Source organism: Vibrio sp. 1078-1 (assembly GCF_033340475.1).
The window spans coordinates 1-57671 of sequence record NZ_JAWOWM010000009.1; the positions used below are offsets into that span (position 1 = coordinate 1).

At 44.9% G+C, this 57671-nt stretch carries 51 protein-coding genes, 1 tRNA gene and 1 pseudogene (1 of these 53 running past the window's edge); 42 read left to right on the top strand and 11 right to left on the bottom strand.

Features of this window, described 5'->3' with window-relative positions; all coding sequences use genetic code 11:
- Positions 1-107 precede the first annotated feature (107 nt).
- From R7190_RS16440 to R7190_RS16455, 4 genes are all read left to right on the top strand, one after another.
- A tRNA-Trp gene (locus R7190_RS16440) sits at positions 108-184 on the top strand.
- A 497-nt stretch (positions 185-681) separates the two neighbouring features.
- Positions 682-1014 (top strand): DUF1904 domain-containing protein, encoded by a 333-nt coding sequence (locus tag R7190_RS16445; protein ID WP_005381768.1) that lies wholly within the window; start codon positions 682-684, stop codon positions 1012-1014.
- Between the two features lie 12 nt (positions 1015-1026).
- Positions 1027-1863: a penicillin-insensitive murein endopeptidase gene (mepA, locus tag R7190_RS16450; RefSeq protein ID WP_017633932.1), complete on the top strand. Its 837-nt coding sequence runs from the start codon at positions 1027-1029 to the stop codon at positions 1861-1863.
- Between the two features lie 323 nt (positions 1864-2186).
- Entirely contained in the window at positions 2187-2495 is a 309-nt protein-coding gene (locus R7190_RS16455; RefSeq protein WP_005381765.1) for a hypothetical protein, read from the top strand.
- A 42-nt stretch (positions 2496-2537) separates the two neighbouring features.
- Here the strand turns inward: R7190_RS16455 and R7190_RS16460 are convergent, their stop codons facing one another.
- From R7190_RS16460 to rdgC, 3 genes are all read right to left on the bottom strand, one after another.
- Positions 2538-2792: a YfhL family 4Fe-4S dicluster ferredoxin gene (locus tag R7190_RS16460; RefSeq protein WP_005381763.1), complete on the bottom strand. Its 255-nt coding sequence runs from the start codon at positions 2790-2792 to the stop codon at positions 2538-2540.
- A gap of 2 nt (positions 2793-2794) precedes the next feature.
- On the bottom strand, positions 2795-4195 hold the full coding sequence (yegQ, locus tag R7190_RS16465; protein WP_186584457.1) for a tRNA 5-hydroxyuridine modification protein YegQ: 1401 nt from the start codon (positions 4193-4195) through the stop codon (positions 2795-2797).
- Positions 4196-4360: 165 nt separating this feature from the next.
- The gene (gene rdgC, locus R7190_RS16470; protein ID WP_005381753.1) at positions 4361-5275 is read right to left on the bottom strand and encodes a recombination-associated protein RdgC; all 915 of its coding nucleotides are present in this window, start codon (positions 5273-5275) and stop codon (positions 4361-4363) included.
- 224 nt (positions 5276-5499) lie between these two features.
- Here rdgC and phoB point away from each other — a divergent pair, with 224 nt between their 5' ends.
- The 3 genes from phoB to R7190_RS16485 are packed head-to-tail and all read left to right on the top strand — an operon-like array spanning position 5500 to position 8487.
- Positions 5500-6189, top strand: coding sequence for a phosphate regulon transcriptional regulator PhoB (gene phoB, locus R7190_RS16475; RefSeq protein WP_005381752.1), 690 nt, complete (start codon positions 5500-5502; stop codon positions 6187-6189).
- 40 nt (positions 6190-6229) lie between these two features.
- Positions 6230-7528, top strand: a complete 1299-nt coding sequence (gene phoR, locus R7190_RS16480) for a phosphate regulon sensor histidine kinase PhoR (protein WP_182016549.1) — start codon at positions 6230-6232, stop codon at positions 7526-7528.
- Positions 7528-8487, top strand: coding sequence for a PstS family phosphate ABC transporter substrate-binding protein (locus R7190_RS16485; protein WP_017821959.1), 960 nt, complete (start codon positions 7528-7530; stop codon positions 8485-8487). Before phoR ends, R7190_RS16485 begins: the two co-directional genes overlap by 1 nt.
- Positions 8488-8521: 34 nt before the next feature.
- On the opposite strand, the gene ppx is transcribed toward R7190_RS16485, so the two are convergent.
- Both ppx and ppk1 read right to left on the bottom strand, forming a co-directional pair.
- Positions 8522-10027 (bottom strand): exopolyphosphatase, encoded by a 1506-nt coding sequence (ppx, locus tag R7190_RS16490; protein WP_033905789.1) that lies wholly within the window; start codon positions 10025-10027, stop codon positions 8522-8524.
- Positions 10011-12101, bottom strand: coding sequence for a polyphosphate kinase 1 (gene ppk1 / locus R7190_RS16495; protein ID WP_005381748.1), 2091 nt, complete (start codon positions 12099-12101; stop codon positions 10011-10013). Before ppk1 ends, ppx begins: the two co-directional genes overlap by 17 nt.
- Before the next feature lie 207 nt (positions 12102-12308).
- On the opposite strand from ppk1, the gene R7190_RS16500 reads away from it, so the two are divergent.
- From R7190_RS16500 to phoU, 4 genes and pseudogenes are all read left to right on the top strand, one after another.
- Positions 12309-14513 carry an ABC transporter permease subunit gene (locus R7190_RS16500; RefSeq protein ID WP_017820556.1) on the top strand — a complete coding sequence of 735 codons (2205 nt, stop codon included), beginning with the start codon at positions 12309-12311 and terminating at the stop codon, positions 14511-14513.
- Positions 14514-14840: 327 nt separating this feature from the next.
- Positions 14841-16217, top strand: a pseudogene (pstA, locus tag R7190_RS16505) (phosphate ABC transporter permease PstA); the annotation flags it as partial.
- A 2-nt stretch (positions 16218-16219) separates the two neighbouring features.
- Positions 16220-17038: a phosphate ABC transporter ATP-binding protein PstB gene (pstB, locus tag R7190_RS16510; protein WP_005381745.1), complete on the top strand. Its 819-nt coding sequence runs from the start codon at positions 16220-16222 to the stop codon at positions 17036-17038.
- Between the two features lie 30 nt (positions 17039-17068).
- Positions 17069-17767 carry a phosphate signaling complex protein PhoU gene (phoU, locus tag R7190_RS16515; protein ID WP_005381744.1) on the top strand — a complete coding sequence of 233 codons (699 nt, stop codon included), beginning with the start codon at positions 17069-17071 and terminating at the stop codon, positions 17765-17767.
- A gap of 62 nt (positions 17768-17829) precedes the next feature.
- Here phoU and ppk2 read toward each other — a convergent pair whose 3' ends face one another.
- The 3 genes from ppk2 to R7190_RS16530 form a co-directional block, all read right to left on the bottom strand.
- A complete protein-coding gene (gene ppk2, locus R7190_RS16520; RefSeq protein WP_005381743.1) occupies positions 17830-18606 on the bottom strand; it encodes a polyphosphate kinase 2 in 777 nt (258 codons plus the stop codon).
- 70 nt (positions 18607-18676) lie between these two features.
- A complete protein-coding gene (locus R7190_RS16525; RefSeq protein ID WP_390904736.1) occupies positions 18677-19420 on the bottom strand; it encodes a copper homeostasis protein CutC in 744 nt (247 codons plus the stop codon).
- 283 nt (positions 19421-19703) lie between these two features.
- Positions 19704-20315, bottom strand: a complete 612-nt coding sequence (locus R7190_RS16530) for a peroxiredoxin C (RefSeq protein ID WP_005381738.1) — start codon at positions 20313-20315, stop codon at positions 19704-19706.
- A gap of 199 nt (positions 20316-20514) precedes the next feature.
- Here R7190_RS16530 and R7190_RS16535 point away from each other — a divergent pair, with 199 nt between their 5' ends.
- From R7190_RS16535 to aceA, 3 genes are all read left to right on the top strand, one after another.
- Entirely contained in the window at positions 20515-21420 is a 906-nt protein-coding gene (locus R7190_RS16535; protein WP_005383681.1) for a hydrogen peroxide-inducible genes activator, read from the top strand.
- Between the two features lie 606 nt (positions 21421-22026).
- Positions 22027-23655, top strand: a complete 1629-nt coding sequence (gene aceB, locus R7190_RS16540; protein WP_186584455.1) for a malate synthase A — start codon at positions 22027-22029, stop codon at positions 23653-23655.
- Positions 23656-23775: 120 nt separating this feature from the next.
- Positions 23776-25089: an isocitrate lyase gene (gene aceA, locus R7190_RS16545; RefSeq protein ID WP_005381733.1), complete on the top strand. Its 1314-nt coding sequence runs from the start codon at positions 23776-23778 to the stop codon at positions 25087-25089.
- Positions 25090-25212: 123 nt separating this feature from the next.
- Here the strand turns inward: aceA and R7190_RS16550 are convergent, their stop codons facing one another.
- Positions 25213-25662 (bottom strand): CBS domain-containing protein, encoded by a 450-nt coding sequence (locus R7190_RS16550; protein WP_017820562.1) that lies wholly within the window; start codon positions 25660-25662, stop codon positions 25213-25215.
- Between the two features lie 312 nt (positions 25663-25974).
- Here R7190_RS16550 and R7190_RS16555 point away from each other — a divergent pair, with 312 nt between their 5' ends.
- The 6 genes from R7190_RS16555 to secF all read left to right on the top strand — a co-directional run bounded on the left by R7190_RS16555 (position 25975) and on the right by secF (position 33093).
- A complete protein-coding gene (locus tag R7190_RS16555) occupies positions 25975-27141 on the top strand; it encodes a trypsin-like serine protease (protein WP_186584454.1) in 1167 nt (388 codons plus the stop codon).
- A 268-nt stretch (positions 27142-27409) separates the two neighbouring features.
- Positions 27410-28462 (top strand): tRNA preQ1(34) S-adenosylmethionine ribosyltransferase-isomerase QueA, encoded by a 1053-nt coding sequence (gene queA, locus R7190_RS16560; RefSeq protein ID WP_005381728.1) that lies wholly within the window; start codon positions 27410-27412, stop codon positions 28460-28462.
- Between the two features lie 147 nt (positions 28463-28609).
- Positions 28610-29746 carry a tRNA guanosine(34) transglycosylase Tgt gene (gene tgt / locus R7190_RS16565; protein ID WP_186584453.1) on the top strand — a complete coding sequence of 379 codons (1137 nt, stop codon included), beginning with the start codon at positions 28610-28612 and terminating at the stop codon, positions 29744-29746.
- A 177-nt stretch (positions 29747-29923) separates the two neighbouring features.
- The gene (yajC, locus tag R7190_RS16570) at positions 29924-30253 is read left to right on the top strand and encodes a preprotein translocase subunit YajC (RefSeq protein WP_005381725.1); all 330 of its coding nucleotides are present in this window, start codon (positions 29924-29926) and stop codon (positions 30251-30253) included.
- Positions 30254-30274: 21 nt separating this feature from the next.
- Complete coding sequence (gene secD / locus R7190_RS16575; protein ID WP_005381724.1) at positions 30275-32131, top strand: protein translocase subunit SecD; 1857 nt, start codon at positions 30275-30277, stop codon at positions 32129-32131.
- A gap of 14 nt (positions 32132-32145) precedes the next feature.
- Positions 32146-33093: a protein translocase subunit SecF gene (gene secF / locus R7190_RS16580; RefSeq protein ID WP_005383689.1), complete on the top strand. Its 948-nt coding sequence runs from the start codon at positions 32146-32148 to the stop codon at positions 33091-33093.
- A 209-nt stretch (positions 33094-33302) separates the two neighbouring features.
- Here secF and suhB read toward each other — a convergent pair whose 3' ends face one another.
- Positions 33303-34106, bottom strand: coding sequence for an inositol-1-monophosphatase (gene suhB, locus R7190_RS16585; protein ID WP_005381722.1), 804 nt, complete (start codon positions 34104-34106; stop codon positions 33303-33305).
- Between the two features lie 231 nt (positions 34107-34337).
- On the opposite strand from suhB, the gene trmJ reads away from it, so the two are divergent.
- The 20 genes from trmJ (at position 34338) to R7190_RS16685 (ending at position 53120) form a co-directional block, all read left to right on the top strand.
- Complete coding sequence (trmJ, locus tag R7190_RS16590) at positions 34338-35057, top strand: tRNA (cytosine(32)/uridine(32)-2'-O)-methyltransferase TrmJ (protein WP_005383693.1); 720 nt, start codon at positions 34338-34340, stop codon at positions 35055-35057.
- A 125-nt stretch (positions 35058-35182) separates the two neighbouring features.
- The gene (gene iscR / locus R7190_RS16595) at positions 35183-35689 is read left to right on the top strand and encodes a Fe-S cluster assembly transcriptional regulator IscR (protein WP_005381720.1); all 507 of its coding nucleotides are present in this window, start codon (positions 35183-35185) and stop codon (positions 35687-35689) included.
- Positions 35690-35717: 28 nt separating this feature from the next.
- Complete coding sequence (locus R7190_RS16600; protein ID WP_005391556.1) at positions 35718-36932, top strand: IscS subfamily cysteine desulfurase; 1215 nt, start codon at positions 35718-35720, stop codon at positions 36930-36932.
- Between the two features lie 38 nt (positions 36933-36970).
- On the top strand, positions 36971-37354 hold the full coding sequence (iscU, locus tag R7190_RS16605; RefSeq protein WP_005381718.1) for a Fe-S cluster assembly scaffold IscU: 384 nt from the start codon (positions 36971-36973) through the stop codon (positions 37352-37354).
- 70 nt (positions 37355-37424) lie between these two features.
- Positions 37425-37748, top strand: a complete 324-nt coding sequence (gene iscA / locus R7190_RS16610; RefSeq protein ID WP_005381717.1) for an iron-sulfur cluster assembly protein IscA — start codon at positions 37425-37427, stop codon at positions 37746-37748.
- A gap of 55 nt (positions 37749-37803) precedes the next feature.
- Entirely contained in the window at positions 37804-38319 is a 516-nt protein-coding gene (hscB, locus tag R7190_RS16615; RefSeq protein ID WP_186584452.1) for a co-chaperone HscB, read from the top strand.
- A 21-nt stretch (positions 38320-38340) separates the two neighbouring features.
- Positions 38341-40194, top strand: a complete 1854-nt coding sequence (gene hscA, locus R7190_RS16620; protein WP_017820567.1) for a Fe-S protein assembly chaperone HscA — start codon at positions 38341-38343, stop codon at positions 40192-40194.
- Between the two features lie 13 nt (positions 40195-40207).
- Positions 40208-40546 carry an ISC system 2Fe-2S type ferredoxin gene (gene fdx, locus R7190_RS16625; RefSeq protein WP_005381713.1) on the top strand — a complete coding sequence of 113 codons (339 nt, stop codon included), beginning with the start codon at positions 40208-40210 and terminating at the stop codon, positions 40544-40546.
- Between the two features lie 44 nt (positions 40547-40590).
- Positions 40591-40785, top strand: coding sequence for a Fe-S cluster assembly protein IscX (iscX, locus tag R7190_RS16630; protein ID WP_005381711.1), 195 nt, complete (start codon positions 40591-40593; stop codon positions 40783-40785).
- Between the two features lie 161 nt (positions 40786-40946).
- Positions 40947-42245: an aminopeptidase PepB gene (gene pepB, locus R7190_RS16635; protein WP_151514537.1), complete on the top strand. Its 1299-nt coding sequence runs from the start codon at positions 40947-40949 to the stop codon at positions 42243-42245.
- A gap of 95 nt (positions 42246-42340) precedes the next feature.
- Positions 42341-42766 carry a nucleoside-diphosphate kinase gene (gene ndk, locus R7190_RS16640; RefSeq protein WP_005381702.1) on the top strand — a complete coding sequence of 142 codons (426 nt, stop codon included), beginning with the start codon at positions 42341-42343 and terminating at the stop codon, positions 42764-42766.
- Between the two features lie 373 nt (positions 42767-43139).
- Entirely contained in the window at positions 43140-44267 is a 1128-nt protein-coding gene (locus tag R7190_RS16645) for a bifunctional tRNA (adenosine(37)-C2)-methyltransferase TrmG/ribosomal RNA large subunit methyltransferase RlmN (protein WP_017633913.1), read from the top strand.
- 435 nt (positions 44268-44702) lie between these two features.
- Positions 44703-45653: a cytoskeleton protein RodZ gene (gene rodZ / locus R7190_RS16650; RefSeq protein ID WP_005381700.1), complete on the top strand. Its 951-nt coding sequence runs from the start codon at positions 44703-44705 to the stop codon at positions 45651-45653.
- Between the two features lie 6 nt (positions 45654-45659).
- Entirely contained in the window at positions 45660-46778 is a 1119-nt protein-coding gene (ispG, locus tag R7190_RS16655) for a flavodoxin-dependent (E)-4-hydroxy-3-methylbut-2-enyl-diphosphate synthase (RefSeq protein WP_005381699.1), read from the top strand.
- Positions 46779-46804: 26 nt separating this feature from the next.
- Positions 46805-48073, top strand: a complete 1269-nt coding sequence (hisS, locus tag R7190_RS16660; protein WP_005381698.1) for a histidine--tRNA ligase — start codon at positions 46805-46807, stop codon at positions 48071-48073.
- 126 nt (positions 48074-48199) lie between these two features.
- The gene (locus tag R7190_RS16665) at positions 48200-48814 is read left to right on the top strand and encodes a YfgM family protein (RefSeq protein WP_005381697.1); all 615 of its coding nucleotides are present in this window, start codon (positions 48200-48202) and stop codon (positions 48812-48814) included.
- Between the two features lie 12 nt (positions 48815-48826).
- On the top strand, positions 48827-49987 hold the full coding sequence (gene bamB, locus R7190_RS16670) for an outer membrane protein assembly factor BamB (RefSeq protein WP_005381696.1): 1161 nt from the start codon (positions 48827-48829) through the stop codon (positions 49985-49987).
- A gap of 167 nt (positions 49988-50154) precedes the next feature.
- The gene (gene der / locus R7190_RS16675) at positions 50155-51651 is read left to right on the top strand and encodes a ribosome biogenesis GTPase Der (RefSeq protein ID WP_005381694.1); all 1497 of its coding nucleotides are present in this window, start codon (positions 50155-50157) and stop codon (positions 51649-51651) included.
- 59 nt (positions 51652-51710) lie between these two features.
- Entirely contained in the window at positions 51711-52586 is an 876-nt protein-coding gene (locus R7190_RS16680) for an alanyl-tRNA editing protein (RefSeq protein WP_136976160.1), read from the top strand.
- A gap of 309 nt (positions 52587-52895) precedes the next feature.
- Positions 52896-53120 carry a zinc ribbon domain-containing protein gene (locus R7190_RS16685; protein WP_005381691.1) on the top strand — a complete coding sequence of 75 codons (225 nt, stop codon included), beginning with the start codon at positions 52896-52898 and terminating at the stop codon, positions 53118-53120.
- Positions 53121-53133: 13 nt separating this feature from the next.
- Here the strand turns inward: R7190_RS16685 and xseA are convergent, their stop codons facing one another.
- Positions 53134-54465, bottom strand: coding sequence for an exodeoxyribonuclease VII large subunit (gene xseA, locus R7190_RS16690; RefSeq protein WP_031780844.1), 1332 nt, complete (start codon positions 54463-54465; stop codon positions 53134-53136).
- Positions 54466-54696: 231 nt separating this feature from the next.
- Between xseA and guaB the strand changes: the two genes are divergently transcribed.
- Entirely contained in the window at positions 54697-56163 is a 1467-nt protein-coding gene (guaB, locus tag R7190_RS16695; protein WP_005391524.1) for an IMP dehydrogenase, read from the top strand.
- 99 nt (positions 56164-56262) lie between these two features.
- Positions 56263-57671, top strand: partial view of a glutamine-hydrolyzing GMP synthase gene (gene guaA / locus R7190_RS16700; RefSeq protein WP_005383721.1) — the 5' portion only. 145 nt of this gene lie beyond the right edge of the window; 1409 of the gene's 1554 nt are visible here — the first part of the coding sequence; it begins with the start codon at positions 56263-56265; its stop codon lies off the right edge, out of view.

Consider the following 57671-nt stretch of genomic DNA (forward strand, 5'->3'; position numbering starts at 1 on the left):
GGTAGTTCAGTTGGTTAGAATACCGGCCTGTCACGCCGGGGGTCGCGGGTTCGAGTCCCGTCCACTCCGCCACTTATTTGAGCGTCGTCTCAATAAACACGAATTACAGGGGTGTAGCTCCAATTGGCAGAGCAGCGGATTCCAAATCCGCGTGTTGGGAGTTCGAATCTCTCCACCCCTGCCATACTCTAAAGCCTCAGCAGTAATGCTGGGGCTTTTTTGCATTTGAAGAAAAGAGAAGCTGACTAGTTGGAAGAGTTGTCGATTCCTCTGATACCAAAGTATCGGGGGGATTGAAAGCTCATATCTCCGGGATATTGGTCCACTTCACCTATCCCCCATATTCATAAGCTCTGGCTTAGGTCAGGGGCTCTTTTATTTCTAACGAATATGTCTTTTATTCCTAACGTATAGTTTCAACGTCAGGTGTATGTTTATCCAACGAATATGGCATATCTTTGCTTCATATAGTTTTATTTTCTAGTAATGTAATTACTAAATGTTGATGTATCGCTTTGCTCTTTCTGTTTTACCTTCGAATTTCATAACACTTTTTCTTCGTTATCGAGCACATCTGATTCACAATCTATTGAAAGGTCAGTGGTTACATTGGCTTGGATGATTACTGACTTGGTTCCTGTTATCATCATGCATTAATGCTAATAATTAGGAAGTAAGTTTATGCCACATTTTCGATTCCGTGCTGTAGAGCCACAAGCTGTTCAGGCATTATCAAAACCCCTTACGGATGAACTTCAGCCTCTAATGGACTGTCCGCGTGAGGATTTTACTTTTGAGTATATCTACACTACGTTTTTCAATGAGGGTGAGGTGAGTGCTGCATATCCTTTTGTCGAAGTGCTTTGGTTCGACCGTGGCCAGGAAGTGCAAGATGAAGTTGCCAAGCTTATTACGCAACAAGTGCGCGGTATCGCTGGTGCCGATATTGATGTTGCAGTTATCTTTTCCGCCTTATCTCCTAAAGCTTATTACGATAATGGCGAACACTACTAAAGGTTAAAGGCTATGAGGCTGAGTTTCATTGTAACTTTGGGTTTATGTTTCTCAGCTTCAGTATGTTCTACTCCTTGGGAGTCCGCGGTTAATCCTACCCGAAACTCTTCCTCTTCTATTGGTAGTTATGCTAACGGTTGTTTAGATGGTGCATTACCCTTGCCTCTCGATGGCGTTGGTTATCAAGTCTTACGTAGTAAAACGAAGCGCTACTATGGGCACCCTAAAACGATAGAGTTTATTGAAAATCTGGCGCTTAAAGCTCATCAAAATCTCAACACCACTCTGCTAATTGGTGATTTGTCTTTACCTAGAGGTGGAAGGTTCTCCTCTGGTCATTCTAGTCATCAAACCGGGTTAGATATCGATATCTGGTTAAGACTTGCTGACCAACCGCTTTCTTATAACGAATTACAACTTCCTAAACCCATGAGTGTGGTGGATTTAAAAGGTTATTCCATACTTAATCATCGCTGGGAAGAGCGGCACTTTAAGCTAATTCGGTACGCTTCAAAAAGTAAGGATGTTGCACGAATTTTTGTACATCCTGTTATTAAGGAGCAACTTTGCTTGCAAGAAAACGGCAAAGATCGTTCTTGGTTACGTAAAGTGCGTCCATGGTGGGGGCATCATTACCACTTTCACGTCAGGTTGTCTTGTCCTGATTCGAGCGACTATTGTGTTGATCAAGCACCACCTCCAGTAGGCGATGGCTGCGGTGTTGAGCTCGCAAGTTGGGCCCCGAAAGCAAAACCTATTGATACCCCTCCACGGGTAAAAACAACCTCTAAGCCCAAACGAAAAAAAGTCGTTCCACCTCAATGCTTGCCGCTTATCAATCCTAATTAGTGTTACTCTTCAGGTTTATCTGTACTTGGTGATCTCTTTTATGAAACTGGAGAAACATCATACTTTTGTCTACATTGAATAGTACCAATACAAAAACTAACCCAATCAGTTTTGGGGACATATTATAGAAATCTAAATTAAACAAAGAGTTGTAGTATGGGTAAGTTGTAACTTCTCTGTTTAGAAAAAGACCTTTCGTCACGATACTCTGGTTTCTTAGCAATATGTCTGTCAGTTGGCTAAAAAGCAATAACAACGCAGACAAGTGTGTAAGGCAGGGATATACCCTTTTCCTGTTAGAAGAGTAAATCAAGGACAAAACCATGACTATGATTTGTGCAAAAGAATTTGCAGAGTGGTTAAGACACAGATTTAGCAGTGATACTAAAGGAGTCTCTTTGACTCGAGAGGATGTGAATCACCTGACTGGGCGTCAACGCCTTGATCCGGGTTTTGTTAATGATGTGCATTATGAGCTGATGCAATATGGAATGGCTTTCGTTACTGATACGAGCCGAGAAAACTTTTATTTAATACCTGTTTCTCAAGCGGAAAATTGGCGTGAGAGACTAGAGTATCATTTTGAAAAAGAGCTATTCTGCAATATTATCCCTATTGAAAAATCAGGTTGAGAAAAGGTTCAACTTTGATGCCAAAGTTGAACCTAATTGCTCTTATGCTAACCCTTGAATAATCACGAATTTTTCAAGCAACTGCTCTTCAGTTTCGACATGGTTCGGATCAGTGATTATGCATTTTGTAATTGGACACACTGACTGACAGGTCGGCTTTTCGTAATGCCCCTTACACTCTGTACATAGCGCTGGATCAATTTCGAAAATGCTCTCTCCCATACTGATTGCCCCATTGGGGCATTCGGGATCACACATGTCGCAGTTAATGCATTTGTCAGTAATGAGCAAGGCCATGGTTACTTACCAGTCGGGTTACGGGTGTCCTGCCCTGAGTTTAGATTACGCATTAATAGGCCATATTCTAAATCTAGCTCTGCTGGTACTGGAATGAATACAAAGTGACCGTTTCCTTTCGCGTCTTCAATAGACTCTGATTTGCGGTTTTCCATTGCCTCTAGCGTGAAAACAATATTGCCTTTTGGCGTCATTAGTTCAAGGCTATCACCGACAAGAAACTTATTTTTTACTTCTACTTCAGCCATGTCACCACGACGTTTGCCAGTGAATTCACCAACAAACTGTTGAGCATCAGAGACTGAGTAACCGTAATCGTAGTTTTGGTAAGTATCGTGTGTATGACGGCGTAGGAAGCCTTCAGTGTAGCCACGGTGAGCTAGGCTTTCTAGTGTACCCATTAGGCTTTCATCGAATGGTCGACCTGCTACTGCATCATCAATTGCTTTACGATAAACTTGAGCGGTACGTGCGCAGTAGTAGAACGATTTAGTACGACCTTCAATTTTCAATGAGTGAACACCCATCTTAGTTAAGCGTTCAACGTGCTGAACCGCTCGTAGGTCTTTAGAGTTCATGATGTAAGTACCATGCTCATCTTCGTAAGCCGCCATTTTTTCTTCTGGACGGTGCGCTTCAGAAAGCAGAACGACTTCATCTGTTGGTTTACCGCGACCAATTGTGGTTTCAGGGAGCTCGTCTTGTACTTCGACAGGCTGTGCTTCAGTCGGGTCGAATTTCTCTACGATGTCACCAGCGTCGTTTTCTTTACCCTCTTCAACTTTGTATTCCCAGCGGCATGCGTTAGTGCAAGTGCCTTGGTTAGGGTCACGTTTGTTGATATAGCCAGAAAGTAGGCAACGACCAGAGTAAGCCATGCATAATGCACCGTGAACGAATACTTCAAGCTCAGTTTCAGGGCAATGCTCACGAATTTCTTCGATTTCTTCTAGAGATAGCTCGCGAGAAACGATCACACGTTCCACGCCATTCGCTGCCCAGAACTTAACGGTCGCCCAGTTTACAGCGTTCGCTTGTACAGAAAGGTGAATTGGCATTTCTGGGAAAGCTTCACGAACCATCATAATTAGGCCTGGATCTGACATGATCAATGCGTCAGGACCCATCTCTACGATTGGCTTCAGATCACGGATGAACGTTTTTAGCTTCGAGTTGTGTGGTTGAATGTTACATACCACATAAAGCTTTTTGCCTAGGGCGTGGGCTTCATCGATACCTATTTTTAGGTTCTCGTGGTTAAACTCGTTGTTACGTACGCGAAGGCTGTAGCGAGGTTGGCCAGCGTAAACTGCATCTGCCCCGTAGGCGAATGCGTAACGCATGTTTTTCAGGCTGCCCGCTGGAGATAGTAGCTCAGGCACGAATGCTTTCTCAGTTGTCATTACTCAATTCTCTTTTATCTGATCACAAGTCAGGCCAATTCCACCTAATGGAAATGGGGCGCAAATTTTACGTCAAAATGTGAACTGTGACTAGGGTAATTGTGCTTCAGATAGAAAAACGCCCTCAAAAAAAGTGAGGGCGTTATGGTTAACCTTTATACAATATTATGCGTTAGGATTCGGTAAGCCGCCTAGCGCGTCGTATAGGTTGGGAAGGAAAGCACTGAACTCTCCACACATTAGAGAGAAGTCTGCATCAAATCGAGCTGCTTGATCTTCACGTGGAATATCATCGTTTTGATCTTTCAATTCATCAGAGAATTTTAGACGTTTGATGCCCGCATCTTCCGTCATAATGAACTCAATACGATCTTGCCAATTAAGCGCAAGTTTCGTCACGACTTTATCCGCAGCGATGTGGTTGCGGATTTCATCAGTGGTTAGCTCTTGCTTCTTACAGCGAATCACACCACCTTCTTCAAGTACGGATTTTAGCTCAGCTTCGTCCATCATGCTGATACCTTGAGGTGTGTCACCGCTTTTCACCCACTCGGTTAGCGTAGTTTCAATCGCCACTTCTGGAATAGCAGGAACAACAGGTAGACTACCCATGGTTTTACGAAGCAATGCTAATACATCTTCTGCTTTTTTATAGCTGCTTGCATCAACAAGGATAAAACCTTCTTTTGGCATGATGAGCACGTGAGTGTGGCTGCTGCGGCTGAATGCGCGCGGCAGTAAATCCATTACGATGTCATCTTTCAGGTTGTCTTTCTCTTTCTTCTTCAGAGGACGACCTTCTTGCGCTTCCATTGCTTCTACTTTTGCATTCAATGATTCTTTGATCACAGAGGCAGGTAGCATTTTCTCTTCTTTCTTGGCGCAAATCAGAATGCGGTTTTCTGACACGTGAGTCATCATATCGCCATGTCTACCCATTGCACTGACCCAGCCAAATTTCTGTTTGTCTTGACTGCCACACGGGGTGAATCGGAATTCAGACAGCTGAGTTTCTAGTTGTTCGGCGTTAAAAGTAACCTCGCGGTTAACGCGGTATACCAGACAGTTTTTAAACCACATAAATCTTCTCTAGGCTTGATGACAAGGGACTAATCATAGGGAATTTTTGTGCTGATGTCTTAATAGAAATGAAAAATATCCGAATGAACCTCAAAAGAAAGTTATATGAAAATTTGTTTTCAAAGGTCACAAAAGTGTCATAATTGGTAGTGATAATGCTTATGCATAGAGAGGCGCTTTGTCTCTTAAATTCATTAGCTCAACGAACATAAGGTTACTCAATTATGTCTAGAAGGATTCTGGTTGTTGAAGACGAAGCTCCTATTCGCGAAATGCTGTGCTTCGTACTTGAGCAGAAAGGTTACCAAGCGGTAGAAGCGGAAGATTATGATACTGCAGTAACCAAACTGGCTGAACCCTTCCCTGATTTAGTTTTACTGGATTGGATGTTACCAGGCGGTAGTGGCATTAACTTCATCAAACATATGAAGCGAGAGGAATTAACGCGCAACATTCCAGTTGTGATGCTTACCGCTCGTGGTGAAGAAGAAGATAAAGTGCGCGGTTTAGAAGTCGGTGCGGATGACTACATTACCAAGCCATTCTCTCCTAAAGAGTTGGTTGCACGCTTAAAAGCGGTGATTCGTCGCGTTACCCCGACTGCACTAGAAGATGTAATTGATGTACAGGGATTGAAGCTTGACCCTGTATCGCACCGTGTTACGGCTAATGATGCGCCATTAGACATGGGTCCAACAGAATTTAAGATGCTTCATTTTTTCATGACGCATCAAGAACGCGTATACAGCCGTGAGCAGCTATTAAACAATGTTTGGGGCACTAACGTGTATGTCGAAGACCGTACGGTCGATGTTCACATTCGCCGCCTGCGTAAAGCATTGGAAGCTGCAGGGCATGATAAGCTGATCCAAACTGTTCGTGGTGCTGGATACCGCTTCTCGACGAAAGCATAAATTAACACGCAGCTTATCGGTACCATTTCTGGAGTTATGAGTGGTTGAAAGATTAACGTGGAAAAAGCTGGCCTGGGAGCTGGCTTTTTTTTACACCCCATGGGTGATAGTAGGTTGGATATTCGGTTATATGCCGTGGTTGCTTTTGGCTGCTACGGCATTGCAGCTTGTGTGGCATTTGCATAACCAAGTACGTTTATCTTCTTGGTTATGGGATGAAAAACGCCTCACGCCACCGTCAGGTAGCGGTAACTGGGAATCTTTGTTCAATGGGTTGTATCGCTTACAACAGCGCCAACGCCGCAAACGAAAAGAACTTACTAATCTTATTCGTCGATTCCGAAATGGTGCAGAATCGCTACCCGATGCGGTAGTGGTATTCCGTGCTGAAGGAAATATTGTTTGGTGCAACAAGCTGGCTCAGCACTTACTGGGCTTCCATTGGCCAGAAGATTCAGGTCAACCTATCTCCAATCTCATTCGTACACCTGATTTTATCAAGTACCTCAACAAGAAAGACTTTTCAGAGCCATTAGAAATGCGTTCACCACTCAATGTCGAACGCATGCTAGAACTACGTATCGTACCGTATACCGAAGGTGAACATTTGATGGTGGTGCGTGATGTTAGCCAGTTAAAACAACTTGAGGGAATGCGTCGCAACTTCTTTGCCAACGTATCTCATGAACTGCGTACACCAATGACGGTGCTACAAGGTTATCTTGAGATGACAGAAGACCCTGATATGGTCGTGGGTCCAATGTGGAGCAAAGCTCATGGTGTCATGACGGAGCAGCTTAACCGCATGAACAGTTTGGTGAACCAACTACTGACACTATCTAAAATTGAAGCGGCACCTATGCATGAGCTTGAGGAAGTCGTGAATGTGCCCGCGATGCTTGAAGTGTTAGAAAAAGAGGCGGTTAGCCTTAGTGGGGAAAACCAACATAAATTGAAATTTGATGTTGATGCAAGCCTACGCGTGTTGGGCGATGATGACCAGTTACGTAGTGCTATCTCTAACCTCGTTTATAACGCCGTCAAATACACACCACCTGGTGCGAACATTAATGTTCGTTGGTTCCAGACCTCTCAAGGCGCATGCTTAGAGGTGGAAGATAGCGGTGATGGTATTGAACCTCAGCACCTACACCGACTTACCGAGCGTTTTTATCGAGTAGATAAAGCAAGATCACGTGATACTGGAGGAAGTGGTTTAGGGCTAGCCATTGTAAAACACGCGCTGAGTCACCATGACTCTCATTTAGAAATTCACAGTGAAGTAGGCGTGGGCAGTAAGTTTTCTTTCGTATTGCCTGAGCGTTTGGTGGTGAAATAATGGCGTTACGATTGGCAAAAACATTCAGTTTATTCGCGCTTGTTTGTTCCTGTATGGCTGGCGCTCAAGATAAACCATTGCCGAGTTATCATAAAACGACGGGGATTGTCGGGAACTTGCTCTCTGTTGGCTCCGATACACTTGCGGGTATGACAACGCTTTGGGTTGAAGAGTTTAAATCCATTTACCCGAATATTAATGCGCAAGTCCAAGCATCTGGCTCTTCTACTGCCCCCCCAGCATTGACCGAACAAACAGCTCAGTTTGGTCCCATGAGCCGCCCTATGCGTTTAAGAGAGGTTGAAGCGTTTGAACGTGAACATGGCTACAAGCCAACTGCGCTCAGGGTCGCCATCGATGCAATCGGTATTTTTGTTCATCAAGATAATCCAATTCAAGGGCTTAACTTTAGTCAGTTAGATGCTTTGTTTTCTGCCACGCTGCGCTGTGGTGAAAGTCAATTTGTCACAAACTGGCAGCAACTCGGTCTTGAATCACAGTGGGCAAAGCGAAACGTCCAGTTGTTTGGTCGTAACTCCGTTTCTGGAACTTACGGTTACTTCAAAAGCAATGCCTTGTGTGGCGGCGATTTCAAGACCCGAGTTAACGAGCAGCCAGGCTCCGCGTCAGTTGTGCAAGCTGTAGCGTCAACCATCAGTGGAATTGGTTATTCCGGTGTCGGTTATCGAGTGGCAGGCGTGCGCTTAGTCCCTGTAGCTAAAATGGGAAATGACTATGTGACTCCAACGCGAGAACATATTGTTAGCGGTAAGTACCCACTATCACGTTACTTATATGTTTACGTGAATAAGCATCCTGATTACCCATTAACACCAATTGAAGCTGAGTTTATTCGCTTTATCTTTTCTGCTCAGGGACAAGCGTTGGTTGAGAAAGATGGTTATGTGCCCATTACGGCAGACTTTGCAGAAGAAGAGTTAAAAAAAGTCGGCCTGTAAGCCGACTTTTTATTTAGGTATGAAGAGTACGAGATCAGAAAGTGAGTGTCCACTTCGCGCTGTCCCAACGTTCTTGTTCTTCCTGTAAATCCGCGTGAAGTAATTTATTGTTTTCTAGCCATGCTTCATCTGTGCAGGTGAGAATCCATTCGTCATTTTTGATAGATAAGGTGATATCAGGCAATGGATCTTCATTACGCTGCCCATTTAATACGATAGAAAGTCGTAATATTTTGATGAGGCTTATAACGTCACTCTGTTTATAGAGATTGAAATCTGGTAGTTCTTGCAATTTGAGCGCTTTACGCTGGAAGCGAGCTAATGTTGCGAGCACTAATTGCTGCTCACGGTTGAAGCCTTGTAGGGTGGAGTGCAACAGAATATAAAAAGAGTGGCGATGGAAACTACGCAAGTTGATACTTAATCCGACTTCATGAAGCAACGCTGCCCACTCTAGTAAGTCAAATAACTCACTCTTTTTCTTAATGCCTAGTTCAGAGCGTACCTGACATAACATCTCACGTGCATGCCCCTTCACACGAGCGGCATGCTCTAAGTCGACCCGGTGCTTGTTGGCTAAATTTTCTGTGGTGCGCATACGAATATCGGAGCGCGCAAAACGCTCTTCCATTTCGTACAACAGGCCTTCGCGTAGAGCACCATCGGAGAAAAACATTTGCTCAATGCGAAGCGCTTTGAAAATCGCGGACAAAATCGCTACGCCTGCTGCGAATACGGGTTTACGTTCTTCTGTTAGACCCGCCAGTTCAATATCTTCAATGGAATCAAATTTACACAGAGTTTCGATAAGTGTATCCAGTCGACTCGCTGTGATCAGGCCATCTTCAAAACCTAATCCTACTAGCACTTCTTGAATCGCTTTGATGGTTCCTGATGAGCCGAGAGCAATATCCCAGCCCTTTTTACGATATGTTGAAGCGATGGACTCGAGTTTTTGTTCGGCCGCTAACATCGCCTTGCTGAAGTTTTTTCCTGACAGTTTGCCGTTTTTAAAGTATTGCTCTGTAAAACTGACGCATCCCATCTGTTTACTGTTGAGAAGCTCAGGCTCAAATTCTTGTCCAATAATCATCTCGGTACTGCCGCCTCCGATATCGATGACTAGTTTGGAGTTGGATTCTACTTGAGTGTGCGCGACGCCTAAGTAAATCAGGCGGGCTTCTTCTTCTCCAGGGATAATTTCTATCGGGAAAGGCATCACTTCTTTCGCACGCTCAATGAAAAGGTGGGCATTTTTAGCGCGTCTTAGTGTGTGTGTGGCGGCGATACGTACATTTGACTCATCAAGCCCTTGCAGCCTCTCAGCGAACATGGCTAAGCATTCTAGCGCACGCTCCATTGCGGCGTGACTTAAGTTCAATTCACTGTCGAGTCCTGATGCTAAGCGAACACGTTGTTTATGACGACTAACCAGTTGTAGGTCACTGCCGACAACTTTGGCCACCACCATATGGAAACTGTTTGAGCCGAGGTCTATCGCGGCAATGTAGCGAGTATCTTGTTCAAGTATTTGAGGCATCTGAATTTTGTTTTCTAGTTTGCTTTTCTATATTTTTAAGATAGTCATAGATAGCGATTTGAGAGCGAACTTTTTTGCGATTACCTCGTGGTACGTAAGCGTTACTCATTTCTTTATCTATTAAACGAGCCTTTACTGTATCGGTAAAATGGATATTCGTTATATCAATAATTCTCTGTTTCAAACGTGGATCACGGACTGGTACTGCTACCTCGATACGGTGATCAATATTTCTTGTCATCCAGTCTGCGGAGGAGATATAAACTTGCGGATCGCCATCATTGTGGGTGATCACCACGCGAGGGTGCTCAAGAAAGCGGTCAACAATACTGATGATGCGAATATTGTCGCTGATCCCCTCAATGCCCGGTACTAATGAGCACATACCTCGAATGATCATGTTTATTTTTACACCGGAAGTACTTGCTCCATAAAGCTTATTGACGATGCCTTTATCGACTAGGTTATTGACCTTGATCGTAAGAGCGGCTTTTTTCCCTAGCTTGGCATTCGCAATTTCATTATCAATTAAGCGGTAGATTTGGGTTCGAGAATTACGAGGAGATACCATAAGGTGATTGAACTTCACTGGTCGGTATGGATTCTCAATGTAACCGAAGACATTACGGACTTCATTAGTGATTTCTTGATCTGCCGTAAGCAGGGAGAAGTCGGTATAAATTCGTGCTGTCTTCTCATGGAAGTTGCCTGTGCCGATGTGTGCGTAGCGAATAATTTCTTCACCTTCGCGGCGGCTAATCATCAGTAGCTTTGAGTGAATCTTAAGACCAGGCGCACCAAAGATGACGTGCACACCCGCTTCGGTTAATACTTTTGACCATTCGATATTGGCTTCTTCATCAAAGCGAGCTTGCAGTTCGACGACCACAGTGACATTTTTGCCGTTGTGCACTGCATCAATTAAAGAGTTCATCAAGCGAGAATCTTTCGCGACGCGATAAATGTTAATCTTGATACTAAGTACTTTGGGATCGAAGGAGGCTTGGCGCACTAACTCACTAATGTGGTCAAAAGTGTGGTAGGGATAATAGAGCAGAATATCTTTCGCTTTAATCGCGTCAAAGCTGTTGGCATAACCTTCGAAATCGGCACATTTCATTGGCGGGAGAGGTTTATTTTCAAGATACTCTCGTCCAACATTTGGAAAGCCGATGAAGTCTTTAAAGTTGTGATAGCGTCCGCCGGGGATAAGGTTATCGTAGTTAGAGATATTAAGTTTGTTACACAGAAACTCTAACATTTGAGGCGGCATATCGCGTTCGTAGACGAAGCGAACGGGCTTTGCTGTCAGTCGCTGATTGACACCCTCTGACATTTGTTCAAGCAAGCTGTACTCGATTTCATTGCGTAAATCGTATTCAGCGTCACGCGTCATTTTCATCGCATAGCCGCTAAGCTCATCATAATCAAAAAAGCCTTTGAACAGCTCGTCCAAACAGTGGCGGATAATATTATCAAGTAAGATGATGGTTTTTCGACGCTTTCCTTTCTGTTCTGGTACCATCACAAAGCGGGGAAGGTGATCGGTCGGAATTTCGATCAGAGCGTACTGGTAATGTTCTTCTTTACGCAGTTCTACGGCGATGTAAGCGTACTCGTCTTTGAGAAATTGCAGAACATCGATCTCGTCTTTCATTAGGAGGGGAGTGATATGCGGCATTACCTCTCTACGGAAGTATTTCGCGATCCACTTTTGTTGCGATTCATCCAGTTGTTGCTCGTTGACCAAGAAAATGCGACGTCGCGCCATTTCTCGAATCAACTCGCTGTAAAGCTCATCAAATTGTTCGTTAAGCTTTAGTGCTTTCGACTGCATTTTGGTTAACAGTCGTTTAGGGCTATCACTGCCACCGCGCTCTTGGCTGATTAGGATTCTGCGCTTCACGTCCGCAAAGCGTACTTTGTAAAATTCATCTAAATTGTTGGAAAAGATCCCAAGAAAGCGAATACGTTCGATCAAAGGGACGGTTTTATCGGCAGCTTCTTGTAATACTCGTTCGTTGAAAGACAACCAACTCAGTTCTTTTTCTATATATAGTTTTTCTGCGCTCATAACCTTACCTAGCCAAAAGTGAAGTATTACGTACTCATCTTGGAAAAATGGATGAGTGAGAACATTATGAGATTTTCATTACAGATTTATTTCATACCACGCATTGCATAAGAGTTGTATTCTTTTCAGGTGTTTAATGTGATCTGTAATATAATTGTCATCTTAACGACATATTCTAGTACTAAGTCAAAAAAGGTAGAGATTTAAATGGCACAAGCCGAGTTTTCATTGCAGGAAAAAGATAAGAAACGACTGATAAAAGATCGTTTAGTTCGACTTGCAGTGACATCCGGTGGTGTCGGCGTACTCGCGGCGCTTATTTTGATCTTTGTCTACCTCGCCATGGTGATCATTCCGCTTTTTTCTGATGCGGAGATCAAAACCAACCAAGCCATTCGAGCCACTCATATTGAAACACCACTTGCGATTTCAGTGGATGATTACGCTCAGCTCGCGTTCGTTCTAACCCAAAGTGGTGAGATTCAATATTTGTCGATGGACGATCCTACGAAACCTGCGGTGTATACACAGCAAATCGCCCAGAAACCCGTCGCTTTCTCTCAATCTGCTCCTGGGCTAGGTTGGTATGGATTTGTTGATGGGCAGGGTAAAGCGAACCTTTTCAAGCCAGAATTTAATGCTACATTGAGAGAAAATACACGTCCTCCGGAAGTGATTGAGCTAGACACCAGCATGGATCTGACACTAAGTACGCCTCAAGATCCTGTGACTCAGTTTGTATTTGCAGCTTCGACGCCCTTACCAACGGTTGTTTGGCAGACGCAAAGTGGTGAAGTGAAAGCTCGCTGGCAAGTGGCTTCGTCTTTGGGTACGTCTCCTACAACGATCGATTTTACGTTCTCTTCAGGCTTTAATACGCCTCAGCAAATGTTGTTGACACCTGACGGTGAAACGCTTTATTTGCGCGATGGCTCTGAGTTGATCGTGTTAAAGAAAACCGCACGTAAATTTGCTGTGCGAGAGGTGGTCGATCTCACTCAAGGTGATAAGAAGCATTCCGTTCGTACGATAGACTTATTGGCTGGTGCTTACTCGCTTTTGGTGACGCACAACGATGGTCGGGTGTCGCAATGGTTTGATACGCTGCAAGAAGAAAAACGCACGTTAACGCATATTCGTGATTTTAAATTGGCATCAGAGCTTAAGTATTTGTTGCCGGATTCTCATCGAAAAGGATTTTATAGCTTTTACACCAACGGCACGTTGCAAAGCCATTATACAACCAGTGAAAAACTGGTGTTGTTTAAGCGTGCGTACAATCAAGCGCCCGCAATCGCAGCAATGTCTAACAATGAACGCTACTTAATCACTTGGCAAAATAATGCGTTAAATGTTGCGGAAGTGGACAATGCCTATCCGGAAGTTTCATTGTCTTCATTATGGCAAGAAGTGTGGTACGAAGGGTATCCTGAGCCTGAATTTGTGTGGCAATCGACTTCGGCGAGCGATAACTTTGAGGCTAAGTTCAGCCTAGTACCTATTGCGTTTGGAACGATAAAAGCGGCGATGTTTGCGATGCTGTTTTCAGTACCGCTCGCAGTGCTAGGTGCTATTTATACGGCTTACTTTATGTCGCCACGCATGCGTCGTGTAGTAAAACCGTCGATTGAGCTAATGGAAGCACTGCCGACGGTGATCATAGGTTTCCTCGCGGGATTGTGGTTCGCGCCTATTGTCGAAGATCATTTGATTACGATCGTCGTTATGCTGTTTGTTTTGCCCTTGAGCACCATGATTATGGGCGGGCTATGGGCATTAATACCGCAACCTTTGCGGAATCGTCTGCCTAATGGTTGGCATGCTTTAGTGCTCATGCCTGTCATATTGGTACTGATTGGGCTTGGAGTGTGGATTTCGCCTACGATTGAGCAGACGTTCTTTGGTGGCGATATGCGCTTATTCTTAACCGAGCATGGTATTGGTTACGATCAACGCAATGCATTGGTGGTGGGGTTAGCGATGGGGTTTGCTGTTATCCCGACGATTTTTACCATTGCCGAAGATGCCATTTTCTCTGTACCGAAGCATTTATCGGATGGCTCTTTGGCATTAGGGGCCACGCCTTGGCAAACTTTAATCTATGTTGTCTTGCTTACTGCAAGCCCAGGTATTTTTTCTGCCATTATGATGGGCCTGGGACGCGCTGTTGGCGAAACCATGATTGTATTAATGGCAACGGGCAATACGCCATTAATGGATTGGAATATTTTGGAAGGATTGCGCAGCCTGTCGGCGACTATCGCCGTTGAGTTGCCAGAGTCGGAAGTTGGAAGTTCGCATTATCGCCTGCTGTTCCTAGCTGCATTGATTTTATTTGTGTTTACGTTTGCAGTAAACGCGCTTGCGGAGTGGGTTCGTCAGAGACTGAGAGATAAGTACCGTGCGTTGTAATAATGGTTTGAATAAAGAGCGAGTAATAACGTGTTAAATTGGATTCGTTCTGGCGCACCGTGGATATGGCTAACAGGCGGTGCAGTCAGCATCAGTTTGTTGTCGGTATTAGGGTTGTTACTCCTTATCGGCTGGAAAGGCCTGACTTACTTTTGGCCAGCGCCCTTGTATCAGTGGAATGTTGCAGCGCTGACACCTGTACAAGGCGAAGTGCTACATGAAAATACTATTCTGATTGGTCAAGTGTATGAGCGCAGCTTTGTACCGAAGAGTTATTTGCCTGAAAGCGCAGCACAACAGTTAGAAGACGATGAAGATTTTGCCACGCGACTCAGTATCAAAATCGCCAACCGAGAGTTGTATCCCGCCGATTTTATCTCCGTATTGCAAATGCAGTTGGATGAGCCCACGACGCCAGAAGAGTGGGCGGTGATAGAGCGCAGTAGCGGTGGTTATTTCTTTGGTAAGCTGGTGGCGTTTCAAGATGGCGATAATATATACACCAGTGATATTCAATCGATACTAAATAAAAAGCTTGATGATGCAGAAACTCTGCGCCATGAGATTGATTCTTTGGTGGTCGATCAGCTTAAAGAGCTTGGTTGGAAGCTAGAGCAGTTGCGATTAGAAAAGCGCAAGCATGAATTGAATGACACGCTGACAGAAAGCTTCTTAAAGGAAAATCAGACGAAAAAAGAGCAGATAGAAAAAGCGCTTGCGACGTTAGATTTGCAACTTGATGGTTTACGACTTCAGCTCTCTGACTATGCCTTGATTGCCGAGGATATGACGGGGTCACAAGTATCGATTCCGCTCGAAGATATTTTGGACTACTGGTATCCAAACCAAATGTCACTGCCTGATAAAGTCATGCATTGGGGAAAACAGGTTTGGAAGTTTTTATCTGAAGATCCAAGAGAGTCTAACTCCGAAGGAGGCGTGTTCCCTGCGATATTTGGTACGGTTTTCTTAGTACTCATCATGTCGATCATTGTGATGCCACTCGGGGTGATCGCCGCTATCTATCTACATGAATATGCTAAGAATAACGCTCTAACCAGAGTTATTCGTATTGCGGTTATAAACCTAGCGGGTGTTCCATCGATTGTTTATGGCGTGTTTGGTTTAGGTTTCTTCGTTTATACGATTGGTGCCTCTATCGACAACGTATTCTATGCGGAGAAGCTACCGGCACCAACCTTTGGTACGCCGGGTTTGTTATGGTCAGCACTAACTCTTGCCGTGCTGACGCTTCCAGTTGTGATTGTGACGACAGAAGAAGGTTTAACTCGTATTCCGAGCTCAGTACGACATGGCTCTCTGGCACTTGGTGCAACTCAGTTCGAAACGCTATGGCGCGTGGTTTTGCCTATGGCGACGCCAGCTATTATCACAGGTTTGATCCTTGCGATTGCGCGTGCAGCTGGCGAAGTAGCGCCACTGATGCTGGTGGGGGTCGTGAAATTGGCATCCAGTTTACCGGTTGACGGACAATTCCCTTATGTGCATTTGGATAGAAAGTTCATGCATTTAGGTTTTCACATTTACGATGTTGGCTTTCAAACCTCCAACATCGAAGCGGCGCGACCATTAGTTTATGCCACCTCTTTCTTACTCGTGACAGTGATTGTCGGGCTAAACTTAACAGCAATCAGTATTCGCAATAATTTACGAGAAAAATACAGAACGTTAGGACAAGATTAAGTATGTTTAATTTTGATAGTACATTAGGTTATGAGCCACCATTGGACGTTCATAATTTAACGGATGAACAAACAGCCATCTCAATCGAGAACCTTAATCTGTTCTATGGTCAAACTCAGGCGCTGCATGATATTTCGATGCGAATTCCCAAAGGGCGAGTCACCGCTTTTATCGGTCCTTCAGGGTGTGGAAAGTCGACGTTATTACGTTGCATCAATCGCATGAACGACTTAGTGGAAGGGTGTCGAGTCACAGGTAAAGTGCGTCTCCATGGCAAGAATGTTTATCATCCTAATGTCGATGTTGCGACACTTCGACGCCGAGTGGGGATGGTGTTTCAAAGACCTAATCCATTTCCTAAGTCTATTTATGAAAACGTAGTTTATGGCTTACGCTTACAAGGTGTAAAAAACAGCCGCAGTTTAGATGACGCAGTGGAGCGATCCTTGCGCTCGGCGGCGTTGTGGGATGAGGTAAAAGACCGCTTGCATGAGAACGCATTTGGCTTATCTGGGGGGCAGCAACAGCGCTTGGTCATTGCGCGCGCGGTGGCGATTGAGCCGGAAGTCCTGTTATTGGACGAGCCAACATCAGCGTTGGATCCAATCTCAACTTTAACTATTGAAGAGCTTATCAATGAGCTGAAGACTCAATATACTGTGGTTATCGTTACCCATAACATGCAACAAGCGGCGAGAGTGAGCGATCATACTGCATTCATTCATATGGGTAAGTTAATTGAATACTCTGACGCGGACTCGATCTTCACTTCGCCAATGAAGAAACAGACCGAAGATTACATTACGGGTCGCTACGGTTAAGTCGCGACTCTATACGGAATAAGGAACATCATGCACTTTGGACGTCATATTTCAGGACAATTTAACGTAGAGCTAGAATCGATTCGTACTCATGTATTAACCATGGGGGGCTTGGTAGAACAGCAGCTTTCGTATGCTATTCAAGCCTTGCATAAAGAAGACATCGAACTGGCGCGTAAGGTTGTGCGTGACGATCATAAAGTGAATGCGATGGAAGTCTCGATCGATGACGCTTGTACACGCATTATTGCTAAGCGTCAGCCAACGGCAAAAGACTTGCGCTTAATCATGGCTATCATCAAAACGATCACGGATTTAGAACGCATCGGTGATGTGGCGACACGCATTGCTTACGTTGCCATTGAAAGCCCATCATCAAAAGAACGACAATTCCAAGTGTCGTTAGAGCCTCTCTGCCGTCAGGCAATTAATATGCTGCATCAGGTTTTAGATGCGTTTGCCCGCATGGATGTAGAAGCGGCAGCAGAGGTGCATAAACAAGATGACAAACTAGACGCCGAGTATGAAGCGGTGATTCGTCAGTTGATGACTTACATGATGGAAGATCCAAAAAATATCCCTAATATTCTGCAAGTGATGTGGTCGGCACGCGCGATTGAACGCGTGGGGGACCGCTGCCAGAACATCTGTGAATACATTATTTACTTCGTGAAAGGGAAAGATGTACGCCATCTAGGTGATCAAAGTATTGATGACGTACTGAAGTAACTGACTTCAATAAATAGACCAGCTTTTAGGCTGGTCTATTTATTAGAGAGAAGGAAAGCACGTCAATATTTATCAGGAACGAAGGTCTGATCATCAATGGGCGCTCTGACGTAACCTTCTTTATTGAGTTCAGGTAATTCGATGGGTGAGTACTCAAGTGCTTTGTAATCAATCTGGCTTAGTAAATGACTGATACAGTTCAAGCGCGCTTTCTTTTTGTCATCTGAAGGGACGACCCACCAAGGGCAGTTTTTCGTGTCTGTATAGGCAAACATCTTATCTTTTGCTTCCGAATACTCCGCCCAGCGATGACGTGACTCCAAATCCATTGGGCTGAATTTCCAACGTTTGATCGGCGTATTAATTCGACCTAGAAAACGTTTTTCCTGCTCTTCGTCTGAAACCGAAAACCAATACTTAATCAGAATAATCCCAGAGCGTTGCAACATTCTTTCGAATTCAGGACAAGAGCGTAAAAACTCTTCGTATTCATCAGGCGTACAGAACCCCATGACTTTTTCGACACCCGCTCGGTTATACCAACTTCGGTCAAATAAAACGATTTCACCAGCAGATGGTAAATGAGCGACGTAACGTTGGAAGTACCATTGCGTTTTTTCTTTTTCTGTCGGTGCAGGCAGAGCCACTACGCGACAAACACGCGGGTTTAGCTTTTCTGTAATTCGCTTTATCACTCCGCCTTTGCCCGCAGCATCACGGCCTTCAAACAGAACCACCACTTTTAACCCTTTGTGTTTGACCCACTCTTGAAGTTTTACGAGCTCAACTTGAAGGTTTTTGAGCTCCTTTTCGTATTCCTTTTTCTTCAATTTAGACATACACCTTTCCTCACTCCTTGATAAACAATATGTTAGCACTCAAAAGCTATGCGCGTGAGGTTACGGTGGTCTATTTGAGAGCTGCTACGACATCGGTTATGGCTTGTGTACTTGTGATGGGGATTAAAAAATCATCGACATCGGATGCGCCCATTTTGCTTTGTTCAGCAACAAAGGTCATTTGGCTAGGGCGTGTGGTTTTGCCTGACAGATGGATTTCAGGAACTTGAGTGTCTTCTACTAACGCACGTACGTTACTCGCATTAACGCCAGCCCCCGCCATGATTGCTATGCGTCCTTGGGCTTGCTTAACCAAAGCTCTAAGCGCATCGATCCCTTGTGGTGCTGAAGGCGCAAGACCGGAGGTTAAAATACGTTCACAACCTAAGCTGATCACTTCTTCCAAAGTTTTTTCAGCGTCACGACACTGGTCAAAGGCACGATGGAAGGTCACGCCTAAGCCAAGCGCTTGAGCAAATTCACACAGCGCAGCCGCGTAAGGCATATGAATATCACCGTCTTGAGTGAGCACGCCGAACACGACACCGCTCAAGCCTGATTGGTGAGCTGCTTCAATATCCCAACGCATCATTTCGATCTCTTCTGCATTGTAGAAGAAGTCACCTTGGCGTGGGCGGATCATGGCATAAACTGGAACACTCGAAAGCTTAGCCGCTTGCTGCATAAAGCCATAACTGGGTGTTAGTCCGCCTAAAGCCAAAGAGGAGCAAAGTTCAATCCGAGTGGCGCCGCCAGCAATGGCGTAGTGCAGAGATTCAATATTATCAATACAGACTTCTAGGTGAGTAACCACGTTCATTCATCCTGCTAACGTTACAAATAGGTGTTGTGGCTAAGATATTAACAGGGCAAGTAAGCAGAATCTGTATGGAGGGGATGATAAATAGAGGTAAAGTTTACGCTGAAGCGTTACCTCATTTTTGCGGTTTATCTGAAGGAAAAAGAAAGCCCAGAGCAGAGGCTCTGGGCTTTGATAGGACTTTACTTAGACTGATTGGCGTTTGCGGTTTTCCGCATTAGCTTATTGCTTTATATACATCCAACCATCACACCCGTTGAGCTAGGGTGAAGGTCTATTATTTTTTGCCTAGGTCAGCTGCGTGCTCAGATAGGAACGCTGCAACACCTTTTGGAGATGCGTCCATACCTGCTTTACCTTCTTCCCATTGTGCAGGACATACTTCGCCGTGCTTCTGGTGGAAGTTAAGAGCGTCAACCATGCGTAGCATTTCGTCGATGTTACGGCCTAGTGGTAGGTCGTTAACTACTTGGTGACGTACAACGCCTTCTTCGTCGATTAGGAAAGAACCACGGAAAGCAACGCCTGCTTCTGGGTGCTCAACGTCGTAAGCTTTACAGATTTCGTGCTTAACGTCAGCAACTAGTGGGTACTTAACTTGACCGATACCGCCATCTTCGATAGCAGTGTTACGCCATGCGTTGTGAGAGAACTGAGAATCGATAGAAACACCGATTACTTCAACACCTTTAGCTTGGAAGTCAGCTAGACGGTTGTCGAATGCGATTAGCTCAGATGGGCAAACGAAAGTGAAATCTAGTGGGTAGAAGAATACTACTGCTTTCTTACCTTTAGTGAACTCTGCAAAGTTGAAGTTTTCAACGATTTCACCGTTACCTAGAACAGCTGCTGCAGTAAAATCAGGGGCTTGACGACCTACTAGTACCATTTTTTTGCTCCTAAAAAGTATGGTTAGCTCCAAACCGAATTCAGTTGTGTCGGTTTGGTTCGTGTTTGTACGAGACAAACTATAGTACAGATTGTAGTATTGAAAAAAGCGAAATAAATAGATTGAGTTAATCGAAAAAAACGATAATAACAAAACTCTTAACTCGATCACTGGAACGGCGGTAGATACAAATACAATTATGAATAAATGGCCCAGTTTGAAGCAGTTACACTATTTAGTCACACTGCATGAAACAAGACATTTTAGTGACGCTGCAGAGCGTTGTTTTGTCAGTCAGTCGACTTTAAGTAAGGGTATTCAAAACTTAGAGGAATTGATAGGTTGTCCCTTATATGAAAAGAAAGATAAGAAAAGTCCACTGGTTTTTACCCAAACAGGAGAAATGGTAGTAAAGCAGGGGCGAGAGCTGTTAGCAAAAGGGCAAGATTTGGTCGAGCTTGGACGTATGTGCCAAGGCGACGATATGCAAGGCCAGCTAAAAGTAGGATGTATACCAACAATTGCTCCGTTTTTACTGTGTGATTTGGTACAAGAGGTGAACTACCGTTTTCCACAACTGAATCTTTTATTAAGAGAAGACACGACGACAAACTTACTTCAAGCGCTCAGACATGGTGAGCTGGATGTGCTTATTTTAGCGTTACCAGTCGAAATTGATGGCATGGAAAGCCGAGTAGTGGGTAAGGATCCGTTTCGAATGGTTATAAGCGCTAATCAAGCCCAATCGGTCCCTGTGCCGATTCGTTACGCGGATTTACCTGACGAATCCGTCTTTCTACTAGAGAAAGAACATTGCTTAACGGAACATGCGGTATCAGCGTGTAAATTAACAGACAAAGAAAAAATCAATCCGTTTACGGCAACCAGCCTCCATACACTGGTGCAAATGGTTGCGAATGGTTTGGGAACAACGTTCATTCCTCAAATGGCTATCGACCATGGCTTGCTGCATAACCAGAATTTAGTCGTGATCGATCCTCCTGGTAAACAAGCTTATCGCGAAATCGGCTTAGTTTGGCGTCCGAGCTCGTCAAGAACGAAAACATTTAATCAACTTGCAGAAGTCGTTTCAGAGCTGCTTTAGCTATTAGTATTAGCCCTTACTTCTCCATTATTTATCTAAAAGCGCACTGGAAACAGTGCGCTTTCTAGTATTTTATTCTGCTGGTAAACTTTGACTTGTAAAATTTTACAGCTCTTCTTTGATGAAGCTTTCATAAAATAGTGAAATTTCACAATGTTAATTTTACACAAAGCTCTGCATGTCTTGTTTGACCCCTGTTTAAATCCATCTCTTCAGCCCTTGTGAGTACAAGGTGTTTGTTTACCTATCAATATTCATACGCTTGTTTGAAATTATAAAGCGACTTTAAATTTAATGTAATTTTATTACGTAATAACTTACAAAACAAGGCGCTTGATAGATGGTTTTTACCTTGCGGAATAAAACTTTGAATTTTCTGTTTTGTTTATATTAGGGGTTTCACTAAACCCTTTGTTGATATAGCTTATTTAAAGGCCGATACGACTTATGTCTAGATTGAAAATACACGTAGCATTACGCAATCTATCGGCATGGCTAGACGAGTTGAACACAAAGTTAAAGGATGTAATTTGTTGTTCATAACTTACAAATGTAGCTTTACGCTGACTGCCCAAGATTGATAAAGCACGTTAAGGATGAATGATTATGCTTGCTCAGACAGAACAAAAAACACAACAACTAAAGCAAACCCAAGGCATGCTTGAGGTGAATGGAGTCGTTGCTCCAGAACATCAAGCAATTTTCCCTGTTGAAGCCCAAACCTTTTTATCTCTACTGTGTGAAAAATTTGCCGGACGTGTTGAACAGTTGCTGGAAGCAAGAGAAGAGAAGCAAGCACGTATTGATGCTGGTGAGCTACCAGATTTTCTACCAGAGACACAAGACATCCGTGAAGGAAGTTGGAAGATCCTAGGAATCCCACAAGATCTGCAAGATCGCCGTGTGGAGATTACCGGACCAACTGACCGCAAGATGGTGATTAACGCACTGAATGCGAATGTAAAAGTGTTCATGGCAGACTTCGAAGATTCAATGTCTCCTGCATGGAGTAAAGTGCTAGATGGTCAAATTAACTTGCGCGATGCTGTTAATGGCACCATCAGTTACACCAATCCTGGCAATGGCAAACATTATCAGCTGGAAGATGACCCAGCGGTGTTGATCTGCCGTGTTCGCGGCCTTCATTTAAAAGAAAAACACGTTACGTGGCACGGTCAGATCATTCCAGGTGCGCTATTCGATTTCGCTCTGTATTTCTATAACAACTACAAAGCGTTACTTCAAAAAGGCAGCGGTCCTTATTTCTACCTTCCAAAACTGCAATCGCATCACGAAGCGAAGTGGTGGAGCGAAGTGTTCCATTTCACGGAAGACTATTTCGGTTTGGATACAGGCACCATCAAAGCGACTGTGCTGATTGAAACCTTACCAGCGGTATTTGAAATGGACGAGATTCTGTTCTCGCTTAAAGAACACATCGTTGGTTTGAACTGTGGTCGCTGGGATTACATCTTTAGCTACATCAAAACATTGAAAAAACACTCAGACCGAGTACTGCCAGATCGCCAAGTGGTAACGATGGACAAGCCATTCTTAAACGCTTACTCGCGATTATTGGTACGTACTTGCCATAAACGAGGTGCTTTCGCGATGGGAGGAATGGCCGCATTTATCCCAGCTAAAGACCCGAAAGAGAATCAAAAAGTATTAGACAAGATCCAGACTGACAAATCGTTAGAAGCTAACAACGGCCACGACGGTACTTGGGTGGCTCATCCAGGTTTGGCTGACACTGCTATGGAAGTCTTTAGTGCTGTGCTGGGTGAACGCACCAACCAGTTGGATGTGAGCCGTGCAGAGGATGCGCCTATTACAGCAGCTGAACTGCTTGAGCCTTGTGAAGGCGAGCGCACTGAAGGCGGAATGCGCCACAATATTCGCGTTGCGCTGCAATACATCGAAGCTTGGATTTCTGGCAATGGTTGTGTGCCGATTTACGGACTGATGGAAGACGCAGCAACGGCAGAAATCTCACGCGCCTCTATCTGGCAATGGATTCAACACGGCAAGTCGCTAGACAACGGATTAAAGGTCACTAAAGAGCTGTTCGAGCTCTATCTCAAAGAGGAGATTGAAGTCGTGAAGCAAGAAATTGGCGAACAGCGCTACCATGCGGGTCGATTTGAAGAAGCAGCAGACTTAATGGCAAGGCTCACGACGAGCGATGAACTGACCAACTTTTTGACAATTCCTGGTTATGACTACCTGGATTAATAAAGAATAACTGTAACACCAATAACGTGAAGGATTTTCAAGGCAGATAGGGAAGTACTGCCTGAGAACGGAAACTCAACGCACACGCATAAAGTGCAAATTATAAAGAGGGATAGACCAATGACTAACTTAACTCGCCGCCAACAAATTGAAGCTCTTGAAAAAGACTGGGCAACTAATCCACGCTGGAAAAATGTGAAGCGTACTTACACTGCCGAGGAAGTGGTGGAACTGCGTGGCTCTATGGTGCCTGCAAACACAATTGCACAACGTGGTGCAGACAAACTTTGGTCACTGGTCAACGGTAGTGCGAAAAAAGGTTACGTAAACTGTCTTGGTGCGCTAACGGGTGGTCAAGCGGTTCAACAAGCTAAAGCAGGTATTGAAGCGATTTACTTGTCAGGCTGGCAGGTAGCGGCGGATAACAACACCGCCTCGACGATGTATCCAGACCAATCTCTTTACCCAGTAGATTCTGTACCGTCAGTAGTAAAACGCATCAACAACTCATTCCGTCGTGCAGACCAAATTCAGTGGGCTGCTGGTAAGACGCCTGAAGATGAAGGTGGTATTGATTACTTCCTACCTATCGTAGCGGATGCTGAAGCGGGCTTTGGTGGTGTGCTTAACGCTTACGAACTAATGAAATCGATGATCGAAGCCGGTGCCGCGGGCGTTCACTTTGAAGACCAGTTAGCATCGGTGAAAAAGTGTGGTCATATGGGGGGTAAGGTATTAGTTCCTACGCAAGAAGCGGTACAAAAGCTCGTTGCAGCTCGTTTGGCTGCTGACGTAGCGGGTACAACAACATTAGTTATTGCTCGTACTGATGCGAATGCGGCGGATCTCATTACTTCAGATTGCGACCCATATGATAAAGACTTTATTGAAGGTGAGCGTACTCAAGAAGGTTTCTACCGCGTTCGCGCGGGTATCGACCAAGCGATTTCTCGCGGTCTGGCTTACGCACCATATGCAGACTTGATTTGGTGTGAAACGGCTACGCCATGTTTGGAAGAAGCACGTAAGTTTGCAGAAGCAATTCACGCTGAATACCCAGATCAATTGTTGGCGTACAACTGCTCGCCTTCATTCAACTGGGAGAAAAACCTAGATGCAGAAACCATTGCTAAGTTCCAACAAGAGCTTGCAGACATGGGCTACAAGTACCAATTCATCACGCTAGCAGGCATTCACAACATGTGGTTCAACATGTTTGAACTGGCACACGCTTACGCTCAAGGTGAAGGTATGCGTCATTATGTTGAGAAAGTTCAGCGTCCTGAATTCCAAGCGGCTGAAAAAGGTTATACGTTTGTTGCGCACCAACAAGAAGTAGGTACAGGTTACTTCGATAGAATGACCAATACTATCCAAGGTGGTAACTCTTCAGTGACAGCATTGACAGGTTCGACCGAAGAAGACCAATTCTAATTGGCAGAGAAACACTTCCTTAATCAGCGTCAGTAATGGCATTTTGAGCGGCAACCCTGCCGCTCTTTTTTCGTTTAACCGGTGTAAAAACGAAACTTACAACAAAGAGAATACGCTTGCGTACTATTCTTCCTGCTCGATTTCTTCAGGTTCCACTTCTTCTTGTAGTTCCAATAAGTTAATCGCAATCGTCACGAAGTCACTATCAGTAATAATGCCGACCAATCGACCTTTGGTGACAACAGGTAGACAGCCAACTTTATGCTTTTGCATATAGATAGCGCTCTCTTTGAGCCCCGCGATAGGCTCTGCCGTCATGATGTTGGTGTGCATCATTTCGTAGAGCGGTGTGTCTAAAGTAAAAGATTGTTCAGCCTCATCTGGGTGCAAGCTCGATTCTTGAGCAGCAAGAATGTCGCGTTGAGTCACCAAGCCTTGTAAGTGGTTATTGGCATCAACAACCGGAATGTGTCGAATATCAAGCGCATCCATCATGCTTTTTGCATCACGCAAGGTGTGCGTGCGCAGTAAGGTATGAGGATTACGAGTCATCATGTCTTCAACCTTGATCATAGAGACCTCCAGCGGCATTGTCCTTCTCTTAAATATAGAGAATATTTTTCTGTATATCTGGGAGCTAACTCGTTTTTCATCAATTAAATAGCACAATGCTGATGGGCTGCGTAATCTGTGTTTTATTGGTGTTTTTATTAATTTGAATAAGTCGGTTTGTGTGCGAGTCAGTTGGCATTTTTAGTTGATATTGAATGTGTCCCCAAGGTAATCCAATGAATTGAATCGCACATTTTTATTCGCTGGATTTTCCAAGATTCTTCTCTCGAAGAAGATACGTCCAGGCTTACCAAATTGAAGACAGCAACCTAGATGAAACGAACAACGTGTAACAAACTTATTGCGCTGGCAGTGGCGGCATTCAGTGTGCCATCAACACAGGCGATTGTGTTAGGAGATGAACAAACCGATCCTGTTGACCGCGTTACTTTGCGAGCAAGTAATATGGCAGAGTTTCCGCTGTGTGGTGGAACGATGCTGACAGAGCAATGGGTACTGACTGCGGCGCACTGTGTGGTGATGGGACAAGGAACCAATGAAGCAACCTACTATGTGACCCCGCCGGGTGAGCTGTCGGTGAATGCGAATGTGTATGAACTTAATTCTGCAGGGCTTGATAACTTCTATCCGGTGTCTCACGTTGTGGTTCATCCGGATTACACTCGGATTTCAAAAGCTGAGACCGACGGTAATGGCAACGTGAAACCTATCCAAACCGGTTTAGATTCAGACATCGCGTTGCTGTATCTCACGCGCCCAGTGGCAAACGCGAACTTTGCTGACCTAGCGAGTAAAGTTGACATGGAGAGTATCGAAGCACGTTTGGTGGCGGATTGGAACGATAATTACCTGACCAATCAACGTGTCGAAAATGTGCAAGTGTTTGGATGGGGGGCTACTCAGCCGGATGCTTCTGAACCTTCTAATACGCTCAAAACCACCATTAGCACATTTTTACCCATCGACAAATGTTATGAGCGTTTAGAAATTGGCAGCAGTTTTCCGGGGATCATTGATTCAAGAGACAACCAAACCAAAATTTGTACGCTACCAACACAAAACCATGTATTGGAGCCAGATAGCCATACTCAATATGGCAACTCTGCATGTAAAGGTGACAGTGGTGGCCCGTTGGTCGATGTGGCGACCGGCAAACAAATTGGTATTGTTAGTGGCGGCCCCCTTATTCTACCAACGTGTGGCTCTTTGACGATCCCAAGTTTCTACACCAAGGTGAGCCACTATTACGACTGGGTACAGTCTTACATCACTGCCGATGCGCCACCAAGTCGTTACATCGTTGCGCCGAATTTTATCAAAAGTGCTAACAATGAAAGTGGTGACAATAAAGAGTGTCACGATGGCATTGCGACCAATAACTGTGATTTCAAAGGCTCAGATGATGAAGGTGGCAGTCTAGGGTTTTGGTTATTGGGTTTATTCGTGCCGTTATTCTTGTGGCGAAAGCGTGAGGTTTGATAGGGCGATTGGAATGCCAAACTAATAAGCAGCGGTATACGCTGCTTTGCTTTTTTCATGTTTTCTCTTTTGGGCTCAAATTAAAAATAGTGCCAAGTAATCGAGGCTTTTCACGTTTTATTACACTCTTCACCATGGCTTTTACTGCTATATTCTGGTGATTTGCTTGCTATTGCAGCATGTAAACATATACTAGTCTGCTGCGAAAAACTCGTCGCAATTTTATCGTCGCCTAGACGTGATTTGACCAATAGATAAGACAAGTAACATGCAAGTATCAGATTTCCATTTCGACCTTCCAGATGAACTCATCGCTCGCTACCCTCAACCAGAGCGTACCGCTAGCCGACTGCTGCAAATGGACGGCAATACCGGAGAGCTCATTGATGGCACATTTACTGATGTATTGGGCCAAGTTCAACCCGGTGACTTAGTGGTGTTTAATAATACTCGTGTTATTCCTGCTCGTCTTTTTGGCCGCAAGGAGTCGGGCGGTAAATTAGAAGTGCTAGTGGAGCGCATGTTGGATGAGAAAAGCATCCTCGCGCACGTTCGTTGCTCTAAATCACCAAAACCAGGTACAACCATTATTGTTGGCGAGAATGATGAATATTCAGCAGAAATGGTTGCACGCCATGATGCTTTATTTGAACTGAAATTTAGTTCTGATAAGACGGTACTAGAAATTCTGGAAGAAATCGGCCATATGCCGCTTCCTCCTTACATCGACCGTCCAGACGAAGATGCAGATAAAGAGCGTTACCAAACGGTATATAATCAAAAGCCAGGTGCGGTTGCGGCACCAACAGCGGGCCTTCACTTTGATGATGTTCTCTTGGAGAAAATCAAAGCGAAAGGTGCAGAGTTTGCTTACGTTACTTTGCACGTTGGGGCGGGTACATTCCAGCCAGTAAAAGTGGAAAATATCAACGATCACCACATGCATGCCGAGTACGTAGAAGTACCGCAAGAAGTCGTCGAAGCAATTAAAGCGACGAAAGCGCGTGGCGGACGAATTATTGCTGTTGGTACCACATCTGTGCGTTCACTTGAAAGTGCAGCGCAAGACGCATTGCAAAAAGGGACTGAGCTGGCCCCATTCTTTGGCGATACAGAAATCTTTATTTTCCCTGGTTACGAATATCAGTTGGTGGATTGCTTGATCACAAACTTCCACTTGCCTGAATCAACACTGATCATGTTGGTGAGTGCATTTGCTGGATACGAGAACACCATGAATGCTTACAAACATGCGGTGGAAAACAAATACCGTTTCTTCTCGTATGGCGATTCAATGTTCATCAAGAAGAAAACGGCGTAGTTAAAAATAGATTTACGAGTGCTAGCAGTAAGCTAGGAAATAAAGCATCCATTGCTTTGTCTCTCGCAAGGAAAAGCGACCGCTCCTTAAAGTAGGGTAGAGCCCTAAACACTCAGTCAGACTGTTTCTCTGACACCCGGAGGCATCGTGAAATTAAAATTCGATCTTAAGAAGAAAAACGGCAATGCACGTCGTGGTCAACTGACTTTCGAACGCGGCACTGTTCAAACTCCTGTGTTCATGCCAGTAGGTACTTACGGTACCGTTAAAGGTATGACACCAGAAGAAGTAAAAGGTACTGGTGCAGAAATTCTGCTAGGTAATACGTTCCACCTGTGGCTACGTCCTGGTCAAGAAGTGATGAAAATGCACGGTGACCTGCACGATTTTATGAACTGGCACGGTCCTATTCTTACTGATTCAGGCGGCTTCCAAGTATTCAGCCTTGGTAAGATGCGTACGATCACTGAAGAAGGTGTCCATTTTCGTAACCCAGTAAACGGTGACAAGATTTTCATGGACGCAGAAAAGTCGATGGAAATTCAAAAAGACCTGGGCTCTGACATCGTTATGATTTTTGACGAGTGTACGCCTTACCCAGCGACACACGATGAAGCGAAGAAATCGATGGAAATGTCATTACGCTGGGCACAGCGTTCACGTGACCATTTCGAGAAGCTAGAAAACCCGAACAACCTATTTGGTATTGTTCAAGGTGGTGTTTACGAAGATTTACGTGATGTGTCGGTAAAAGGTCTAACGGAAATCGGTTTTGACGGTTACGCGGTTGGTGGTTTGGCAGTAGGTGAGCCTAAAGAAGACATGCACCGTATTCTTGAGCATACTTGTCCTCAACTTCCTGAAGACAAACCTCGCTACTTGATGGGCGTAGGTAAGCCAGAAGATTTGGTTGAAGGTGTTCGTCGTGGTATCGACATGTTTGACTGTGTAATGCCAACGCGTAACGCACGTAATGGTCACTTATTTGTGACTGGTGGTGTGATCAAGATCCGTAATGCGAAACATAAAACGGATACAACACCATTGGATCCGCATTGTGACTGTTACACTTGTCAAAACTACAGCAAGTCGTACCTTCACCATTTAGAGCGTTGTAATGAAATCTTAGGCGCTCGCTTGAATACAATCCATAACCTGCGTTACTACCAGCGTCTGATGGAAAGCATTCGTAAAGCAATTGATGAAGATCGCTTCGATGAATTTGTTACTGAGTTCTATGAGCGTCGTGGCCGTGAAGTGCCACCACTAGCAAAAGAGCAGTAATTGAAAAACTAAAAGAATTAAAGCCTTTGGTATGTCGCCAGAGGCTTTTGCTAATAAAGTAGGCTAACGCACGTTATTTTTGAGAGAGCGATCTCTATTAGTTACTCTCAGACTTGAATCTAAAATGCGAAAGCCCAATTTGTTTGATTATCAATAAAATATAATGAGGATGTTTTAATGTTTATTTCTCAGGCTCACGCAGCAGCAGAAGGTGCGCCAGCAGGCGGTGGTTTTGAAATGCTAATCATGCTTGGCATGTTCGCAGTGATCTTTTACTTCATGATTTACCGCCCACAAGCGAAACGCGTAAAAGAACACAAAAACCTAATGGCTTCTATGGGCAAAGGCGACGAAGTTTTAACTAGCGGTGGCCTAGTGGGTAAAATCACTAAGATTGCTGAAGACAATGACTACATTTCAATTGAGCTTAACGCGAACAATGAAGTAGTAATCAAGAAAGACTTCATCACTGCAGTGCTACCAAAAGGTACGCTTAAGTCTCTATAAAACAGCTAAAGGATCCTCGCTGTGCTAAACCGTTATCCATTATGGAAGTACTTGATGGTGCTTTTTGCCATCATCACCGCTGCGTTATACGCACTTCCAAATATCTACGGTGAAGATCCGGCTATTCAAGTTACAGGGGCGCGTGGCGCCTCTGTAGATATGTCAACGCTGGATGCTGTCACTACTGCTCTTAACAAAGAGCAACTTTCTCATAAATCCATTGCTCTCGAAGATGGATCAATTCTTGTTCGTTTTAACGACACTGACACACAAATCAGTGCTCGTGATGTCATCAGCGAAGCGCTAGGCAAAGACACAATTGTTGCACTTAACCTTGCACCTTCTACACCCGATTGGCTAGAAGCGATTGGCGCGTCACCATTGAAGCTAGGTCTTGACCTTCGCGGTGGTGTTCACTTCTTAATGGAAGTGGATATGGATGCAGCGATGGAAAAGCTTGTTGGTCAACAAGAAGAAGCTTTCCGTAGCGAACTTCGTGACGCCAAGATTCGTTACCGTGCAATCCGCCCTTCTGGAAAAGAAGCGGTAGAAGTGTTGTTGCGTAACGAAGAGCAATTAGCAGAAGCGAAAGCAACGCTAGAAAAGAATCACCCGGACATGATTTTTGTCGATTCTGATTCAAATGGCCGTTACGCTCTTACTGCAACCTTTACTGAGCAACGTTTACAAGAGATCCGTAACTATGCTGTTGAGCAAAACATTACGATTTTACGTAATCGTGTCAACGAACTAGGTGTTGCGGAACCATTGGTTCAACGTCAAGGTGCTAGTCGCATTGTAGTTGAACTGCCTGGTGTTCAAGACACTGCTCGTGCAAAAGAAATTCTCGGAGCTACGGCAACGCTTGAATTCCGTGAAGTTGATGATAAAGCTGACCTATCGGCAGCGGCAAATGGTCGTGCGCCAGCAGGTAGTGAAATCAAGATGGACCGTGATGGTCGCCCAGTTGTGCTTAAGAAGCGCGTTATTCTTGGCGGTCAAAGCATCACAGATGCAAGCTCAAGTGTTGATGAATATGGTCGTCCACAAGTTAACATCTCGCTAGACAGCGAAGGTGGTAATAAGATGTCTGCGTTCTCTAAGAAGAACATTGGTAAGCTAATGGCTACCGTGTTTGCAGAATACAAAGACAGTGGCCGTCGTACGCCTGAAGGCAAAGTTATTCTGGATAAGCATGAAGAAGTCATCAACCAAGCAACGATTCAATCGGCTCTTGGTCGTAACTTCCGTATCACAGGTATCGACTCTGCTGCAGAAGCACACAACCTAGCACTTTTACTACGTGCTGGTGCACTGATTGCACCTATCTCTATCGTTGAAGAACGTACCATTGGTCCATCAATGGGCCAGCAAAACATCGATATGGGTATCCAAGCATGTATCTGGGGTATGGTTGCCGTAATGCTATTTACGCTGCTTTACTACCGCGGCTTTGGTTTGATTGCAAACATCGCTCTAATGGCAAACTTGGTGCTTATCATTGGTGTTATGTCGATGATTCCAGGCGCTACCATGACGCTTCCAGGGATAGCCGGTATCGTGTTAACAGTCGGTATGGCGGTTGATGCGAACGTACTGATCTTCGAGCGTATCCGTGAAGAAATTCGTGATGGACGCAGTCCACAACAAGCGATTCACCAAGGTTACGCGAATGCATTCAGCACGATTGCTGATGCGAACATCACAACACTAATTACTGCAATCATTCTATTTGCGGTCGGTACAGGTGCGGTGAAAGGTTTCGCAGTTACTCTATCTATCGGTATCTTAACTTCAATGTTCACCGCCATTATTGGTACACGTTGTATCGTGAACCTGATCTACGGTGGCAAACGCGTTGATAAATTGTCGATCTAAGGCTGGGAATTAATATGTTTCAAATTCTAAAAGCAGAGAAGACGATCGGCTTTATGCGTTGGTCGAAAGTAGCATTCGTTTTTTCAATTATAATGATTGCTGCTTCTATCTTCACTTTGTCAACCAAGTGGCTTAATTGGGGTCTAGATTTCACTGGCGGTACGCTTATCGAGGTCGGTTTTGAACAGCCAGCAAACCTTGAAGAGATTCGTGCAGCACTAGATTCAAAAGGCTTTGGCGATGCGACAGTACAAAACTTCGGTAGTGCTCGTGAAGTCATGGTCCGTCTTCGTCCACGTGATGACGTTTCTGGTGAAACGCTAGGTAACCAAATCATTGGTGCTATCAAAGATGGTACTGGCGAAAGCGTAGAAATGCGTCGTATTGAGTTCGTAGGTCCCAACGTTGGTGATGAGCTAACAGAAGCTGGTGGTCTAGCGATCTTGGTATCGCTGATCTGTATCCTGCTTTATGTATCGATGCGATTTGAATGGCGTCTAGCGGCTGGTGCGGTAATGGCATTGGCTCACGATATAATTATCACGCTAGGTGTCTTTTCGTTTCTACAAATTGAAGTTGACCTGACTATCGTAGCTGCGCTACTGACGGTTGTGGGCTACTCACTCAACGATACCATCGTTGTATTTGACCGGATTCGTGAAAACTTCCGTAAGATGCGTAAGGGTGAACCTTCGGACATCATGGACGCTTCAATCACTCAAACATTGAGCCGTACATTGATTACATCTGGTACGACGTTGTTCGTGGTAATTGCACTGTTCATGCAGGGTGGTGCTATGATTCACGGCTTTGCAACCGCACTTTTACTCGGTATCACTGTAGGTACTTACTCTTCTATCTACGTAGCATCAGCACTGGCTCTAAAACTGGGTATCCAGAAAGAGCACTTGATGCCACCTCAAGTAGAAAAAGAAGGTGCAGAGTTCGACGAAATGCCATAAGGCAGATTGAGAACCGAAAACAAAAACCGCTGAGCAATCAGCGGTTTTTTTGTATCTGAATAGAGTCGTGAGCTTGTAGAGCCTCTCTGTATGAAGAGCCTTCAGCTACAGCTAAGTCGATACGAAGCAGTAGATACAAAAAAGCCCTGCTCAATGAGCGGGGCTTTCTAAAGTCATCAGCGTAACGGGCTATATATGACTTTCAAATATTACTTAAGGATCGCGCTGTTACCGTTTTCGCGAATGTGCTTAAGGATAGATTTTACGCCACGAGCGCTTGAAGCAACGATGTTACCAGACTTCATGTAGTCAGTGCCGCCAGCAAAGTCTGTTAGGATTGCGCCAGCTTCACGAGCAATAAGCTCACCTGCTGCCATATCCCAAGGTTTTAGGCCTAGTTCGAAGTAACCATCAACACGGCCAGCTGCCACGTAACAAAGGTCTAGAGCAGCAGAGCCGCTACGACGGAAATCAGCACACTCAGTGAATAGCGCACCAACGATCTTGATGTAAGACTCAGCGTGTTGTTTCTGCTTGAATGGGAAGCCTGTTGCTAGAACAGTACCTTGAAGGTCTTTTAGTTGAGCAACACGAATACGTGCACTGTTTAGTTGAGCGCCGGCACCGCGTTGTGCAGTGAATAGCTCGTTTTGCATTGGATCGTAAACACAAGCAACTTCAGTTTTGCCCTTAATACGAACAGCGATAGAAACCGCGAAAGTTGGGTAACCTTTTACAAAGTTAGTGGTGCCATCCAGTGGGTCGATGATCCATTGTACGTCTTTATCTTTACCTTCGATAAGACCTTGTTCTTCAGCAACGATACAGTGCTCAGGGTAAGACTGCTTGATAGTATCGATGATGATGTATTCTGCTTCTTTGTCTACGTTAGTGACAAAGTCATTAGTGCCTTTAAGAGTAGATTCTACTTTATCAGTGTTTTCTAATGATTTAGCAATATGATTGCCTGCCTTTCGCGCAGCGCGAATAGCAATGTTTAGCATTGGATGCATACGAATTTCCCAACGGATGTTAAAGAACAAATGAAAGCGGCGGCGAGTATACCAGAGATAATTAAAAAGGGAAGTGGTTATTTTTTGTTCTAAATGCGGCTGGTTGAGTGTACAGAGCATACTGCGGACGAGAACAATAACCAAGAATGAGAAGAGAGGTCTGCTTGCCTCTAGGGTGTCTTAAAAAACTATGATAACATTCTGCGGTTTTAATTTAGGTAGCAAACACAGATGTTGGATCAAGTAAAAATTGTACTCGTAGGTACCTCTCATTCAGGCAATATTGGCTCAGCAGCTCGAGCAATGAAAGTGATGGGTTTAAACCAACTAGTATTAGTCGATCCACAATGTGAAGTGGATGAACAAACTCTTGCTTTAGCTGCGGGTGCTGGTGATATTGCTCAAAATGCAAAGATTGTCGGCACATTAGAAGAAGCGGTTGAAGATTGTGGCCTTGTTGTGGGTTCTAGCGCCCGCTCTCGTACATTAGAATGGCCAATGCTCGAGCCACGTGAATGCGGTGAGAAATTTGCAGTTGAAGGCCGAAAGCATCCGGTTGCGCTCGTGTTTGGCCGAGAAAGAACTGGTTTGACAAACGAAGAGCTACAAAAGTGCCACTACCATGTTTGTATTCCCGCTAATCCTGAGTACAGCTCGCTTAACCTAGCGATGGCTGTACAAACTCTCAGTTACGAAGTGCGAGTTGCACACTTGAACTTAGAGCAAAGCCAGTTTTCCCCAAATGAATCGGAAGAATACCCGCGTCATCGAGAACTCGAAATGTTCTTCGAGCATCTTGAAAAGGTGATGGTTGAGACCCAGTTTATTAACAAAGAGCAACCTGGACAGGTGATGAATAAGTTGCGCCGTTTGTTCTCTCGTGCTCGACCAGAAACCCAAGAACTTAATATTCTACGAGGCGTTTTGACTTCGATAGAAAAGAAGTTCTGAGTGAATAATAACCACTTTAGGTGTAAGGATGAATACCTGAGTAAAATGGTCAAATAAATACTTGACCAAATTACTCAGGTATGGAAAAATCTTAACCATTACAAACCATGTGGATACGGTGTGGTATGAAACTTACATCTAAAGGAAGATATGCGGTGACAGCCATGCTGGATGTGGCACTGCATTCGCAACAAAACCCTGTACCTCTGGCTGATATTTCAGAGCGTCAAGGGATCTCGCTCTCTTACTTAGAGCAGCTATTTTCAAAATTGCGTAAAGCAGGTCTCGTTGCCAGCGTTCGTGGTCCTGGTGGTGGTTACCGACTTGGTGCCGACGCTCACAGTATCGCTATTGGTACCGTGATTGCTGCCGTTGATGAGTCAGTAGATGCAACCAAATGCCAAGGTAAAGGAGATTGCCAAGGTGGAACACGTTGCCTTACTCACACGCTGTGGCGTGACCTAAGCTCTCGCATTAGTGACTTTTTGAATAACATCACTCTTGGTGAGTTGATGACAGACAATGAAGTCCTCGAAATTTCTGATCGTCAGGACATTGATCTGGCGGTAACCCATGGGCTATCAAACAAAAATACAACCGCCGCGCCCATCGGTGTAAACGTCCGCTCTTAGCGGTCAGCTTTTTACATTGGAGTAGAGAATGAAACTGCCGATTTATCTTGATTATTCCGCTACATGTCCAGTTGATCCACGTGTTGCTGAAAAAATGGTTCAGTACATGACAATGGATGGCACATTTGGCAACCCAGCGTCGCGTTCGCACCGTTACGGCTGGCAGGCAGAAGAAGCGGTCGATACTGCTCGTGAGCAAATTGCTGACCTTCTAAATGCAGATCCTCGCGAAATCGTATTTACATCTGGTGCGACAGAATCAGACAACCTTGCTATTAAAGGTGCAGCGCACTTTTACTCGAAGAAAGGCAAGCACGTAATCACTTGTAAAACAGAGCACAAAGCCGTTCTTGACCCATGTCGTCAACTTGAGCGTGAAGGCTTTGAAGTGACTTACCTTGAGCCAGAATCAAATGGCTTGATCGATCTAGAGAAGCTTAAAGCGGCAATGCGTGATGACACAGTGCTTGTGTCTATTATGCACGTAAACAACGAGATTGGTGTGGTTCAAGACATTACAGCGATCGGCGAATTGTGTCGTGAGCGTAAAATTGTTTTCCACGTGGATGCAGCGCAATCTGCAGGTAAATTACCAATCGACGTTCAAGAGATGAAAGTTGACCTAATTTCGCTTTCTGCTCACAAAGTTTATGGCCCTAAAGGCATCGGTGCACTTTACGTTCGTCGTAAGCCTCGTATTCGTCTTGAAGCGCAAATGCACGGTGGCGGTCATGAGCGTGGTTTCCGCTCTGGTACACTTCCTACCCACCAAATCGTTGGTATGGGTGAAGCATTCCGCATTGCAAAAGAAGACATGCAAAAAGATTACGATCACGCTTTAGCGCTTCGTAACCGTCTTTTTGATGGCGTGAAAGACTTAGAAGCAGTGACGGTAAACGGTGACCTTGAGCAACGTGTACCACACAACCTAAACATCAGCTTCGCATTCGTAGAAGGTGAATCACTACTAATGTCGCTTAAAGATCTAGCGGTATCTTCTGGTAGTGCTTGTACGTCTGCAAGCCTTGAGCCTTCTTACGTTCTTCGTGCCCTAGGCATGGATGATGAATTGGCTCACAGCTCGGTTCGTTTCTCGTTTGGTCGTTTCACGACTGAAGAAGAAATTGATTACGCAATTGAACAAATCCGCGTTGCAGTGACTAAGCTACGCGACATGTCTCCTCTATGGGATATGTACAAAGAAGGGATTGATTTGAGCACTGTTGAATGGGCTCACCATTAATCTCAGGGATTGAAATAGAGGATTCGAGGTAATTTATCATGGCATACAGCGAAAAAGTAATTGATCACTACGAGAACCCACGTAACGTTGGTTCATTCGATAAAGAAGATCCATCAGTAGGTAGCGGCATGGTTGGCGCTCCTGCGTGTGGTGACGTAATGAAGCTTCAAATCAAAGTGACACCTGAAGGTATCATCGAAGATGCGAAGTTCAAAACATACGGTTGTGGTAGTGCAATCGCATCAAGCTCACTAGTAACTGAGTGGGTAAAAGGTAAGTCAGTTGATGAAGCGGCAGCAATTAAAAACTCTGAGATTGCTGAAGAGCTAGAGCTTCCACCAGTGAAAGTTCACTGTTCTATTCTTGCTGAAGATGCAATCAAAGCAGCGGTTGCTGACTACAAGAAAAAACACCAAGAATAATTATTCCGTAATATAATGGGAGCTTTGACGCTCCCATTCCAATCGAAATTTAGACAGACTAAGGTGCAGTATGGCCATCACAATGACAGAATCAGCGGCAAGTCGCGTAAGAGCATTCCTAGATAACCGAGGCAAGGGTATCGGTTTACGTCTTGGAGTGAAGACGACTGGCTGTTCCGGCATGGCATACGTACTTGAGTTTGTTGATGAGCTCAATGAAGAAGACGAAGTATTTGAACTCTCTGGAGTGAAAATTATCATCGATCAAAAGAGCTTAGTGTACCTAGATGGTACTGAATTGGATTACGTGAAAGAAGGGTTGAATGAAGGTTTTGAATTCAACAACCCTAACGCGAAAAGTGAATGTGGTTGTGGTGAAAGCTTCAACGTCTAATTGATTGTCCTTCTGGGCAAACGAGTCCGGAAGGCTTTACTAGGACCCGAACTTAATGAATCACTTTGAATTATTTGGGCTACCAAGTCAGTTTAAGCTGGATGGTAGCCTTCTTTCTTCTCAGTTCCGAGAACTACAAAAACGCTTCCACCCGGATAACTTTGCAGCGGGCTCAGAACGTGACCGTTTGATGGCGGTGCAAAAGGCGGCGCAAATCAACGATGCCTATCAAGTTCTGAAAAATCCTATTTCTCGCGCCGAGTATATCCTCGCAGAGCAAGGTGTTGAGATCCGAGGTGAACAGCAAACAATGCAAGATCCGATGTTCTTAATGGAGCAAATGGAACTGCGCGAAGAACTGGAAGAGATTGCTGACAGCTCCGATCCTGAATCGGCGCTTTTTGACTTCGACTCTAAGGTCAGCAAAATGTACAAACAGCATCTGGCAAGCGTCGAGCAAGAGCTTGATGATGGTCTATGGGCTGAAGCCGCAGACCGAGTTCGTAAGCTAAAATTCATTGCCAAACTAAAGAACGAAATTGAGCTAGTCGAAGACAAACTCCTCGGCTAGTAAGCGTGACAAGGACCTATCATGGCACTACTTCAAATCGCAGAACCGGGCCAAAGCTCGGCACCTCATGAGCATAAGTTAGCAGCGGGTATCGACTTAGGTACTACCAACTCTTTGGTTGCTTCTGTACGTAGCGGCGATGCAACTCCACTTGCGGACGAGCAGGGCCGTACTATTTTACCTTCAGTCGTTAATTACGCTGAGGAAACGTTAACGGTCGGCCACGAAGCCAAAGCCAAAGCAGAGTTTGAACCAGAGAACACGATTATCTCTGTAAAACGTTTGATCGGTCGTTCATTAAAGGACATTCAGTCCCGTTACTCTTCACTTCCTTATCGTTTTAAAGAGAGTGAAAACGGCCTGCCAATTCTGCAAACACCTCAAGGTGACAAAAACCCGATTGAAGTATCTGCGGACATCCTAAAAGTATTGGGTAAGCGAGCTGAAGATACGTTAGGTGGTGAGTTAGCAGGTGTCGTTATTACCGTTCCTGCTTACTTTGATGACGCGCAACGTGCAGGTACAAAAGATGCGGCGAAATTAGCTGGTCTTCATGTTCTCCGTCTACTTAATGAACCAACCGCTGCGGCAATTGCTTATGGCCTAGACTCTGGTCAAGAAGGTGTGATTGCGGTTTACGATCTAGGTGGCGGTACTTTTGATATCTCTATCCTACGTTTATCGAAAGGCGTATTTGAAGTATTAGCAACAGGTGGCGATTCTGCATTAGGCGGTGACGACTTCGACCATCTATTTGCCGATTATTTAATGGAGCAAGCGGGTCTAGAAGCGCCGCTTTCTGCAGAAAAGAACCGTACACTGTTGAACATTGCTACTGAAGCTAAGATTGCTTTCTCTGAGCAAGACAGTGTTGACGTTGACGTTTTTGGTTGGAAAGGCACCGTGACTCGCGAGCAGTTCGAAGATCTGATTCGTCCGCTAGTGAAGAAAACACTGATGTCTTGTCGTCGCGCATTAAAAGATGCGGATGTCGACGCAGATGAAGTACTCGAGGTCGTCATGGTTGGCGGCTCAACCCGTACATTGTTGGTTCGTGAAATGGTAGGCGAGTTTTTTGGTCGCACACCTCTGACAAGCATTAACCCAGATGAAGTTGTTGCAATCGGTGCGGGTATTCAAGCTGATATCCTAGCGGGTAACAAACCTGACTCTGAAATGTTGCTTCTTGATGTGATTCCACTGTCGCTCGGTATTGAAACCATGGGTGGTTTGGTCGAGAAGATCATCCCCCGCAACACTACGATTCCCGTTGCGCGTGCGCAAGAATTTACCACATTCAAAGATGGCCAAACGGCGATGAGTGTTCATGTGGTACAAGGTGAACGTGAAATGGTTGATGACTGTCGTTCACTTGCTCGCTTCTCGTTAAAAGGTATTCCTCCGATGGCAGCGGGTGCGGCACATATTCGCGTGACTTACCAAGTTGACGCTGATGGCCTTCTTTCTGTTACGGCAATGGAGAAGAGCACTGGTGTTCAATCAGAGATTCAAGTAAAACCTTCTTACGGCTTAAGTGACAATGAAGTGGCGGATATGTTGCGTGATTCAATGACGCACGCAAAAGAAGACATGCAAGCTCGTGCCTTAGCTGAGCAGCGTGTTGAAGCCGACCGAGTGATAGAAGGTTTGATTGCAGCGATGCAAGCTGATGGTGATGACTTACTATCAGAACAAGAGAAACAAAACTTGATTAAAGCCATCGAAGCCTTGATTGAGCTGCGTAATGGTGATGATGCAGATGCGATAGAGCAAGGCATTAAAGATACCGATAAAGCGAGCCAAGATTTCGCATCACGCCGTATGGATAAATCGATTCGAGCTGCGTTGTCAGGTCAATCAGTAGACGATATATAAGAGATAAGTAGTTATGCCTAAGATTATTGTATTACCACACGACGATTTGTGCCCAGAAGGTGCAGTGTTGGAAGCAAACTCTGGTGACACCGTTCTAGACGTAGCGCTAAAAAACGGTATCGGTATTGAACATGCGTGTGAGAAGTCATGTGCGTGTACTACCTGCCACGTAATCATCCGTGAAGGTTTTGATTCACTTGAAGAAAGTGAAGAACTAGAAGACGACATGCTAGATAAAGCGTGGGGTCTAGAGCCTGAGTCACGCCTGGGGTGTCAGGCGAGAATTGCTGATGAAGACTTGGTGGTAGAAATTCCTAAATACACACTAAACCACGCTTCAGAAGATCACTAAAACTATCTTCCCAATATAGGGAAGAAGCAAAAGGAAGATGAGCAATGAAATGGACAGATTCTCGCGATATCGCGATTGAACTTTGTGACAAGTTTCCAGATGTCGATCCAAAAACAGTGCGTTTTACCGATCTTCATCAATGGATCATGGAGTTAGATGAGTTTGACGATGAGCCAAACCGTTCTAATGAAAAGATTCTAGAAGCCGTTATCATGTGCTGGATGGACGAAGCGGACTAAGTCTGTAAAACACAGCCTAGTTAACAATTCTTACTAAAAAAAGCGGACCTTTAGGTCCGTTTTTTTATCCAATTGACATTTTTGCCCTACATAATGCTAACATCCGTGAGTTATTAAAAAGAAGCAGCGTAGGCAACGCTGCTATAAGACAAGGAGAAACCATGTCTACACAGATGTCTGTATTTTTAAGTCAAGAGTCGGCAGCACCACATTGGGGTGAAAAAGCACTGCTTTCATTCGCTGAAAACGGCGCAACTATTCACTTAGGTGAAGGTCATGATCTCGGCGCAATTCAACGTGCAGCTCGTCAGCTAGATGGCCAAGGAATTCGTTCTATTTTTCTTTCTGGTGATAACTGGGATCTAGAGAGCGTATGGGCTTTCCACCAAGGGTTCCGTAACCCTAAAAAACATGGCTCAGTTGAGTGGGCAGCATTGTCTGATGAAGATCAAGCAGAGCTTCAAGCTCGTATTACTTCGACTGATTTTACCCGCGATATTATCAACAAAACGGCAGAAGAAGTTGCTCCTCGTCAGCTAGCGACAATGGCTGCTGAATTCATCAAATCTGTTGCGCCGAAAGGCACGGTGACAGCACGTATCGTCAAAGACAAAGACTTGTTGGCAGAAGGTTGGGAAGGTATTTACGCAGTAGGCCGTGGTTCTGAGCGTACTTCTGCGATGCTTCAGTTAGACTACAACCCAACTGGTGACGAAAACGCACCTGTATTCGCATGTCTTGTGGGTAAAGGCATCACCTTTGATTCCGGTGGTTACAGCTTGAAGCCTTCTACCTTCATGAGTGCAATGAAAGCAGATATGGGTGGCTCGGGTACTATCACTGGTGGCCTAGGATTAGCTATCTTGCGCGGTTTAAACAAGCGCGTAAAACTGATCTTGTGTTGTGCTGAGAACATGGTTTCTGGCCGTGCCCTTAAGCTTGGCGACATCATCACTTACAAAAACGGCAAAACCGTTGAGATTATGAATACCGACGCGGAAGGTCGCTTGGTGCTTGCAGACGGTCTTATCTACGCCAGTGAGCAAAAGCCTGAGTTAATCATTGACTGCGCGACGCTAACAGGCGCAGCGAAGAATGCGTTAGGTAACGATTACCATGCGCTAATGAGCTTTGATGATGAGCTATCGCATCAAGCGCTTACGGCGGCAAGCCAGGAAAAAGAAGGCTTGTGGCCGCTACCACTTGCTGATTTCCATCGAGAAATGCTGCCATCTAATTTTGCCGATTTATCGAATATCAGCTCTGGTGATTATTCTCCAGGTGCAAGTACTGCAGCTGCATTCTTGTCTTACTTCGTTGAGGACTACAAAAAAGGCTGGTTACATTTCGACTGTGCGGGTACGTATCGTAAAGCCGCTTCTGATAAATGGGCTGCGGGAGCAACGGGTATGGGTGTTCGTACACTTGCTCGTTTCCTCAATGAGCAAGCTGGAAAATAAGATTGATTGCAGCACTCTCTTGTTTGAGTGCTGCTCTTACCCAGTAAGTCACTTTAAAAGCACAACTATTATTACAAGTACAGAAAGGAAATTTTATGGCTCTAGAAAGAACATTTTCAATCATTAAGCCTGATGCTGTAGAGCGAAACCTAATTGGTGAAATCTACAATCGTATTGAAAAGGCTGGCCTCCGTATCATCGCTGCCAAAATGGTTCACCTGACAGAAGATCAGGCAAGCGGCTTTTATGCAGAGCATGAAGGTAAAGAGTTTTTCCCTCCTCTAAAAGAGTTCATGACATCTGGTCCTATTATGGTTCAGGTATTGGAAGGCGAAAATGCGATTGCACGTTACCGCGAGCTAATGGGTAAAACCAACCCAGAGGACGCGGCATGTGGCACTTTGCGTGCTGATTACGCACTCAGCATGCGTCACAATTCAGTTCATGGTTCAGATAGCCCTGAGTCTGCCGCTCGTGAAATTGAGTTTTTCTTCCCTGAATCAGAAGTTTTCTCTCGCTAACTCGTTCATGCATCACTTTTGCGTGATGATCTAGTTCGTAATAACCTCGGAATTGTCCGAGGTTTTTTATTCCGCATTCTCCATTTCACCGGCGAGTTCATTCGTAATTATTCGCGAAGATGTTGGCTAATCTGAGCATCTTACAGGGGTGAAAGCTTAGTTACGTGTGTTTGTTCTCACTGTTTTCTCTGTACCACTTCTACGCTTTTGTTGTCGGTTGTCTAATCATTATTCTCACCGTAAAGCCTGATTAAAATTTAATCGTTTTTATTTTAATGCCTTAGCAAACTCAGGGTCTTACACCCCTTGTTGTAGCTGCATAAAGGCTGTACAATTCGCGCCCTTATTCTTGTTTCAGTCATTGAGAGGCAACATGACCACTGAAAAAATCAATCTACTCGACTTTGATCGCAAAGGCATGCGTCAGTTTTTCGCGGAAGAACTTGGCGAGAAAGCGTTTCGTGCCGATCAGGTTATGAAGTGGATCTACCATTTCGGTGTAGATGACTTCGAAAAAATGACAAACATCAACAAGAAGCTGCGCGAAAAGCTTTTACACAAGTGTGAAATTAAAGCACCAACTGTAGCAGAAGCTCAGCATTCTTCAGACGGCACGATCAAGTGGGCAATGAAGGTTGGTGATCAGGATGTAGAAACGGTTTACATTCCAGAAGATGATCGCGCAACGCTTTGTGTATCTTCTCAAGTAGGTTGTGCATTGGAATGTAAGTTCTGCTCAACAGCACAGCAGGGCTTTAACCGTAACTTGAAAGTTTCAGAGATCATCGGTCAGGTGTGGCGTGCTGCACGTGAAATTGGTCTTGAGAAAGAAACAGGCCGTCGCCCAATTACGAACGTCGTGATGATGGGTATGGGTGAGCCGCTTCTTAATATGAAGAATTTGATTCCAGCACTGGAGTTAATGTTGGATGACCTTGGCTTTGGTTTGTCGAAGCGTCGCGTAACCGTATCAACATCAGGTGTGGTTTCTGGTCTTGATCAGATGACGGGCAAAATCGACGTTGCGTTGGCGATCTCTCTTCATGCGCCAAACGATAAGCTGCGTAGTGAAATCATGCCAATTAACGATCGTTGGGATATTCAAGATTTCCTAGCATCCGTTCGTCGTTACATTGCTTCATCGAATGCAAACCGTGGCAAGGTAACAGTCGAGTACGTGTTGCTTGATCATGTGAACGATGACATGGACCATGCACGCGAGCTGGCTGAATTGATGAAAGACACACCATGTAAGATTAACTTGATTCCGTTTAACCCGTACCCAGGTTCACCTTACAAGAAACCAAGTAACTCACGTATTGATCGCTTCCAAAAAACATTGATGCAATACGAGCACACAGTTACGGTTCGTAAAACACGTGGTGATGACATTGATGCCGCATGTGGTCAGTTGGTCGGTGATGTAATTGACCGAACTAAACGTACGGCAATGCTGAAAGCGTCACGCGGTGCCGATACCATTGAAGTGAAAGCTGTATAAACGACCGGAATTCAAAAATAGCCAGAGCCATTCGCTCTGGCTATTTTGTTTATTGTTTAGGACATTTTCGCCAAGATTTGGGACTATCACTCTTCAACCTAAGGTTATTTGGGTATAATTTCGAATTCCTTTGTCAAAGTTTGGACAAAAGCTTGAGCTATCTGTTAGTTTGAGTGTAAAGAGTTTTTGTCTTCGTTGCGCATTCGCTTATCATGATATGTAACACTAACGATGACACCGATAATTCTCAGCACTTTCTCACATACGTTTTGCTGATTTTTGCAAAACGGGTATTCGCACTCAGATCGCTGAGAGTTTCTTAAAATTATTATTTTTGGTTAACGCGTTTAGGCTAGCTATCTTTAAAGAGGCTTAAGAACAATAACGAAAATACATGACCACGTTAGCCACTAAAACAGATTAAATACCGCCATTATGACAGAACACGAAAATACGAATGAAGTGCCACTCTCTATTGAAGCTGGCACATTACTGAAAAACAAACGTGAATCCTTGGGAATGAGCCAAAAGCAAGTTGCCGATCGCCTGAGGCTTCGCATTTCTGTGATTGAAGATATTGAAAATAACCGATTTGAATCTCAACAAGTCGCGACATTTACGCGTGGTTACTTACGCTCTTACGCTAAATTCGTAGGTCTTGATGAGAAGGTGGTTTTGACGGCGTTAGAGCAGACTGCCGATGCTCAGCCTCAAGAGCAAGAAATTGAAATGCAAAGCTTCTCTCGTAAAACAAAAGACGAGAAGCACAATAGCCGTATTATGCTCCTTACTTGGGTTATCGGGCTGGTCATTATTGGCATTTCAGCGGCATGGTGGTGGCAAAACCAACAAGAGAATAGCCTAACTAAGGAAGTAACGGATTCAAGTGTTGAAGCGCCGCAGCCCACTGCTCAAGAATTAGCTGATATCGATTTGATGACGGCTGAAGAGTTAATCGCAAGCACTCCTGAAGAAGTTGCTTCAACTAATGAAGGCGTTGCTGAATCGACTGAAGCATCCGTTGAGCAAGGGGCGGATCCTTTGCTGACTGAAACTGAAAATACAACAAGCGTAGATTCTGAAGAACCTGTTGCCGTGATTGAAGCGGCGGAAGAGGAACAGCCTGCGCCAGTAGTACCTGAAGGCATGACACTTCTTACTATGAAGTTTAAAGCGGACTGTTGGATTCAAGTAAAAGACACCAATGGTAAAACGCTGGTAAGTGGTACTCATAAGCCAGGACAAGATGTAGAACTTACCGGAAAAGCGCCATTTAAAGTGATATTAGGCGCACCGGAAGGGGTTACAATGACATTTGCAAGTGAACCTGTCGACCTTTCTGGGTATACTTCAGGCAAAGTAGCTAGATTCACTCTACCGTTATAAAAAATTATGCAACACGAATCTCCAATTATTCGTCGTAAATCGACGCGTATTTATGTGGGTGATGTGCCAATTGGTGATGGTGCGCCAATTGCAGTACAGTCAATGACTAACACTCGCACGACTGACGTAGAAGCGACAGTCGCTCAAATCCGAGCACTAGAAAAAGTCGGCGCAGATATCGTTCGAGTTTCTGTGCCTACGATGGACGCAGCAGAAGCTTTCAAACTGATTAAACAGCAAGTTTCTGTCCCCTTAGTGGCTGATATTCATTTCGACTATCGTATCGCGCTGAAAGTTGCGGAGTACGGAGTTGACTGTTTACGTATCAACCCAGGTAACATCGGCAATGAAGAGCGCATTCGCGCTGTTGTTGATTGCGCTCGCGATAAAAACATCCCGATCCGTATTGGTGTCAATGGTGGATCTTTGGAAAAAGACCTACAGATGAAATACGGTGAGCCAACGCCAGAAGCCTTGGTTGAATCGGCGATGCGTCACGTAGACCATCTCGATCGTCTTAACTTTGACCAATTTAAAGTTAGCGTGAAAGCTTCAGACGTTTTTCTTGCGGTGGATTCATATCGTCTGCTGGCGAAGAAAATCGATCAGCCTCTTCATTTAGGTATCACAGAGGCGGGTGGTGCTCGAGCTGGCGCTGTTAAGTCATCTGTTGGCTTAGGTATGCTGTTATCTGAAGGGATAGGCGATACGCTGCGTATCTCTTTGGCTGCCGATCCAGTTGAAGAAATCAAAGTCGGTTTCGACATCCTTAAATCTCTGCGCATTCGCTCTCGAGGCATCAACTTTATTGCGTGCCCAAGCTGCTCACGCCAAGAATTCGATGTGATTGGTACGGTGAATGCACTGGAGCAACGTTTAGAAGACATCATCACGCCAATGGATGTGTCTATCATCGGTTGTGTGGTAAACGGCCCTGGTGAAGCAGAAGTTTCTCACTTAGGTCTAGCAGGTAGTAACAAGAAGAGCGCATTCTACGAAGATGGTAAACGCCAGAAAGAGCGCTTTGATAACGATGACCTTGTGAATAAGCTAGAAGCTAAGATCCGTGCGAAAGCAGCTATGATGAATGGCGAAAACCGCATCGAAGTTAAAGTACAAGATTAATCTCAACGAGAATTACGGTAAGTATTGTGGCAAAAACAATTCAAGCAATTCGAGGCATGAACGATTGCCTCCCAACTCAGTCGCCACTGTGGCAAAAATTAGAAAACACAGTGAAAAATGTAATTAGCGCATACGGTTATAACGAAGTGCGCATGCCAATCGTTGAAGAAACAAACCTATTCAGCCGCGCTGTTGGTGAAGAAACAGACGTCGTTTCAAAAGAAATGTACACCTTTGATGACCGTAACGGCGACAGCCTAACACTTCGCCCTGAAGGTACGGCGGGTTGTGTACGTTCATGTATCCAAAACAGCCTGATCAACCGTGATGAACAGCGTCTGTGGTACATGGGACCTATGTTCCGCCATGAACGTCCGCAGAAAGGTCGTTACCGTCAATTCCACCAGTGTGGTGTTGAGGTGTTTGGTCTAAATGGTCCAGATGTTGATGCAGAGCTTATCATGATGACGGCGCGTTTATGGCGTGAGCTAGGTATCAATGAACATGTCCGTCTTGAGCTGAACTCTATCGGTTCTCAAGAAGACCGCGCAGACTACCGTACTGCACTGGTTGCATTCCTTGAGCAACATATTGATGTGCTAGATGAAGATTGTAAGCGTCGCATGCACACGAACCCACTGCGTGTTCTGGATACGAAGAACCCAGACGTTCAAGCTATTTTAGGTGATGCGCCTCGCCTTTCAGATTACTTGGGTGAAGAATCTAAAGCACACTTCGCAGGTCTATGTGAACTTTTAGACGCTGCAGGTATCAAATACACAGTTAACGAACGTCTAGTTCGTGGTCTGGATTACTACAATCGCACGGTATTTGAGTGGATCACTGAGAGCCTAGGTGCTCAAGGCACTGTATGTGGCGGTGGTCGTTACGATGGCCTTGTAGAGCAATTAGGTGGTAAACCAACACCAGCGGTTGGCTTTGCAATGGGCCTAGAGCGTCTAGTACTGATGCTAGAAACGTTGGAACTGACAGACGTTCGTCGCAGTGTTGACGTGTACGTAGTCACTGCGGGTGAAGGCACCATGATGGCAGGAATGAAGCTAGCAGAACAGCTTCGCGAGTCTGTTCCAGGCGTTCGTGTGATGAATCACTTCGGTGGCGGTAACTTCAAGAAACAGTTTAAACGCGCAGACAAAGTTGGTGCTGTTGTAGCATTGGTTCTGGGCGAAAACGAAGTTGCGGATAACACGGTAGTACTGAAAGACTTAGCTGGTGGTGAGCAAGAGACTTACAACCAAGCAGAAGTTGCAGAAAAGATCGCAGCACTGATTTAAGTCTTTTAGTAATCTAACAAAATTACATCCTAGTTCGTAAGCTAAGGCTCCCAAATGTGGAGCCTTTAAACGAAATAGGAATAATGGCAGCTAAGCTGCCATTTACATGTTTTAAGAGGACAGGAAGTGGAACTTTACGATACTGAAGAACAACAAGTTGAAGCCATTAAAGACTGGTGGAAGGAAAACGGCAAAGCCGTCATCATCGGTGCGGTTGTTGGTTTAGGTGGTCTATTTGGCTGGCGTTACTACCAGGATTCTGTGATTCAGGCGAGTGAAGCAGCTTCTCAAAGCTACACGACAGCAATGAATGCTTTGCAAGACAAAGGCACTGATGCTCAAGCTGACGTGAAAGCTTTCATTGAGTCAAATGAAGTAAAAGAATATTCAGTATTGGCTGCACTACAACTTGCTAAAGCACAAGTTGAAGCTCAAGACCTTTCTGCTGCATTGGAGCAACTGAAGTGGGCGCAAAGCAACACTCAAGATGCTGCGTTGTTACCATTGATTAGTTACCGCATTGCGCGTATTGAGACGGAAATGGGTAACTTCGACGCTGCAACGGCAGAGCTAAGTAACGTCACTGATACAGCATGGACAGGTCGTATTGCTGAACTTCGTGGCGATATTGCGATTCGCCAAGGTGACAAAGATGCTGCGTACGCTGCGTATACTGAAGCTCAGCAAGCGGCAGATGCAAGCCCGACACTACAAATGAAATTGGACGATCTGGCGAAATAAGGACCGCATTGGATGAAAAGAGTCTTTAAGAAAGCCTTGCTAGGGGCGTTAACAATGGGAGTACTTGCCGGTTGTGCAGGTGAGAAAGACACCATTGTAATGGCGCCACTACCTCAGGTAGACAGTCAGTTTACAACCAGTAGTGAGTGGAGCACATCGGTTGGCGATGGTGTTGGTCATTACTTTTCAAAACTATCCCCTGTATTTGCGAATGATACATTGTTCGTGGCAAGTCGTGATGGCTTAGTAAAAGCGCTGGATCCTGAGAATGGTAAACAACGTTGGCAAACGGACCTAGAAGAAGATGTCATTGCTCGTCTCTCTGGTGGTATCACAGCGGCATACGGAAACCTTTACATTGGCTCTGAGAATGGTGAAGTCATCTCTCTTGACCAAGAAACAGGTGAAATTGTTTGGCGTGTAAAAGTTGGTGGTGAGGTACTGGCGAAGCCAGTTGCAGATTCAGGCCTTATTATCATCAATACTAGCCGAGGCATGCTGATTGCCCTTAATGAGAGTACAGGTGAGCAACGCTGGGCATTGAGCACAGAAGTGCCGAACTTAACTTTACGTGGCGACAGTACTCCGACTGCAATTGGCGGCGGTGTATTTTGGGGAACGGCAAATGGCCGACTCGCAGCTGCTATCGTTGAGCGTGGTCAGTTGATTTGGCAACAGCCTGTTGGTACGCCAAAAGGCGCGACAGAAATTGATCGTTTGGTTGACGTTGATTCATCGCCAATTGTGCTAGGCGGTACTCTTTTCACCATTGGATACAATGGTCAACTTATCGCCATTGATTTGCGTTCAGCGAACCCGATTTGGAAGCGTAATTACTCATCTGCAACAGACATTTCTACAGATGGTAGCCGCATCTTTGTGATAACGGAAAAAGATCATGTTGTTGCCGTTGATTCACGAAGCGGAACTGAGTTGTGGGAAAACAGCTTGCTTGAGCACCGACAACTTACAGCGCCAGTTATTGTTGGCAATTATCTCGTTGTCGGTGACACGCTTGGTTACCTTCACTGGATGGATCGTTCAACGGGCGAATTTGTTGCGCAGCAGTTTGTCGATGATAGTGGCTTGGCAGTTGGCCCGACGTTATTGTCGGATGGTTATGTGATTACAACTCGCAACGGCGATGTAAAGAAACTAACCATTAACGAATAATATCGTGATATAATTCACATTCGGCTCCTGGCTGGTGACAGCTAGGAGCCGTTTTGTTGTTTGAATTTATTAACCCTGACGTGGTTATAGGTAAAAAGCTGGTTTGATTTGGCATCGAGCAAGTCGTTACCTATAACTACAGAAGAAAGATTATTGTAGAGGTTGTTATGGTACCTGTTGTAGCTCTAGTAGGGCGTCCGAACGTAGGTAAATCTACACTATTTAACCGATTGACTCGCACTCGTGACGCGTTGGTTGCGGACTTTCCAGGCCTAACGCGAGACCGTAAATATGGCCAGGCGAGACTTGGTGAAGAGCACGAATTCATTGTGATTGATACTGGTGGTATCGATGGCACAGAAGAAGGCGTGGAAACAAAGATGGCAGAACAGTCATTAGCCGCGATTGATGAGGCTGATGTTGTATTGTTCCTTGTTGACGGTCGTGCTGGTCTGACACCTTCAGATGAAGCAATTGCTGCGCATCTGCGTAAAATTGAAAAGCCAGCGATGCTGGTAGTAAACAAAATCGATGGTATTGATGCCGATGCGGCGTGTGCTGACTTTTGGCAGCTCGGCGTGGATGATATGTACCAGATTGCGGCCGCTCATGGCCGTGGTGTGACCGCTTTGCTTGAGCGTGCTTTATCTCCATTCTTTGATGATCTACTAACAAGTGAGTCTGAAGACGGTGAGATTGAAGACCTGACTGGATTCGAAGACGAAGAGCCTCTTGTTGAAGATTACACTGAAGAAGACGCAGAAGCAGAGTTCAAACGCCTTCAAGAGCAGCCGATTAAGTTGGCGATCATCGGTCGTCCTAACGTAGGTAAATCGACACTGACTAACCGTATTCTGGGTGAAGAACGTGTGGTTGTATACGATATGCCTGGTACAACGCGCGATTCTATCTACATCCCGATGGAGCGTGATGGACGCGAGTACGTACTAATTGATACCGCAGGTGTTCGTCGTCGTGGTCGTATCAATGAAACGGTTGAAAAGTTCTCTGTTGTTAAGACGCTGAAAGCGGTAGAAGATGCAAACGTCGTTCTACTGGTGATTGATGCTCGTGAAAATATTTCAGACCAAGACCTAAGCTTGCTTGGTTTTGCACTGAATGCTGGCCGCTCAATTGTCATCGCCGTTAACAAGTGGGATGGTCTAGACAGTGACGTGAAAGAAAGCGTGAAGAAAGAACTGGACCGCCGTCTAGGATTCGTCGACTTCGCGCGTATCCACTTTATCTCTGCGCTGCACGGTACTGGCGTTGGTCACTTGTTTGAATCTATCCAAGAAGCATATAACTCGGCGACAACGCGTGTGGGTACGTCAGTACTGACGCGTATCATGAAGATGGCTGTGGATGATCACCAACCGCCAATGGTTCGTGGTCGTCGTATCAAACTCAAATACGCACACGCAGGTGGTTACAACCCACCGATCGTTGTTATCCACGGTAACATGGTTCGTGAATTGCCAGATTCGTATAAACGTTATCTGATGAACTACTTCCGTAAGTCTCTGGAAATTATGGGAACACCGATTCGCATTAACTTCCACAACAGTGATAACCCATACGAGAACCGTACGAATAAGCTTACGCTATCACAAGAGCGTAAACGTAAGCGTATGATGTCGATGGTGAAAAACCGCAATAAATAATGAAATTCGAATACCCAAGTTTCTACTTGGGTATTTTTTTATCAAAAGTAATCGTAAAAATGACTATCACAGCAACAAAGACTCGTTTTTGTCATCAAACATGGCAATTAGAAGCACAAATACAGCTCGTTCAATCTACGGAAGAAGTGACTTACGTTATTACAGATGTCACGCCGTTCCATCCCGTTAGTCACATATGGCCGGATCACCCTGCAGATAAAGGAACGTTGAAGGTGAATGGGTCTGAGCATGACGTAGTAGATTGCCAAGTTGGAGCAGTGGAGCAGGAGAGTGGTGCTTTGTATGTGGGTAGTGACATCCCTGTAAAGCGTGATGCTGAAGGTTGGGTGTTTGTCGTCGTGCATGTTTTATCACGTACGGAATCATTTGCAATTAATGACTTGGTAACATTAGCGGTAGATAAAGACTATCAAAATGCTGTGAGTCGAGGCCACACTGCAGGACACTTAGCGTATTTGGCGTTGAATAAAGTACTATCGGAAGACTATTGGCGAAAAGACGCAGACCGCAAAGACCCACATGGTTATTATGACTTTAATAGCTATGCGCAAGTTACTAGTTATGTCACTCCAGACAAGTGCCTCGATACGTACCGTTTAGGCAAAACACTCCGTAAAAGAGGATTAAACAGTGCAGATATGCTGAATGACCTCCAGGCGATTGCAGAAAAAGTGAATGGCCAACTGGTTGAATGGCTTCAAAGAGATGCGATGATCACCATGGAATGCCACGGCGATAGATTAACGGATTCTCGCTATTGGAAGTGCGATTTAGGGGAAGGTCAATTAGCGGTAATCCCTTGTGGTGGAACGCATGCGAGCCATTTAAATGAGTTTGCTTTTATCCAAGTTAAACTCGTTGAGCTCGACGCTCAAACTATCGAAATGCACACCAATGTAAACACTGCTTTCTGAATAAGATCTTTTTATTAAATTCTAATTTTTCGTTTAATTAAATTCCTATAAGGTTTTTTATTCTGCCTTAAATTGGAATGCAGAATATGTAACTTATGCTTTCGGTGTGTGGTTATATAAATATTCTTTTAAGGGGTGATCGCTGATCAAGGAGTAAATATCAGACGATCAGTATAAGATCCTACGTATCAAGTATGGTTATCGCCTCGTGAAACTTGTTAGGGCGGTGATGAAGATCAACATACTTGTTCGTTATTTTGAGTAGCATGCGTTACTCGAAATTGCTTAGTTTAGAGAGAGGAACGGGATATGCAGCAGAACATTTGCCCGACTTGCAATGTCGAACTGGAATGGACAGGACAATACCATTGTGCACAGTGTGAATCGGATTTTAAAAAGGTAGGTTTTTGCCCTGATTGTGAGGCGGAGCTGGAGAAGCTGCAAGCATGCGGTGCTGCGAGTTACTTTTGTAATGTGTGTAATGAACTCAAATCAAAATCACGTGTCCGATTTGAGTTCCAGAAAGTCAGTTAACCAGAGTTTGTATTCAGTTAACGGTAGAACGAACGTCACCTTCGGCTAACCGGGTAATCAATACATCTCCCGACTTTACATCTGAAGATTGCGTAATTACTTTACCTTGCTCAGTTTGAGTAATTGAGTAACCTCGTTTCAATGTCGCTAGTGGGCTGACGGTGTCCAACTTTTCTGCGGCAATCGCGAGTTGATGGCGCATAGTCAGTAATTTGCGATCCATTGCATCCATGAGCTTTTGCTCAACACGTTCTAGCTTCGACTTCTGCTCGCTAAGGCGTGTTACAGGAGAATTTAATTGCAGCCGATAATGTTGACGCTCGATTCGCTGTTGACGCAAGGCAATAAAACGACTCATCACTCGCTGTAAGCGCATGTCCAACTCATCTAACTGTTGCGTCTGACGTTGCAAGCGATAGCTTGGGTGCTGTCTCTCTAGACGGTGCACTAATTGAGCAGATTGCTGCTTTTGTTGTGCTAGGTAGTAACGCATCGCGCTTGCTAACTTATGCTGGCGGGTAACTAAAGCTTGATCTTTGTGGCTGTTATCACGGCTTACTAGCTCAGCGGCTGCTGATGGAGTAGGCGCGCGTACGTCGGCGACAAAATCAGCTATTGTCACGTCAACTTCATGTCCAACGGCGCTAATAATAGGAATTTGGCTTGCTGCAATCGTGCGAGCTAATATCTCGTTGTTAAAGCACCATAAGTCTTCTAATGAACCACCACCTCGGCCCACAATTAGCACATCACATTCATCACGGCTGTTAGCGCGACCAATGGCTTGTGCAATTTGAATGGCTGCGTCCTCACCTTGTACCACTGTCGGATAAATCACAACAGGTAGGGAAGGATCACGACGTTTCAATACGTCTAAGATATCGTAAAGCGCGGCACCAGTTTTCGATGTGATGACGCCAACACGTTTAGGGTGCTCAGGCAAAGATTGCTTATTGATTTGCGCGAACAACCCTTCTGCTGCAAGCTTCATTTTCAGCTCTTCAAACTCTTGCTGAAGACGGCCGTCACCTTCCGGTTGCATGCTTTCGATGATCAATTGGTAGTCACCGCGAGGCTCATAAAGAGAAAGACGAGCTTTTACTAGGACTTGATTACCGTTAGCGGGCTTGAAAGTAACGCGGCGATTGTTACCACGAAACATGGCACATTTAACTTGAGCGCGAGAGTCTTTAAGAGTGAGGTACCAGTGACCAGAGACAGGAGCTGAAAAGTTGGATATCTCTCCGACGAGCCAAACGATCCCCATTTCGTTTTCAAGGAGTAAGCGAACTTCTGCGTTGAGACGAGAAACAGTAAAGATGTTTTGATTGGTCTTGGAGAGCACAGCTAATCTCTTAGACGTGAGTATGGAAATTAGCGGCAATATAATACATAGCAAGGGGGTAATTGCAAGAAAAAAATTAAAAAATTTGTGGTCAAGCGATTGCGTTAACCGTATAATCCCTCCGCAATATCTAATCCAAATGTAGCTAGTTGCTAACGCAGGTTACCCTCATTATGCGAAACGATGAGATTGGATTGTTCTTTTTACTCCTCTAATTGTGAGATATTGCAAATGCTAAGAATTGCCAAAGAAGCGCTGACATTCGATGACGTACTACTTGTGCCAGCACACTCCACCGTTCTCCCAAACACAGCTGATCTTCGCACTCAGCTAACTAAGAACATCACCCTAAACATCCCAATGATTTCAGCGTCTATGGACACTGTTACTGAAGCTCGTCTAGCAATTGCGCTAGCGCAAGAGGGTGGCATTGGCTTTATCCACAAGAACATGTCTATTGAGCAGCAGGCAGCCGAAGTTCGTAAAGTTAAGAAGTTCGAAGCTGGTATGGTAACTGACGCGGTTACTGTAAACCCTGACGCGACCATCGCTGATGTTGTTGCACTCACTGAAAAGCATGGTTTTGCAGGTTTCCCTGTTGTCACTGAGAGCAATGAGCTTGTTGGTATTATCACTGGTCGTGACGTTCGTTTTGTGACGGACCTTTCTAAGAAAGTATCTTCAGTAATGACGCCAAAAGAGAAGTTGGCAGCAGTTAAAGAAGGTGCAACACGAGAAGAAGTGCAAGAGAAAATGCACGAAGCTCGTGTAGAGAAAGTATTGGTTGTGAATGATGAGTTCCAACTAACCGGTATGATTACTGCGAAAGATTTCCACAAGGCAGAACGTAAACCAAATGCATGTAAAGATGAGCGTGGTCGCCTACGTGTTGGAGCAGCCGTTGGTGCTGGTGCTGGTAACGAAGAGCGAGTTGCTGCATTAGTTGAAGCTGGCGTTGACGTTCTACTTATCGACTCTTCACATGGACATTCTGAAGGTGTTCTAAGCCGTATCCGCGAAACTCGCGCAGCATACCCAGATCTAGACATCATCGGTGGTAACGTAGCAACTGGTGCTGGTGCTAAAGCACTAATCGAAGCTGGTGTAAGCGCAGTGAAAGTGGGTATCGGCCCTGGTTCTATCTGTACAACTCGTATTGTAACGGGTGTGGGGGTTCCACAAATCACTGCAATCGCAGATGCGGCAGAAGTGGCTAATGATTATGGTATTCCGGTTATTGCTGATGGTGGTATCCGTTTCTCAGGTGATATCTGTAAAGCAATCGTAGCTGGCGCATCATGTGTGATGGTTGGTTCTATGTTTGCTGGTACTGAAGAAGCGCCGGGTGAAGTGATTCTATACAATGGCCGTTCTTACAAGTCTTACCGCGGCATGGGTTCTCTTGGTGCTATGTCTCAAGGTTCTTCTGACCGTTACTTCCAGTCTGACAACGCAGCGGACAAGCTAGTACCAGAAGGCATTGAAGGTCGTATCGCATACAAAGGCCGTCTAAAAGAGATCGTACACCAACAAATGGGTGGTCTACGTTCAAGCATGGGTCTAACTGGTTCTGCAACTATCGAAGATATGCGTACGAAAGCTGAATTTGTACGTATCTCTGGTGCAGGTATGCAAGAGTCTCATGTACACGATGTTCAAATTACTAAGGAAGCGCCGAACTACCGTCTAGGGAACTAATTACCTAACGGAAACGTTTGCTTTTTCCTTGAAGCATTAAGAAGAGGCGAGTACACTCGCCTCGGTTTTAATCACTTAGCCTTAAAAAGACTGCTCAAAATGACTAAAAATATCCATGACCAACGTATTCTGATCTTGGACTTCGGTTCTCAGTACACTCAATTAGTAGCACGCCGCGTACGTGAAATCGGCGTTTACTGTGAACTATGGAGCTGGGATGTAGAAGAAGCGGATATTCGCGAATTCAACCCAGATGGCATTATCCTATCTGGCGGTCCAGAAAGCGTAACGGAAGAGAACTCTCCACGCGCGCCTCAATATGTGTTTGATTCTGGTGTTCCTTTGCTTGGCGTATGTTACGGCATGCAAACCATGGCGGAACAGCTAGGAGGCAAAGTAGCGGGCTCTAACGAACGTGAGTTTGGCTACGCTCAGGTTAAAGTTTCTGGTGAATGTGCTCTATTTAAAGACCTTGAAGCAACTCAAGACGTTTGGATGAGCCATGGCGACAAAGTAGTAGAGATCCCAGCCGATTTCGTAAAAGTTGGTGAGACAGACACTTGTCCTTACGCTGCGATGGCGAACGAAGAGAAGAAATACTACGGTGTTCAGTTCCACCCAGAAGTGACACACACAAAAGGTGGCCTACAAATGCTTGAGAACTTTGTTCTTGGCGTATGTGGCTGTGAGCGTCTATGGACTTCGGAATCTATCATCGAAGACGCGGTTGCTCGCATTAAAGAGCAAGTGGGTGACGACGAAGTTATCCTAGGTCTATCTGGTGGTGTTGATTCATCGGTAGTTGCGATGCTGGTTCACCGTGCAATCGGCGACAAGCTAACGTGTGTATTTGTTGATAACGGTCTACTGCGTCTAAACGAAGGTCAACAAGTAATGGATATGTTCGGCGACCAATTTGGTTTGAACATCATCAAAGTTGACGCTGAAGAACGCTTCCTAAAAGCACTTGAAGGCAAGTCTGACCCAGAAGAGAAGCGTAAGACTATCGGTCACGTATTCGTAGATGTATTCGATGAAGAGTCTAAGAAGCTGAAAAACGCGAAATGGCTAGCTCAAGGTACGATTTACCCTGATGTAATCGAGTCAGCTGCATCTAAGACTGGTAAAGCGCACGTGATCAAATCGCACCACAACGTGGGCGGTCTTCCAGATGACATGGAAATGGGTCTTGTTGAGCCACTACGTGAGTTGTTCAAAGATGAAGTACGTAAGATTGGTCTAGAGCTAGGCCTGCCTTATAACATGCTTTACCGCCACCCATTCCCGGGTCCAGGTCTAGGTGTTCGTGTTCTTGGTGAAATCAAGAAAGAGTACTGTGACTTGCTACGTCGTGCTGATGCTATCTTTATTGAAGAGCTTCACGCTGCAGACCTATATGACAAAGTATCTCAAGCGTTCACGGTATTCCTACCAGTTCGTTCTGTTGGTGTAATGGGCGATGGCCGTAAGTACGATTGGGTTGTGTCTCTACGTGCGGTAGAAACCAT

Excerpts from the sequence above, each read along its gene's own strand:
- rdgC (WP_005381753.1), bottom strand. The coding sequence starts at position 5,275 with ATGTGGTTTAAAAACTGTCTGGTATACCGCGTTAACCGCGAGGTTACT.
- phoU (WP_005381744.1), top strand. The coding sequence starts at position 17,069 with ATGCACTTTGGACGTCATATTTCAGGACAATTTAACGTAGAGCTAGAA.
- yajC (WP_005381725.1), top strand. The coding sequence starts at position 29,924 with ATGTTTATTTCTCAGGCTCACGCAGCAGCAGAAGGTGCGCCAGCAGGC.
- pstB (WP_005381745.1), top strand. The coding sequence starts at position 16,220 with ATGTTTAATTTTGATAGTACATTAGGTTATGAGCCACCATTGGACGTT.
- R7190_RS16600 (WP_005391556.1), top strand. The coding sequence starts at position 35,718 with ATGAAACTGCCGATTTATCTTGATTATTCCGCTACATGTCCAGTTGAT.
- iscU (WP_005381718.1), top strand. The coding sequence starts at position 36,971 with ATGGCATACAGCGAAAAAGTAATTGATCACTACGAGAACCCACGTAAC.
- fdx (WP_005381713.1), top strand. The coding sequence starts at position 40,208 with ATGCCTAAGATTATTGTATTACCACACGACGATTTGTGCCCAGAAGGT.
- mepA (WP_017633932.1), top strand. The coding sequence starts at position 1,027 with ATGAGGCTGAGTTTCATTGTAACTTTGGGTTTATGTTTCTCAGCTTCA.
- ndk (WP_005381702.1), top strand. The coding sequence starts at position 42,341 with ATGGCTCTAGAAAGAACATTTTCAATCATTAAGCCTGATGCTGTAGAG.
- R7190_RS16455 (WP_005381765.1), top strand. The coding sequence starts at position 2,187 with ATGACTATGATTTGTGCAAAAGAATTTGCAGAGTGGTTAAGACACAGA.
- ppx (WP_033905789.1), bottom strand. The coding sequence starts at position 10,027 with ATGCCTCAAATACTTGAACAAGATACTCGCTACATTGCCGCGATAGAC.
- R7190_RS16445 (WP_005381768.1), top strand. The coding sequence starts at position 682 with ATGCCACATTTTCGATTCCGTGCTGTAGAGCCACAAGCTGTTCAGGCA.
- ppk1 (WP_005381748.1), bottom strand. The coding sequence starts at position 12,101 with ATGAGCGCAGAAAAACTATATATAGAAAAAGAACTGAGTTGGTTGTCT.
- ppk2 (WP_005381743.1), bottom strand. The coding sequence starts at position 18,606 with ATGTCTAAATTGAAGAAAAAGGAATACGAAAAGGAGCTCAAAAACCTT.
- hscB (WP_186584452.1), top strand. The coding sequence starts at position 37,804 with ATGAATCACTTTGAATTATTTGGGCTACCAAGTCAGTTTAAGCTGGAT.
- yegQ (WP_186584457.1), bottom strand. The coding sequence starts at position 4,195 with ATGACAACTGAGAAAGCATTCGTGCCTGAGCTACTATCTCCAGCGGGC.
- phoB (WP_005381752.1), top strand. The coding sequence starts at position 5,500 with ATGTCTAGAAGGATTCTGGTTGTTGAAGACGAAGCTCCTATTCGCGAA.
- R7190_RS16535 (WP_005383681.1), top strand. The coding sequence starts at position 20,515 with ATGAATAAATGGCCCAGTTTGAAGCAGTTACACTATTTAGTCACACTG.
- aceA (WP_005381733.1), top strand. The coding sequence starts at position 23,776 with ATGACTAACTTAACTCGCCGCCAACAAATTGAAGCTCTTGAAAAAGAC.
- ispG (WP_005381699.1), top strand. The coding sequence starts at position 45,660 with ATGCAACACGAATCTCCAATTATTCGTCGTAAATCGACGCGTATTTAT.
- secF (WP_005383689.1), top strand. The coding sequence starts at position 32,146 with ATGTTTCAAATTCTAAAAGCAGAGAAGACGATCGGCTTTATGCGTTGG.
- R7190_RS16555 (WP_186584454.1), top strand. The coding sequence starts at position 25,975 with ATGAAACGAACAACGTGTAACAAACTTATTGCGCTGGCAGTGGCGGCA.
- R7190_RS16485 (WP_017821959.1), top strand. The coding sequence starts at position 7,528 with ATGGCGTTACGATTGGCAAAAACATTCAGTTTATTCGCGCTTGTTTGT.
- queA (WP_005381728.1), top strand. The coding sequence starts at position 27,410 with ATGCAAGTATCAGATTTCCATTTCGACCTTCCAGATGAACTCATCGCT.
- suhB (WP_005381722.1), bottom strand. The coding sequence starts at position 34,106 with ATGCATCCAATGCTAAACATTGCTATTCGCGCTGCGCGAAAGGCAGGC.
- R7190_RS16645 (WP_017633913.1), top strand. The coding sequence starts at position 43,140 with ATGACCACTGAAAAAATCAATCTACTCGACTTTGATCGCAAAGGCATG.
- R7190_RS16680 (WP_136976160.1), top strand. The coding sequence starts at position 51,711 with ATGACTATCACAGCAACAAAGACTCGTTTTTGTCATCAAACATGGCAA.
- R7190_RS16500 (WP_017820556.1), top strand. The coding sequence starts at position 12,309 with ATGGCACAAGCCGAGTTTTCATTGCAGGAAAAAGATAAGAAACGACTG.
- guaB (WP_005391524.1), top strand. The coding sequence starts at position 54,697 with ATGCTAAGAATTGCCAAAGAAGCGCTGACATTCGATGACGTACTACTT.
- der (WP_005381694.1), top strand. The coding sequence starts at position 50,155 with ATGGTACCTGTTGTAGCTCTAGTAGGGCGTCCGAACGTAGGTAAATCT.
- pepB (WP_151514537.1), top strand. The coding sequence starts at position 40,947 with ATGTCTACACAGATGTCTGTATTTTTAAGTCAAGAGTCGGCAGCACCA.
- R7190_RS16685 (WP_005381691.1), top strand. The coding sequence starts at position 52,896 with ATGCAGCAGAACATTTGCCCGACTTGCAATGTCGAACTGGAATGGACA.
- iscR (WP_005381720.1), top strand. The coding sequence starts at position 35,183 with ATGAAACTTACATCTAAAGGAAGATATGCGGTGACAGCCATGCTGGAT.
- R7190_RS16550 (WP_017820562.1), bottom strand. The coding sequence starts at position 25,662 with ATGATCAAGGTTGAAGACATGATGACTCGTAATCCTCATACCTTACTG.
- aceB (WP_186584455.1), top strand. The coding sequence starts at position 22,027 with ATGCTTGCTCAGACAGAACAAAAAACACAACAACTAAAGCAAACCCAA.
- iscX (WP_005381711.1), top strand. The coding sequence starts at position 40,591 with ATGAAATGGACAGATTCTCGCGATATCGCGATTGAACTTTGTGACAAG.
- rodZ (WP_005381700.1), top strand. The coding sequence starts at position 44,703 with ATGACAGAACACGAAAATACGAATGAAGTGCCACTCTCTATTGAAGCT.
- R7190_RS16460 (WP_005381763.1), bottom strand. The coding sequence starts at position 2,792 with ATGGCCTTGCTCATTACTGACAAATGCATTAACTGCGACATGTGTGAT.
- hscA (WP_017820567.1), top strand. The coding sequence starts at position 38,341 with ATGGCACTACTTCAAATCGCAGAACCGGGCCAAAGCTCGGCACCTCAT.
- bamB (WP_005381696.1), top strand. The coding sequence starts at position 48,827 with ATGAAAAGAGTCTTTAAGAAAGCCTTGCTAGGGGCGTTAACAATGGGA.
- iscA (WP_005381717.1), top strand. The coding sequence starts at position 37,425 with ATGGCCATCACAATGACAGAATCAGCGGCAAGTCGCGTAAGAGCATTC.
- R7190_RS16530 (WP_005381738.1), bottom strand. The coding sequence starts at position 20,315 with ATGGTACTAGTAGGTCGTCAAGCCCCTGATTTTACTGCAGCAGCTGTT.
- trmJ (WP_005383693.1), top strand. The coding sequence starts at position 34,338 with ATGTTGGATCAAGTAAAAATTGTACTCGTAGGTACCTCTCATTCAGGC.